The sequence below is a fragment of the Citrobacter gillenii genome, assembly GCF_013337685.1.
GTDB classification, from domain to species: Bacteria; Pseudomonadota; Gammaproteobacteria; order Enterobacterales; family Enterobacteriaceae; genus Citrobacter; species Citrobacter gillenii.
On sequence record NZ_SUQN01000006.1, the window covers coordinates 1 to 57,671 of the forward strand.

Genomic DNA, 57,671 nt, shown 5'->3' on the forward strand with positions numbered 1-57,671 from the left:
ACCCGTGACACTACCTACGTCATCACTTCCACTGACAATCTTCACCGAGTTTTCGATTACACTGAAATCAGTGCTTGCCTGGCTTTGCTCACCTGTGACCGGGTTTTCCACCCGGGCAGTGAGTTTATGCTCGCTGCCCGCAGCCAGAGCTGGGGTACTGAAGGTCCATGCATTGCCGGTAATTACCGCCTCACCCAGACGCGAGGTTCCATCGTACACCGCGACCACCTGACCGGCGGTCAGCGGGGCAGATACACTACCCGCTAATGCCAGCATGCCGTCATCGGTCGACTCACCATTCACCAGGGCCCCGGTCCGGGCACCCACGTCGTCAGTGACCGAATCAATAGTCGCCGTTTGAGTCAATGGAGTCGTAACCAGGACCGTGAAGTCAGCCGGAGCGGTTGCCACCAGTGCATTATCCCCGGAATCAACAATGCTTGCGGAAAGACTATGCGCACCAGCGTTTAACGCAGTCGAGGGGGTAAAGGACCATGTTGTACCATTGACCGTTGCATAATCAAGCAACGTAATACCGTCATAGATAGCGATTTTCTCGCCAGCAGCCAGTTCTGTTCCCAGAGTACCGCTCAGCGTAGGAGTGGTATCATCCGTCGTACCATTTTGGTCAACAGAGCCCATAACCATGCCGAAATCATCGCTGATTGCTCCCATTGTGAGCGTATTGACGCGAATCTCAACGGGTTGACTTGAGGCCGAAAATAGACCAGTTGCAGCATTTTCAACTCTGGCTGTCAGCGAGTGCAGGCCGATAGCAAGTGCTTTGGATGTAAAGGTCCAGTCTGTCGCAGTAACCGTTGCAATACCCAATCGGGTCGCACCATCGTAGATAACGACTTGCTCTCCCGCTGACAGGGACGCTGTCAGCGTACCCATGAGGACCGGCGTATTGTCATTTGTCGACTGACCGGAAGGTAAATCTCCGACAAAGGTACCTGATGCATTGTCATCTGATGCATGCAAAATGGTAGCTTGTGTTGTCGGCGGCGTCTGTACAGAAAACGAGTAGGTTGACTGTACACTTTCATTACCAGCTTGATCAGTGACCTTTACCGTTACAGGGTAACTGCCATCGCTAAGATTTGCGTTGGTTAAGACAATATTTGCGCGTCCTTTGCTATCTGTCACACCAGTGTAGTCAATACCATTAACAGTGATGACAACAGAAACCAAAGGTTCGCTTACAATGCAGATCGTCGGGCTGCTATTTAAATTCGAGATTAAACCATCACTATTACTGATGCCATCGTCCGATGCACTATCCACAAATGCACTTTGCACTGGAGCAGCGTTATCTACGATAACATTTACCGGATTGCTGTATCCGACGTTATTTGCCTCATCACGAACAAGGCTACGGAAACTATATTTCCCGTCTGCCAGAGCGGACTGTTGAGCCGTGGTAGTGGACCATGTTTTACCACCATCGGTTGAAACCTGATACACAACTGTAGACGCAGTATCCTGGCCGGACAGGCTGAGATCGAAGGTGCTGTCCTGGGTGAGCAAGTCAATCGCGCTGGAACCTGTATCGTCAAAATTAGCCAATAGCAACGTACCGGCAACCACAGTTTGGTCAAGCGTAAAGGTAAGTTCGGTGACAGGGCTATATCGCCCCGCGGCGTCTGACTGACGCACTTGAATTGTATGTGAACCTTCTGTTGTGTTTAAGCTGACACCGTTCCCGGTCCCGGCCTGCCAAGAATGACCGCCATCAAGGGTGTACTCCCATGTTGCCCCCTCAACCAAACCACCGATCATTACACGAGCATCGGAGGTGACGCTCCTGTTCTGGCTGGTGTCATTAATGAGCTGGACAGTCAATGCCGCCGGATCAGAAATATCGATATTAAGACTGTACACGGGGCTTTCGCCGCTTACGTTACCCGCCTTGTCGGTTAAGGTATATGTAAATGTATGCGTTCCACCGGTCAAATCGTTCACTGGTGTCAATGTACCTGTGGCCCTGTCATAGACAGAAGCTACCAATACGCCATCCACATACAGATTCGGAGTATCGTTCAGGCCGCTCCCCACATTAAAGCCTGGACGTAATGCATCGGTAGTCCCGGAGGTGTTATTAACATCCTGAATACTACCCACATTATCATTGTAACTGGCAATCGCAGCAGGCACGCCCGGCGCAGTATGATCAATAATGAGAGAGAAAACAGCGCTTGTAGCGCTTTCATTTCCTGCAGCGTCAGTCAAAGTATAGGTGAACTGATGCGAACCTTCTGGCAAATCAACATCAGGTGTTAATGTACCAGTCGTTTTATTATACGTTGCTGCGGTTAATTTTCCATCTACATACAATTTGAGTGTATCGCCCAGACCCGTTCCCACATTGAAGCCTGGACGCAACGTATCGGTCACCTCGGAATTGCTACTGGTGTCCTTAATGCTCCCAACATTATCATTGAAGCTTGAAATCGCAGCAGGCGTCCCCGGAGCCGTATGGTCGATAATGAGGGTGAAAGCAGAGCTTGCATCGCTCACATTTCCTGCAGCATCAGTCAGGGTATAGGTAAACGTATGTTTACCTTCTGGCAAATCAACATCCGGCGTTAATGTACCGGTCGTTTTATCATACTTCGCTGGGGTTAACTTCCCATCCACGTACAGTTTAATTGTTTCCGTCAGGCCTGATTCAATCTTGAAGCCAGGTCGCAGATCGTCTGTCACAGTCGATGAGCTGTTCCCATTTTTTTCACTACCGATATCATCACTGTAATGGGCAAGGGGTAATGGCGTATTTGGTGCAGCCGTGTCAATTGTTACATGGAAAACCATGCTTTTATTACTGACATTACCTGCCGCATCAGTTAAAGAATATGTGATGGCATGAGTACCGTCAGGCAAGCGCGTAGTTGGTGTCAGTACCCCGGTTGTTTTGTCATACGTAGAGGCAACTAACTTGCCATCCACATACAAATTTGGCATATCGTTCAGGCCAATCGGTATTTTAAAACCCGGCATAGCATCTTTGGTTACTGCAACGTTAACAGTTACAGAGCTATCACCCGAATCATCGATATAATTGGTAATATTGGTCGTGATAGCTGGCGCAGTCAGGTCAACGACAAGTTCCAGGGCAGTACTCTGTGCACTTTCGTGGCCTGATTTATCCGTCTTTGTCCAGGTAATAGAATGCTTACCTTCGGTCAGAGCGGCATCAGGCGTAAGCGTCCCCTTCGCCTTATCATATGTCGCGGCCACTGCTTTTCCGTCGACGTATAATTTTGGCTTCTCGGTCAAACCGATGCCAATATTAAAGGCTGGCCGCGTGTCATCAGTACTGGTCGCCGTGCTTTGCCTGGATTGCTCGCCCCCTACATCATCCTGATAATTTGCGATAGCCCCTGGTGCTGGTTTCTCAGAAGGTTTTGTCGGTGTGGTAGGTTTTATCGGTGTGGACTGATGATTATCATGAGAATCATTATGATGGCTAAAAGGCAGAGAAATAGCTTCTGATCCAGCAGCCAACGCAAGGGCCGTTCCGATAATAGACCAACTTACTAGCGGTGATAAAGCGCCATCTGCCGCTTCTGCTGAGCTATACACCAGTGAGTCGCCTTCAATGGACGTTGCAGGCGTAATTGTAACAAGTTCTTGCTGTCCAGTGAAAGCGTGAATATCTAAATAAACAGGTTCATTGGCGATATCGTAAAAATCATCGATTTCTAAGAGGGATTTACCATCGACCTCCAGTTCCAGGTTCTGACCTTTACGTTTAACGGTCAACCCTTCCGGGGCTTTACCTGTTTCATTATCAATAAGTTCATAATGCGTCCCAGGCTGGGCATGAATGTGTTTTGTATTCCTTGATGAGAGTTTAACTGTTTTACTCTTCCCATCAGGAAGGCTCAGTCGAAGAACGAGGGCCATATGGTTCACCATTGCAATTTAGATGTAAAAAGTCCTGCGCAAACATACGCATATAGGGAGGGTACTGCTACAGCGCGCTTTGAGATATTTACAACGTCATCTAAAGGGCTCAATTAAAATCAAGGAAAGCTAAAATAGTAGCTTTGCTCTGCATTTGTTTTATATACATACGAGAAGAATAAATTAGAGAGGATTACGGATATATATGACCAGTACTAAAAATCGATAATGCACATGACTGTCATATCAAATGGAAAGACTGTGCTCATCTCATTCGGGGAAAAGAAGGTTGTTAACCGATTTGTACACATGTTTTGTCCCGGGTTACCCCCTATATCTGTGGATAACTTATTTTATAGTCAGAGGGCACACCCCTCAGTCATAACTCGTCCATTTCCTTCCCGTTTTCACGCTAAGGCCACAGCCCGGATTTACAGCCCTGTGCCAATAACGATTCTTCATCATCCGTCAACACGTGTTCCTCTCGGTCCAGATGACGTTCACTGAAGTGTGCACTTTGTCTCTGGCAGCTGGATGTTTTCTCCACATTTATCCTTTTATTGTTTTCTAACCTGGTTCGCAAAGTCTAGTTGAAAGCTGTAGCAGTCGGCTCTCCTCTCTGATGGCCTGTTGAGTTCGAAGTTCTTCGGGTACCTGTGTCAGATAAAACTGTTAAAGGCTGAGCAGCACTCTGGTCGTGCCCCTCCCAGGAAATGCCCCTCTTGTTACACGGCAGAGAACTTCCTTTAGCGGCCATTATTCTTTCAGAACAGCAATACCGTCATCCGGATACATTTGCACCATAAATCTCGCTTCTTTCATGGAAGCAGCAGCACGATTATGACCGGTGCGACTTCGACGAATAAGTGTCAGGGCAGCGTCTTCACTGCCGAGACGACGACCTGTATCGTTGATGCTATGTCATTTTCCCGTGTCCATCGAGCCTGTCTGGTACAGTATTACCGCCCGGAGCCTGCCTGCTTCCGAAGACGATCCGGGCTTCACACTCCCCACAGGTATAATTCGGAAAGCCCTCACCTGTTTGCATGCCTTCAGGGTTTCGCTGCTTTCCACAGGCTTAATGCTGCTGCTTGTCTGTCATCACCTTCGAGTAAAACATCATGTGCAGTCTGACGCTTACAGGGTCCGAACTCCTTTCTCAGACACTTATCTGCGTTATCGGTGTAGACCTGAATATGCTCTTTCGATAGGGCTTTTCACATTACAGGGCTCGGTGTCACTGGCACGTTAATTCAGATAAGCCGCTGACCTTACCGCTCCACATCTTCCTCCCTGCCGGGTGCAGACAGTGATGGCATCTGCAAACGGACCACCAGTGTGCTTTCCAGTAAAGTCCGGCGACAGTTACTGGCTGCATGGTCATTCAGAAAGCGTTCGTTCAAACGCAGCACATATCGCTGCCAGCGTCGATCAGCGTCCGGAGGGTGAGGTGCACATTATTCCCCCTGACGTGAGAGCGAGTCATACTGAGCCTGACTCACCCTGACCGGTGTGAAGTCCGGCGATAATGGCGTGAAGTGGGTAAACGTATCAGACCCGACGGCCCATTTTCCCGGATTACCTCTGAAGATCAGAATTGATATTGTATACCCATCATGGCAGTCGTATTACTGTACCCCTTGTCGCCGATTTCGACACCGACATTTGCCCATAGATTCACTTTTCGACTTACCTGCCCTTCCACTCCTGTTTTCACCTCACCAATATTGCTGACGCCCTCCTGATAGACGTTCATACCATCCATTCTGGTACCAAATTTCTTAGTGTTATGTATCCAGTTAATTTCCAAAAAAGGCTGAAAAATCCGGTTTTTTGCCTCATCGATTTTACTGTGCCCTCTGAGATGTGCACGCAAACCCAGTCGTGTTTGGAGGTTGTTATCGCCCTGACCAGAAACAGTTGTACCGTTAGATTCGCGATGGTCTTCAGCCTCGATCCCCATCCAGATAATCTGCGCCTGAGGCTGTATATACCATTCGCTTGTCATATCATTGTGGCTGATGAATTCCCCCAGTTTGTACGCGTAGCCCACTTCAAAAGACGTCGTGAACCCGCTGGACTTATAGGATTCATCCTGCAAATGCTGGCCTTTGACATCATTATCAAACCAGCTGTATTGCACCCAGCTGTCTGTATACATTCCCTGTTTTGTCTCTTCGTTCTGATACCAGGTGAGATATAAACCGGTGCTGTATCCATTAACTGAACCTTCAGCACTGTAGCCGGTTGGGTCTGAACGGGAATGGCTGTTATCTCTGCCGTATCCTGCCATTATACCCAGATGCCAACTCTGTAAATCATCACTTTCCCAGCGTGCCACATCCCCCCCCAACTGTATGACATAACGGTTACTTTGCGTATTGAGCTGACCCCCGTTCTCTTTCCAGCGAGTATGTTCCCCCACCTGCCGCAGCCACATACTGGTCTTTTTTCGATCCCCCGTCATGGCGTCGGTATAGAGTGTCTCACCCACGCGTTCATGAAGCCGTGTAGTGAACATGGTATTCGAAGCGGAAAGATTGGCGGTATAGCTGGCTGATTCCGGGCGAACAATGTTGGGTACTGGCTTTGTGGGTTCCGGCGATCCCGGCTCAGCCGGTATACCCCCTTGTGCACTGCTCAAAAACCAGTCGGGCCCTTTTTTTATTAAATTGTAATCATATGCCCCTGCTACAATACGTCCGGCTTTTACAAAGGTACCAGCTGACGTGCCGTTTACATCAATAATCCGGATACCCTCTACGGTCTGTGCCCCGCCGCCGCCAGGATTATTAATCTGTACAAAGGTCTTACCACTTGTGTTGCCATTCACCACTATTTTATCGGTCACAGAGCGGTCATTGCCTAAAACAGTATTGAGCATGACGGTACCCTCGAGACCATACCAGTTCGCTACAGTCAGCGTCCGCCCGACCGCTACGCCGCGCTGAGAAGGTGCAACAATATTAAGCCGGCCAGCAAGGCGCAGCTCATCAACCTGAGAATCACCGGTCATATTCCACAGGCTGACGACATCTATACTGACATCTGTCGGATCAATCCGGCCGGTTAAAACGGCACCATGCTTAAGAACTAAACGGGTATTTTCCAGACCGATAACATTACTTATAAGCCTTGCACCACCGTTACGGCCATCGAGTATCAGTTCCCCATTTTCAAGCAGCGTCTCCCCACTCCAGCCTGTATTGCCGACCAGCGTAAGTGTGCCTTCCCCTGTTTTGCGAAGTTTACCGCCAGGCTGAGTCCCGTCGGTAATATCACCGAAAAATGTAGTGCTGTCGGCGGGGGCTGCGTTTCTGACGGTCAGGATTGCACCATTAAGTCTGATCTCACCGCCATGACCTGCGAGGTCACTGGCAACCTGATCATAACCATTGATATCAAGTACTCCGCCGTTGATAATGACATCACTGCTGTGCGCAAAGCTGTGCGCAATATCGGTCTGAAGCGCGCCCGCCTCCAGTAAAGTGTACCCGGTGTAGGTATTAGCTGCGGACAGAACAAGTCGTCCGTCGCCGGCTTTAGTGAGACTTTTTCCATCCCAGCCGCTGGCGAACCCATCAACCGGTGCGGGTTGGTCAGTGAGGGCATGGTCAATTTCCATGCCTGTCCCCTCAGCAAGGGTGAATGATCCGGTGCCTGCTGCCCGGCTTTCTTCCGTCCAGGCCAGGCGGAAACCCAGAACATAATCCTGGCCATTGTCTGAAACATACCCGTTACGTAATAAGTAATCTGTTCCCGAAGGGAGGAGCGGATTATTGAGGAAATGACCCGTAATCCCGTCAGAGGTATGAATGAGGGTATAATTATTGTCTGTGACGCGACTGGCTTTGACAGGCGTCGGGCCATCTTGGAATCCTGTCACAATCAGTTGGCCGTCGAGTGTGGCAGTTTCGGCGATGATGGCAGGAAGAGCTTTGTCAGCCGAAAGAACTGCCTGCAACGTAGCGTCATGCGCCTGCGTGAAGCGTCCACCCACCGCCAACTGAGACTGTGCGAGCCCGAGCGCCGTTGTAGCACCGGAAGCGGTAGAGTAAGCCTTCGTCAGCGTAAACGCCCCATTCTGTTCAAAGGTGAGTATGCCTTTTCGCACCTCAATTTCACCCAGATGAGAACCAGAGGCGGTCAGAATGGTATTCCCGCGACCTTCCTGAATCAGTTTACCGGTACCGGATAACCCCCCATCGAAGGTCAGGACATCAGAACGATTAAATACCAGCGAACTATTGTCAATGATATTGCCAGCAATACTCCCTGAGGTGCCACCGTTACCGACTTGCAGTGTACCGTCATTAATTGTCGTGCTCCCCCCGTACGTATGATTGCCGGTCAAAATAAGTGTCCCTTTGCCCGCTTTAACCAGCCCCCCGCCTGAACGGGTACCGTCGGTTATAACTCCCGCAAACAATGTACTGTCCCCGTCAGTGGCATTGTTCGCGGTCAAAGTGGCACCATTGAGCCATATCTCGCCCGCGAGGCCTGCCAGGCGACTGGCGATCTGGGAATAACCATTCAGATCGAGGACTCCGCCATTGACGTTAAGATCACTGCTGTGTGCAAAACTCTCAGCAACGCCCGTCTGCAGCAGCCCGGCATTAAGAGTTGTTGCCCCGTTATAGGTATTGACTGCTGACAGAACGAGCCGCCCCTCGCCCTCTTTTGTCAGGCTCCTGCCATCCCAGCCGGTAAGAAAGCCGCCGACGGGTACCGTCTGATCAGACAAAACCTGGTCAATATCGAATCCCGTTCCCTCGCTGAGGGTGAAGTTACCGGTACTCAATGTCTGTTTTTCACCTGTCCAGGCCAGACGAAAACCTAGATTATAATCCTGACCGTCGGCGGATACGTAACCATCACGTATGAGATAATCGGCACCTGACGGAGCTAAAGGGTTATTGGTAAAATTACCGCTGATGCCATTGGTGGTATGAATAAGCGTATAATTATGCGTTGTAGCTTCGCTGGCTTTGACCGCCACTGGTCGATCGATAAATCCACTCATACCGAGGGTGCCGTCCAGACTGGCACTCTGCGCGGTGATGCGCGGTGAGAGACCCGAAAGGCCATCAAACATCACCGCAAGGTGAGCATTACTGGCCTGCGTGAAAGCCCCTCCAACCATAAGCGTCGTACTGACGCCGGTGAGCGTTGTGGTGGCATGTGAATGAGTGGTGTAATAATCAGAGGTGGTAAAATTACCGTTCTGTTCAAACTGCAGGGTTCCGGCACTCACGTCCACTGCGCCTGCGTAACTATTCATCCCCGAAAGTAATTGAGTCGCGTTGCCCTGCTTATTCAGATGACCCGTTCCACTGAACTGACCGCTGAAAAGCCCGGCCCCCTCACTCAGCGTCAGATTTTTCGCCCCCATTATAACCGTACCATTCCCGTCAAGACTGACGAAGGAGGTTCCATTGGTCGTCCCTGAAATATCAAGCTGACCGTTATTGATAACGTTCGCGGACGTTGCAATACTGCCATTATTCTTTAACATCAGCGTACCGCCAAGAAGGGTACTGACGCCTGCATATAAATTTGTGCCCGTAAGCGTCAGATTACCCTCCCCTTCTTTTGTCAGTGAACCACTGCCCTCTATGGCACCAGTCATCGTGAAAGAGGTCGCATCGCGGGTATCGAATGTTCCTCCGTCTGGACCCAGCGTAGTCATACGCGTTGTGGAGAAGGTTGAGGCTGTTTCCAGCGTGGCATTGTCCAAAGTCAGTCTACTGCTTAGCTCCCCAAGGTTAGCATCCCCGGAAATCTGTATCCGGCCCCCGCTAATATTCGTGCCACCACGGTAAGTATTTGTGTTGGTCAGGGTAAGCGTACCGGAATCTGTTTTGTATAAAACGCCTGGACCATCAATCACGCCCCCCATTACCAGGGTTGCACCATCATTCACATCTAGTGTGGCCCTCGTTGCGTTGAGGATGGTTGCACGTGAAGAGGTCAGATTAGCCAGAACTTCCAGCGTACTGTCGCCACTAAATGTCAGCATTCCTGTTGCAGCCCCAAGATTGCTGTCACTGGCAATCTGTACATTGCCGGCCATGATTGTCGTACCGCCAGCGTATGTATTGTTCCCGTTAAGGGTGAGTGTACCTGAACCTGTCTGACTCAGTTTCCCGAGCCCTGATATCACACTCCCGAAACTAATATTGTCTGCACGAGCGAATGCCAGCGTAGCTGTAGCGATAGAAAGAGCAACATTGCTGCTTATGCTGCCGTGAGTCCCCCCATCCCCAATCTGAACGGTCCCTGCGCTGATCGTTGTCGCGCCTTCAAAGGTGTTATTTCCTGTCAGAATAAGAGTACTGCCTGCCAGTTTACGTAAGCCCCCCACGCCCGAAATTTCACCTGGATAGGTTATATCAGACGAGCCGGCGTTAATACCCAGTACGCTATTGATATTATTAATATGGACATGGCTGGACTGGTACCTGTCACCAGCAAATGCCGTTCCCACTGTCAGGTTTCCTGCTTCAATAATAGTGTCACCGCTGTATGTATTATCACCCGCCCAGCTGACGTTCCCCCCTCCCCGGATTATAAACCGCCCGGTTTCTCCCCCGGTCATTCCCCCTGATTTGACCAGGGTCCCGCTTAGACGATCAATGATTAAAGTACCGTCATTGTGAAATGGCGAATTGATGCTGCCTAGCATATTAGTCGTGGTGTTATGATTGCCAGCCTGTAACGTGCTTCCTGCCAGGACCGTTGTCTTTCCTGCATAGTTATTTACTGCATTCAGCACAACCGTGCCGGGCCCGCCAATAGTGAGCTGCGTAACATTCGATACGGCACTTGTAATCTGCCCATTAAATATCGCGGTAACCCCCACATCAGCATCAATACGCCCCCCCAGACCTTCGGTGGCTCCGGGGCCCAACAACACGTTGCGATTTGTGGTAAAAGTATCCCCGGTGATGAAAAGCGTGCCTCTGCCCGTACTGTCTCCCAGTTGCAACCCATTGGTGAAGGTGGTTGGCGCGGCCCCCAGGTTAGTGTCGCGATCAACCTGCAGTGTACTGTTACCGATGACAATTGTACTTCTGGCGGCACCTGCCCGTAAGAAAGGATTGCCAGTGCTGGTATTGGTATTGCTGTAGGTGTTAGTTCCCGTAAATATAGCTTTTCCCCCGTTCTTAATGATTAAGGGGCTGGCAGAAAGGCCGCCACCTTCAATAAGGGAGTTAATGGTTGCAGTCATCCCATTAGAAATATTAATTTCTCTGCCTGTGAATAGCGGTGAGCCGTTAATAATACTACCCCCTGTCAGGGTGTAATCACTGGTACTAAAATTTAAATTCTGTACATTAACAGCCTCGTTGATAATGACGGTACCAGGGATTCCTGAAAACCAGGCATTGTTGCCCGGTGCATTTACCCATGAATGAGTCATACCTTCGCTATACCAAAGAGGAGATGTTGTATCCCAGATACCATTCCCGCCAGACGACTCTACGCCTGTTGGGGACCATATATATTCTTCGGAATACACCTCTGTGTTTGATATAACACTCACAAAAACAAAAAGATAATATGATTGTTTAACGACAAAGCATTTCTCAGATATCATCTTCGCCAGTGCCGATATGTTAGTCCAGAATTGCTTTGCGATAACGCATACAACACAGTGTGTAGTGTTCATTCTGTTCTCTTTTTGGCAAAGATGTTAAAAGGCATTTATATGAGCGTAGATGAAAACCTAGTCAGCAGGCTGAAAAAACTTTCAAATTCATAAAATTAATTAGCACGCTTATCGTTTTTAAATTTCAGAATACCTTTGTTTCTTAGACTAATTTAATTAAATTTTTATACCCACTGTCACATGGTGGAAAAGAAAGCCGAAAAATGGGAATTATATAATTTACTAACCGCACCTGAGGACTATATTAACTGCACTTTGTGTTATTCCTTGAACTTCAAGGTGTTTATGTCAAAAAAACCATAAGTGCGTTTGAGTTTATTATGCGTTTCCCGGTCCAGGCCGCAGCCTGTATTTAGATCGAGCAAAAGAGATAGACCAGCTCCCCTCGCTGCACTACGGCATTATCCATCGCATCCAGCAGCGAAAGGTTGAGGGGGGTTCTACCGCAGCCTTACGTGCCAGATCGACTTAACCGTTCGCACCGGGACGATTTTCGAGCACTCTAACATTCCTCGGCACAAATGGCTGTTCAGGTCACTGCCAAGAAGGGTAACTCTTCCATGTAGCTATCTAAGGAGCTGGACATCACGCAGAAATCAGCATGGTTTCTGCTCCAGCGCATCCGCTCGGCAGGCACGATGATCCAACTGGTAGGCTGTTGTCCATAATTGTAGAGGCTGATGAGACCTATTATTGGCGGAAAGCAAAACAATAAGCATAACAGCAAAAAGCTAGACGTAGCACTATCGGAAGAATTCCCGTTACAGGAATGAAAAACGCAACGCCTATGTGAAAGCGATCGTGCTGACGAGTACCGGTGCACTGGCTATCAAGGTAGCCAAAAAGAGCATCGTGGCACCCGGTTCAATCTTAAGTATCGACGAGCACACATCATACGAAGGGATGCTTAAATATACGCACATGCCTGTAAACTACAGCGCGAAGCAGTTCGTCGATGGTATGACTCACAACAACAACTTCGAGAGCGTATGAGCCATCCTGAAGTGCGGATTCTACGGAATCCACTACTGATTCAGCTCCCGGTACATGCAGCGCTATTCACATTCCGCCTGAACAAGAAAAGTACCACAATCAAAACGATGTCGCGCCTTGATGCCATTGTGCACAGCACGTTAAGTCACAGAACGACTTACTCAAATTTAATAATCTTATGGTTTTGCTAATGTACTGAGGGAGTTTATGAGCGGACAACTTGACAATACAGATACAACATTCGGTTACGATTGGAGGACTTAGTAGATTCGTCCCTGCCTGTTTATTAGTATGAAGTTCATCCTTGAACAGAGTGGGGACAAACTTCACTTCCTCGTAAAGTAGGAAAACGATGACCCGTCTGCCGGCCTTGTTATTACTGTGAATAAAGCTAGCTCAAGACTGGTATCACCTCCTTTGCATAATACAGCTTATGACAATCCTGCTACAGCTTATGTGATCATACCTTAAGAACAGAGCTGACGCGCTCTACAGCGATCCGGGTATTTTTTCTGGATCTTAAAAGGATCGCTTTAAAGATCTTATTGCTGGATCGAAGAACTATATATGTGGATAACCCGCTGAAGCAAAACTTAATAAAATATGCATTTCCAGTGATCAAGCATCGCGGCGTACTAGCTTATTTACGCAATGATGGTATTGCGCTTCCTCGCCAGTTCGCTCGCGTTGCTCGGTCACATGGCTGCGGCGAGCACTACTTCTATTCTATCTGCGTCACGCTGACAGGAAAATCAGGATGGTGATGTCCTCTGTAAAACGTCTTGCTCACCCGTTTTCTGACAAGTGTGTTGTAGCAAAGATTTATTTGCGTGGTGTAACACACTATATCGAGTGGTTTCTGAAACAGGGATGCCAAATGACCGTTAATGCAAAGCCAGCCAACACACAGAATTTCCTCTGGTGTTACTGCACAGGTTGCGTTGGAGCGGGAATCCTCATCATTAAGGGTGGTGAGTAATCAAGACAGTGTTGAATGGAACTGACAGTGAGTCTGATAGGTAATGTAATTGGGATGTTGAAACTGAATTTGTTTAACGAACTTGCAGGTAGAACCTGGAAAGGGATGTACCTGCCCACCCTTTTACGCTGTTGGCCTGGCAGGGAGTAATAATTAGTGGTGGATCTGCGCCAGGTCATCTTCCGACAGACCGGTCATTTTCATGACGGTATTGCGATCTATACCGTTCTGGAGCATTGTGCATGCGATTTTAAGGGTTGCTTCGCGTTCGCCTTTTTCAAGGCCGCGTTGCTCACCAATTTGCAGCCCTTCAGCTCTGCCCTTCTCTATACCTTTCTTGATGCCCTTCTGTTCAAGCTGTTGTACGATGCTCATAAGTGCGTCTCCGTGTTGCGGCACACGCTGAACCAGTGCTCATTCAGACATTCATCGCGAAATCGACCGTTAAAGCTGTCAATAAACCCATTCTGCGTTAGTTTTCCCGGCTGGATTAAACGTAACTCCACATCATGGTCAAAGGCCCGTTGATCCAGTGAGCGGCAAGAGAACTCCGGCCCCTGGTCCGATCTTATCGTCGGCGGATAACCCAGGAAAAATGCAATACTGTCCAGAATCCGCGTGACCTAAACGCCTGAAATCCGAAATGCGGTAATGATTGTCAGACACTCCTTCGTGAAGTCGTCCACACAGGTCATGCACTTGATTCTGCGACCGGTGGTCAACGCGACCATGACGAAATCCATTGACCCGGCCAGGTTGGATGCCGCCGGTCGGAGCAGCGGCAGACGCTCCGTTGCCAGGCCTTCAAGGCGAAGTAACTTCCAGATGCGGCGGTAGCTAAAACGCCTGGGCTCCAGTGCCAGTTCAGTGATGTGCCCTGATAAATGCGCCGGACGCTGAGCCTCATAGCGGCAGGTCGTCAGGGACAAACCTGTAAGCCTGCAAGCACTACGTTGCGACAGACCGGTCGCATCACACAAACTCAACGGCTTCCCGCTTCTGGTCTGTCGTTAGTACTTTCGTCCGAGAGCCACCAGAAGTACCTCCTTATCAAGCATGGCTCCGGCAAGTAGATTCTGGCGTCTGGTGTAAAAGGTGGTATCGGAAATGGCGTGCTTATGGCAGAGTTCATGGGCAGAAACTCCGGTTTCGTCCTCGTGGAGGACACTGATGATCTGTTCGTCGGATAAACGCTTCTTCATGGGGATGTCCTCATGTGATTTATGAAGACATTACTAACATCGGTGTGTATTAATCAACGGGGCGCAGGTCAGCTTTCCCCCTTCAGCTCCCCTGTAGATTATGGGAGTTCATTTTAAGATTCTGCTCTTTCTTCAGTGTTACAAGATCCTCGTTAAAGTCAGTGTGTGCATTAAATGCCTTGCCTGCTTCTGTAAACAGTAAATGACTAGTCTTTCTAAAGCCCCTGAATAGCCACGGATAATCTAGACACTTCCGAGTCGTTGATAATATTGGTTTTCATACTCCGTCGGTGGCATCTGATCGCTCGAACCATGTCGACGCTTACTGTTATAAAACATTTCGATGTAATCAAAAATATCGCTGCGTGCTTCTTCCCGTGTTCCGTAAATCTTTTTCTTTATCCGTTCACGCTTCAGTAGCTGGAAAAAGCTTTCTGCAACTGCGTTGTCGTGACAGTTACCACGACGGCTCATACTACCCTCCAGACCGTGTGATTTCAGGAACGACTGCCACTCATGGCTTGTGTACTGACTACCTTGATCAGAATGAACCAGAACCTGTTTTTGGGGATTACGTCGCCACACGGCCATCAAAAGCGCATTCAAAACAATATCTTTTGTCATCCGCGGTTGCATTGACCAGCCGATAACTTTGCGCGAGAACAGGTCAACAACTACGGCAAGATACAGCCAGCCTTCGTGGGTTCGGATGTACGTTATGTCCGTTACCCACCGTTCATCCGGTGCTTCCGGGTTGAACTGCCGCTGGAGTCTGTTGGGTGTCACGATACTGGCTTCACCTTTACGCGATCGTGGGCTTCGATACCCAACCTGAGCCTTTATCCCGGCACGCTTCATCAGCCGCCAGACCCGGTTAATCCCACATTGTTGCCCACTATCTCGCAGGTCGAGATGGATCTTGCGATAGCCATAAACGCAACCGGACTCCAGCCAGAACTGTTTGATTTGTCCTGTCAGTCTTATATCCGCCTGATGCCGTGGTGAATACGGCTGCTGAAGCCAAGCGTAAAACCCACTCGGATGAACATTCAGTACCCGACAGAGTAGGCGAACAGGCCAACAACAGGAGTTGTCACGGATAAAGGCGTACCTCAGTCGGACAGCTTTGCGAAGTACGCCGCGGCTTTTTTTAATATGTCCCGTTCGTCAGTAACCCGCTTCAGCTCCTTCTGGAGTCGACGGATCTCGGCCTGAGCATCTGACTGCTCTTTGTTGGTGGAAGAGTCCGGTCCGAACTTCTTTATCCAGGCATAAAGACTGTGGGTAGTGATATCGAGGCGTGTTGCAACGCTGGAAACAGAATGACCACGATCAACAACCTGTTTGACAGCTTCAATTTTAAACTCTTCAGGGTAACGCTTACTGCTCATGTGCACCTCTCTTTTAAGCCATTTTAAATGACTCAGAGGTGTCTGTTAAACCCGTGGCTATTCACAAGGCTCCATTCAGGCAAATCGATATCAAGAAGAGAGGGATTGTTATTGTTGGTATATAGTTTATATTCGGCATGAATATAATTAGCAACAAATGACAACGAACGTTCACAATCAATCCACTCAAGTTCACTAAAAGGTATTAACTTACCCTCAACCTCTCGCTTACTCTTTTCAAAGAAATCCTCCGCATCCCAATATTTAACCATTTCTTTTTTATTAATATAGTTAACACAAGACTCTTTGAAAAGAGTGGTATTATCTACTCTTTCCACTAATTCGCGAGACTCATCAGCATGCATTAGTGCAGAGTGAAAAATATCCCAAAAAAGCCATAAATTTACTCTTTTTGTCCAGAGTCGGGTCACTAGTTTTTCTGTACTCATCAGAACCTCAAATGCAACAACAATCGTAGAAAAAGACGTAGCACTCTACGTAGTATACTACGTTCTTATTTTGATTATCATAAGCCTCTCTACCTGCATTTCTTGCCTTGACTTCAATCATATCAGAGAAACTTTGACGTAAGTCATATAGAGCGTTTCACGGAAATACTAAAAATTGACTCTGCGCTCACCTAAGACCGTCAAGGATAGCAGGCTATATGAATGTGAAAACTGTAGAAAAATGGAGGCGTCTATAAGGTTAAAACATAATTAAGGTTAATTGGTATTATAGAGAGTAGATCTCAATCTAACATCCCAACCTTGGGATGTTACATATCCGTCATAAGTGATTGAACCCTGCTTGACAGAAAAAACAGATGCACTAGTTCCTTTGAATTCATCCAAAGGAACAGAGCAATGCAAAGACACTACCCACATTTAAAGAAAATCATCCCTAATGACTTCCTGCTGAATCTGATCAACCATCATCTTAATCAGATCCTAGCATGTCACGCCAAGATACTGGCGTTTCGAATGGATTTTGATTATCAGCGAGGCACTAATCGATTCATTCGTAACTCCTCGATCGAAATACAGGATGACCTCAGAGAGCTTACTCAGACAATGATCAGCCTTCCTGGCGTTATCGGTAGTTTCTGGGTACTGGAATGGACATTAGAAGGGGCAGTTCATGCCCATGCTATTTTTTATCTTAATGGCCGGGAACATCAGAAATCATTCCCATTCATTTTACAGGCAGGGGAACTGTGGCATCAAATTACCTATGGCGAGGGAAAATACCAGCGATGCAAACCAAAGGAATATCATCAGGACAACATTAACAATGTTGTTGAATATCACAATAACGAAGCCATAAACAGTCTCAGACGTATAGCCAGTTATCTAACAAAAGAAGACCAAAAATATGGTTATCTAATTTGGGGATGTAATGAGGTTCCTTCGCCTGCAAGGCAGGGTAGACCAAGAAAGTTTAGTTAGTTTTTAACAGCAGCACCGGTTGCTATGCCGGAGCGGGCAGCAGCAATCCCGACTTCGGTTTCCATTTAGCTACCGGAGAATTAAACCATGAACAGTAAACTATCCCTGTTTGAAGATCAGTTCGTTGATATGGCTTTCATCACCCGCCTGCTGGGGGTCAGTGATAAGTGGATTTACCGACTCATCAAAGATGGCATATTTCCAAAACCCATCAAACTGGGGCGAAGTTCACGATGGCTACAGAGTGAAGTGGAAGCCTGGCTACAGGCGAGAATCCACGAATCACGCAGCTAAATACCTCTCCTTACATATCACTTTCCTGACAGGCAAACTCTTTATCCTCTCATAGCGGAGGTTTGCGGCTGCCTGTCATTCAGTATTCAGGGATAATCCACCATGAAAGAGACAAAGACGCGATATAACAGTTTGCTAGTCAGCTATCAACGCTGGCTAAACGGGTTCACAAAACTGGCCATCATAAATGGCATGTGTCATCCCAATATTCAGGCCAGCCACCATCTGATGGTGGGCAGTCTGTACTTTCCCGGCGCAGGGCAGATGACTGCAGTGGTACCACAATGCCTTTACCGACTGATTTACGGAAGTCAGCATCCAGAGCCAGTGTCGGTATTGACTGATATGCAAATCAGCCTTGAGACAAGGCAAAAAACTTTACTGCACCACCCAATGTTGGAAGGAATATTACTGAGTGAATGTATCCGCCTGAAACAACGCCCACTGGCAAATAGACTGATTAACCTGTTGCAGCAATTCAGTTCACCTGAATATCGGCACAAACTGGTCTGGCTATGTTGGTACGATTTGATGATGGGTGCGACGCTGGAAGACTGGTTGGATAACCTGAAACGTAAGGCACCTGAAGATCTAGGCTTGTGGCTGATTGGACGGCAGGAGGAAAACATATCCCTCGCGCAAATGATGGATGAATATCTGCTATTTACCGGCCACTAATATCAGTTCCGATCTGTGCCGAACCGCTTTACTCCTAGAAAAAAAAGCAGAGCTCCTCCCCCTAACAGTCCAATGGAACGCTTCTTCAAGAGTCTGAAGAACGACTGGATACTGGTGACGGGTTACACAAGCTTCAGCGATGCAGCTCACGCCATAACGGACTATATCGTTGGATATTACAGCGCGCTCATGCCGCATGAATATAACGGTGGGTTACCCCCAAACGAATCGGAAAACCGATATTGGAAAAACTCTAGCGGTGGTCAGTTTTAGTTGACCACTTCATCCACAATGATATCCACTTTTAATGTGGATAACCTTTGTACTTCGGTTCAGGGTGCTGGAGCAGGTCACATCCGTATCTGGCAGCAGTGGATTGCCTGAGGAGTCAGATCCTCGTTCACAGTGGACCTAAAGCTCGGTTAGCTCGTCCGCTTTGAGCGAAATATAGTCATTGACTACCGAATCTCTTTTCGGCGAAACGCGCTACTAAATAGCTAGCGCGTACGCAATGGCACGTTAGTGCTGATATACGTCAGGAGTAAAGCGTGATGTAAATTTTTCTGATGAATTTTCAGAATGTATCATCCGGGCTTACCGATGGCAGTGTTGTTTCGGATCAAAAAGGTGTGAAATATAAACAGCAGCGCTGATGTTTAAATAATTATCAAGTCTGGCATGATGAGAGAGAAACTTAACTTATGCGAGGATCGCAAGTATGCTGAATCTTATTGTTGTCGGAAGCCCCAACTACTACACTTTTTTTTCTGAACCCAGCGGCAATGACTCTTTCCCAGTGTCGCGACTCTTCGAATCCACGCCAAAGGTTTATCATCAGGTGTGAAGCGACCGCTGTTGAAGTCTCCGGTCTGGGCATAGAGCAAGTTATGACGGCCGGTTTGTTACTCGGTATAACCGACGATACCGATGATTAATACCCATTTCCCGTTGATTGAGAAAAAAGCCGGTATTCGACACAACGACCACCTTGTTTCCTGAAGTACCTATCCGCTCGCCATAGCACGTGGTCGAATGTCCACTCACCGCTGTCTGCCGAAGCGAGCAGCAGTGCTACCGGATCGCCATACACTGACGCGCCAAGTAGCATAAAATAGTGGTTTCTTTCGCCATCAAACAGTTCCGTTTTCGAAAAAAAATGGGAGGGCACGGCCTCCCAAATTCAGTGGCTTACTTATGTTATTATAGTTATTTTACTTTCCGTCAGCACTATGATGACGGCTAAATGTCTTTCTGTATTTTTGTGGGGGTAGTTGATACTTTTTATGAAACGCTCTGGTAAATGATTGTTGAGAGTCAAAACCATACTTTATGGCCAGATTAATCAGTGGCTCATTTGAGGTTATGAGTTTATCAGCAATCAAAATTAGTTTTCTTTCTCTGATAAAATGACCAAGAGTTTGTCCAGTCTCCGCTAAAAATAATCTTTGTAAGTGCCATTTCGAATAACCGGATTTAATGGCAATATCATCGATTTTTAGATGGGATTCAATATTGTTATTTATCAATAGGATTAAGTCACTAATAAAATTTTTTGTGTTTTTCATGGCATAGGTCTCAACGTATTATGCTCTTGGGCAGAATGGTGTTTTATCCTAAAATGTTTAGTGTGGCTGATTCAGAAGATGTCTGAATATTTATCTCCAGCGAATAAGTGACCTTTATGGATATTAGCAGAACCCGAAGAAAAAAGAGGTAGTGTTCAATCTGTTCACTGGTTAAATGGAAACAGGGCGAAAGATTATGCAGCACAACATGTCGGTTTATAAAACTCTCTGCTTTGGGTGGAATATTTTCTTTATTGAATGAAGGCATGGTATCTAACAAAATGACTAACTGTGTCTGTCTATAAGTAGTCTTTTCCTGAACATTGTCTGAGCTTATTTTCTGAGGGAAGATGATAAGAGTATCGGCTTCATCCACTACGGACTGACAATTGTCCTGAACCCAGCAGGGAAACTTTATTGCAAGCAGGTTTGCCCGTTCAAAATCCCCGGCTGAAAGAAAAACATGAGCGCAAGGATCAAGGCGGAACAATTCAACCAGAAAGTCAACCAGAAAGGTTTCAGTCAGATCATCTACCCCAAGGATACCAATTCGTGTCATTACGTTACCCTCTTGTTGTTACGCTCATTCAAATAAACAACTATTTGTCTTGTTTAATAAAGTCAGTGACCCTTTTTATCCTGGCGTATTTGCCATTTCGCCAGATAATGACGATTGCCACCCACCGCCCAGCGCCTTGAATGCTGCCACTGCTGCACGGGCCGATTCTGTCTGTGCCTGCACTCTGGTATCGGAAGCCTGGAGAAGCATTTCATCGTTGTGCAGCACGTCAATCAGGCTGGCGGTTCCTTGCTGAAAAGCGATAAAAGAAGACTGTCGGGCGCTGGACAGGGCGGTTTCACCGCGGGTTAGTGTAGCTGCTTGTGTCTGGTGATTGACCAGTGCCGAGAAGGCATTCTCGGCATCTTCCGTTGCGCGTAACACTGACAGACGATAAGCGGCAAGCGCTTCTGCTTCCTGGCCTTTAGCCTGCTCTATCTGCGCATTGATACGACCAAAGTCAAAGAGCCGCCAGCGTAACCCCAGCACCCCCGACGACTGGCTGGCTCCGGCAGTGAAAAGGTTGCCGGCTGATACTGCCGTTGCGCTGCCAAGCAGCGCGTTAAGGGAAAACTTTGGATAATACTCGCTGACAGCAACTCCGATACGGGCGCTTGAGGCAGCCAGATGACGCTCGGCCACAATAATATCGGGTCTTCGGCGAAGCAGGTCAGCAGGGGTGCCCATTGCAGTGATTGCGGGTGTATGAGGAATTGCGCCCGGTGAAGTCAGTTGGGCGCGATGCGTCCCGGGAGGCGTACCGAGCATAACGTCCAGCGCATTCATGGCAGCATCGAGCCCGTTTTTCAAAACGGGTACCGTTGCCTGTACCTGTGCCAGTGCGCCTTCTGCCTGGCGTACCTGATATTCCGGCGCCAGCCCTTTGCTTTGTAAAAGCTGCGTTTTTTCCAGCAGTTGCTGTTGTGTGATGACCTGTTTATTCGCAATATCCAGACGGGTCTGCAATCCACGCAGGGTGATATAGATATCCGCAGTCTGTGCGGCGACCGCAAGACGTGTCGCCGCAACACTGGCCTCTGAAGCCTGATAATCGGCCTGGGCAGCCTGTCGGCCGCGCCTCAGGCCACCAAACAGATCTATCTCCCAGCCTGCATTGAGATCAGTTTCATAAGAATTGCCGTAGCGATTATAATCCGGAGTCGAATTGAGCACCTGACCCAACGGTGTTTCAACCGACTGCCTGGCACGGGCTGCCTGGCCGCTGATATTTCCCGACGGAAGCAGTGCCGCCGTTGAGGCTCCCAGCCCGGCCCGGGCCTGTGTCATCCTGGATGAAGCCTGGGCGAGGTCGAGATTTTGCGCGAGTGCGTCTGAAACGAACCGGCTTAACAGGGGATCGCCGAAGCTCTCCCACCAGACTGAGAAACTGGCGGGTTCGGATGCACTGCGCTGCTGTAAGGCCGGTTGAGCCTGATAACGCTCCGCAAGTGGCACTACAGGCTGATGATAGTCCGGTCCGACGGTACAGCCAGCAAGAATGCCGGTACTCACTATCAATGCAAGAACACGTTGGGGAAACATGAATAAGCCTTGAGTCGAATCTGAATTGTGACCACATTACCAAATAGTCACTCGTTGTCAATCATATTGCTTTGAGCTAAGCTGGAATAATGATTAAGAAGATGAACGAAACTCCCTCCAGGGGACCTTCAGACCACAGTGTCCGGGATCAGGTCGTTGAGGCGGCCACTGAGCATTTCAGCCACTTTGGGTACGAAAAAACCACCGTCTCCGACCTCGCCAAAGCAATTGGTTTTTCAAAGGCTTATATCTACAAGTTTTTCGATTCCAAACAGGCGATCGGAGAAGTGATCTGTGCTAACCGGCTGGCGAGCATAAGGGACATTGTCAACGCAGCGATTGTGGATGCACCAACAGCTGCAGAGAAAATAAGACGGTTATTCAGGGCATTATCAGAATCCGGATGTGATTTATTTTTTCATGACCGTAAGTTACACGACATCGCGGCTGTTGCTGTGCGTGACAAATGGCCCTCAGCACAAGCTCATGAGCAGCAGTTACGGCAGCTCATTGAGCAGATCATTGTTGAAGGGCGCCAGGCTGGTGAATTCGAAAGAAAAACGCCACTGGACGAAGCAGCAGATGCGATTTTTATGGTCATGCGTCCCTATATCAGCCCGGTTCAGTTGCAATATAATCTGGAAACCGCCCAGTCAGCGGCGGTGTTGCTGCCATCACTGATTCTGAGAAGTTTGTCACCCTGATTATGTGACTATTGACAAATTTGGTCACAAGTATAAATATGGATTCCTGTCCTGTTTAATGAATTAAGGGAACCCATGCTCGGGCTTAAACCTGTCTCCTTTGCTGTCTGTCTGTTGCCGTTTGCCCTTGTAGCCTGCGGTGACGCTTCCGATAACAGTGATCCACGTAGTCTGCCACCTCTGGTCAGATCTGCCGCAGCGATCAACGCAACCGACTTTTCCCGCGCTTTCACGGGGGTGGTGGTTGCACGCATTCAGAGCGACCTTGGTTTCAGGGTCCAGGGCAAAATCCTGGAACGCCTCGTTGATACCGGTCAGGTCGTGAAACGTGGTCAGCCACTAATGCGTCTGGATCCTGTTGATCTGAGCCTGCAGGCTCAGGCTCAGCAGCAGGCCGTTGCCGCTGCACGAGCCCGCGCCCGACAGACAGCGGATGATGAATCGCGTTATCGCGGTCTGGTCAGCGCAGGTGCTGTATCGGCATCCGCTTACGACCAGATTAAGGCCGCCGCAGATACGGCCCGGGCTGACCTCAGTGCCGCCCAGGCGCAGGCTAATGTGGCGCAAAACGCCATGGGCTACGCGGTCCTGGTGGCCGATTCCGACGGGGTGGTGATGGATACGCTGGCCGAACCAGGTCAGGTGGTCAGTGCCGGCCAGCCGGTTATCAGGCTGGCCAGAGCAGGGCAACGCGAAGCGGTCGTGCAGCTACCTGAGACGCTGCGTCCGGCTGTTGGAAGCGCGGCGCTGGCCTCACTGTACGGCAGCGATGAACAACCTGTTTCAGCGAAACTGCGGTTGCTCTCTGATGCTGCTGACCCGCTGACGCGCACGTTTGAGGCAAGGTACGTGCTCGACAGTCCATTGTCTGGTGCCCCCCTGGGGTCCACTGTCACCCTCCATATTGCGCAGAACAAAGCATCGCAACCGTTGTTGCAGGTGCCTTTAGCCGCCATTTTTGACGCGGGTAAAGGCCCGGGCGTCTGGAGCATTTCAGGTAACCCCGCCAGAGTGGCATGGCGACCCGTTCAGGTTGTCAGCCTCGGGGATGATGAGGCAAGCGTGACCGGCACCCTTAAGCCCGGCGAACAGGTTGTGGCTCTGGGCGCTCATCTGCTCCATGACGGTGAGACAGTCCGGCTGGTTAAGCAGAGCGATGTCAGTGTCGCCAGGAGTCGTCCATGAGTCGCGGGCGTTTTAATCTTTCCGCGCTCGCCGTACGCGAGCGTTCCGTTACGCTGTTTCTTATACTGTTGATCACCGTTGCAGGTATTCTCTCATTCCTTGGACTCGGACGTGCAGAGGACCCACCCTTTACGGTCAAGCAGATGACCATCATTACGGCCTGGCCGGGGGCGACTGCTCAGGAAATGCAGGATCAGGTGGCCGAACCGCTGGAAAAACGCCTCCAGGAACTCAGGTGGTATGACCGCACTGAGACCTACACGCGTCCCGGTCTGAGTTTTACCATGCTCTCATTGCTGGACAGTACTCCCCCCTCAGAGGTCAAGGAAGAATTCTATCAGGCGCGCAAAAAGCTTAATGATGAGGCAAAAAAACTGCCGGCAGGCGTTATCGGCCCGATGGTCAACGATGAGTTCTCGGATGTCACTTTTGCGCTCTTTGCGCTGAAGGCAAAAGGAGAGCCACAGCGGCTACTGGTGCGCGATGCCGAGTCATTACGCCAGCGCTTATTGCATGTCCCCGGGGTGAAAAAGGTCAATATTATCGGTGAGCAGGCCGAGCGGATATTTGTCTCATTTTCCCATGACCGTCTGGCAACCCTGGGGGTCTCTGCTCAGGATATCTTTGCTGCCCTGAACAACCAGAACGTGCTGACGCCTGCCGGCTCGATAGACACACGTGGGCCACAGGTTTTTATCCGTCTGGATGGGGCGTTTGACAAGCTGGAGAAAATTCGTGAAACGCCTGTTGTATCGCAGGGAAGGACACTGAAGCTTTCTGATGTCGCGACAGTTGAGCGTGGCTACGAAGATCCGGCGACCTTTATGGTGCGTAACCAGGGCGAACCTGCACTTCTGCTGGGTATCGTGATGCGTGAGGGCTGGAATGGTCTGGATCTGGGTAAAGCGCTGGATAAGGAAGCCGCCAGCATCAATGCGGATATGCCACTCGGCATGACATTCGCGAAAGTCACCGATCAGTCAGTCAATATCAGTTCCGCCGTAGACGAGTTCATGATCAAATTTTTCGTCGCGCTGCTCGTCGTGATGGTGGTCTGCTTTCTCAGTATGGGCTGGCGTGTGGGTGTGGTGGTTGCGGCTGCAGTGCCCCTGACGCTGGCTGTCGTCTTTGTGGTCATGGAGGCGTCAGGTAAAAACTTCGACCGTATTACCCTGGGCTCGCTTATCCTGGCGCTCGGTTTACTGGTGGATGATGCCATCATTGCCATCGAAATGATGGTGGTGAAAATGGAGGAGGGATACGACCGGATCAAAGCCTCGGCCTATGCCTGGAGCCACACCGCTGCGCCAATGCTGGCTGGTACGCTGGTCACGGCTGTCGGCTTTATGCCCAACGGTTTTGCGCAATCCACAGCGGGTGAATACACCAGCAATATGTTCTGGATTGTGGGGATTGCCTTGATCGCCTCCTGGGTGGTGGCGGTGGTGTTTACGCCGTATCTCGGGGTGAAAATGCTGCCGGACATCAAAACGGTTGAAGGGGGGCATGATGCTATCTACAACACCCGCCGCTACAACCGTTTTCGTCAGTTGCTGACGCGGGTAATCGCGCGAAAATGGCTGGTCGCAGGTTCTGTCATCGCGGTATTCACCGTTGCCATTCTCGGTATGGCGCTGGTGAAAAAGCAGTTTTTCCCGACGTCTGACCGGCCTGAGGTTCTCGTGGAAGTACAGATGCCGTATGGCACTTCCATTGAACAAACCAGCGCAGCCGTGACGAAAATTGAGGACTGGCTGAAGCGCCAGAAAGAAGCAAAAATCGTGACGGCTTATATCGGGCAAGGGTCACCCCGCTTTTATCTCGCCATGGCGCCGGAACTGCCGGATCCCTCTTTTGCGAAAATTGTTATCCTGACGGACAGTCAGGAATCCCGTGAGGCGCTCAAGTTCCGTCTTCGCCAGGCGGTGGCCGATGGACTGGCTCCTCAGGCGCGGGTTCGCGTGACCCAACTGGTGTTTGGCCCCTATTCACCCTATCCGGTTGCCTTCCGTGTGACAGGGCCGGATCCCGCCGTATTGCGCGACATTGCGGATAAGGTGAAAACGCTGATGCAGTCCAGCCCGTTAATGAGAACGGTCAACACGGACTGGGGCTCACGGGTGCCGACACTGCATTTCACCCTGAATCAGGATCGCCTGCAGGCGGTAGGGCTGACATCAAACGCCGTTGCACAGCAGCTTCAGTTCCTGCTTTCGGGCATCCCGATCACCGCTGTGCGAGAAGATATTCGTTCGGTGCAGGTTATGGGGCGTGCTGCCGGGGATATCAGGCTTGATCCTGCGAAAATAGCGGGTTTCACCCTGGTCGGCTCTGCAGGGCAGCGTATCCCATTATCGCAGGTTGGCGAGGTCGAAGTGCGGATGGAAGATCCTGTTCTGCGCCGTCGTGATCGGATGCCAACCATTACCGTTCGGGGTGATATCGCTGAATCCCAGCAGCCGCCAGATGTCTCCACTGCGATTATGAAGCAGCTGCAGCCCATCATCACAACGCTTCCTGATGGATACCGGATTGAACAGGCTGGCTCGATTGAGGAGTCAGGGAAAGCCACCAAAGCGATGGCCCCCTTATTCCCAATCATGATAGCCATGACACTGCTGATCATTATCCTTCAGGTGCGTTCGATGGCGGCGATGGTGATGGTGTTTATGACTGCACCTCTGGGGTTGGTAGGCGTGGTGCCAACCTTGCTGCTCTTCAACCAGCCCTTTGGCATCAATGCGCTGGTTGGTTTGATTGCCCTGTCAGGGATTTTGATGCGTAACACGCTGATCCTCATCGGGCAGATCCATCATAACGAGCAGGAAGGGCTTGAACCCTTTTATGCGGTCATTGAGGCAACGGTACAGCGCTCCAGGCCTGTACTGCTCACGGCGATGGCTGCCATTCTGGCCTTTATCCCGTTAACACATTCGGTGTTCTGGGGAACCCTTGCCTATACCCTGATAGGTGGGACACTGGCTGGGACCATCATTACGCTGGTATTCCTGCCTGCCATGTATGCTATCTGGTTCCGGATAAAGAGCCCGGCTTCAACCTCGTCAACCGAAAACCAATCCACTTCTGAAGGATTAAAAAATGTCTGAACATAAAGCCGTTCTGATTACCGGCGTTTCGTCAGGTATTGGCAGGGCGGCAGCCCTGGCTTTTAAAGCCAGAGGTTGTCAGGTATTTGGTACTGTCAGGGATATCAATAGCGCTTCCCCGTTGAATGGTGTTGCGCTGACAGAAATGGATGTACGCGATGAACATTCGGTACAACAGGCAATTGAAAGAGTGATAGCCAAAGCCGGACGCATTGATGTTCTGGTTAACAGTGCGGGAGTGTCCCTGATTGGTGCGGTTGAGGAAACGTCAGTAGAGGAGGCCACCCGGTTGTTTGATACCAATTTTTTTGGGGCATTACGTACGACAAGAGCCGTACTGCCACACATGCGAAACCAGAAAAGCGGGCGCATCGTGAATGTCAGCTCCGTGCTGGGCTTTCTGCCCGCGCCCTTTATGGGTATCTACGCTGCGTCCAAACATGCTCTGGAAGGCATGTCTGAAACCCTGGATCACGAGCTACGTGGAAGCGGTGTTCGCGCTACGCTGGTTGAGCCTTCTTTTACAAGAACAAAACTTGATGTGAACTCCGCTGAAACGGCAGAAAAGATAGCCTTTTATGAGAATGCGCGAGGCCAGACCCTGGGGACCATACTGAAACAAGTCAGTACGGCTTCCTTACCCGAGAGCGTTGCAGGGGTAATTGTTACTGCAGCATTAGGGCCATGGGAAATGCGACACACACCGGGCGGTGAAGCCACGCTGCTTGCCAGACTACGTCGTTTTGCACCTGCCAGTATGGTTAGTAAGGGATTGAGAAAAGCCTTTGGAATGAAAGATTAGTCACTTGAGAATCATGCCTAAGCTGGAATAAATGCAAGTCGATGGATATGCCAGTTGCGCAGTACTGCGCAACTGGCATGACTTTTTGTGTCAAAACATTCTGTATTATCCCACCAAAGCGGGCCAATGCGTTGCTCTGAAAGTCTGGTATTAGCACCGCGACCTGCTCAGTATAAATTATACATAACACAGTGTTATCAACGTCCGCTCCTGGCACAAAGCGGACCGCCTGAAGCGTTGCGAGGTCTGCTATGAGGTAATGTTCCGGTGAACTCACATTGACGAAGCCGCCCCGTTCTGCATTTCGCCGTTTTGAGTCAGTCGATCAGGGGATTTTTCGCGAAGGGTAATAACTCATGTAGCCGATCTTCCGGCCATTTCGGCAGGCGTTCCAGCACCCATTTCAGCCAGCCAGACGGCTCCGCGCCGTCTCCAGCAGACTCATCACCGCTGCCGCACGATACCCTGCCTGCAACGATCCGGCGAACAGCCACGTATTCCGCCCCATCACCACCTGGCGGATCGCACGCTCGCACCGGTTATTGTCCAGCGGCAATGCGCCATCCTCCACGAACCGGCTCAGTTCTGTTTTGTGAGACAGCGCATATTTTATCGCTTTATGCAGCGCTGAACCCGGCGCGCATTTCTGCGCCTGCGCCGTTAGGCAGACCCACAGGGTATCCAGTTGCGGTTTCGCATACCGCTGTCGCCACTGCCTGAGGGATTTGAATGGAACGGCATGGAGTTCAGCGTATTGCAGGCGGGTAAGGCCGCTGGCCCGCCAGCATGCGACGTGCTGTTTTTTCTCTTTAATGGTCCAGCGTTTTTTTGGCATCGTGTGACTCCGGTAAGTCCGATTAAGTGATGCAGCCCATGCTAACGGGCTGAAAATCGTTGTGAAGATGAGTTCACCGGAACGTTACGCTATGAGCGAAAGGTGGACGCCCGCATAGCGTTAACAGGCGTCCGATATTTTAAAGTGGGCAGATTACTTAACACGCTTCCCCGTTTCGCCAATGACTTTCTCACCATCCTCTTTGGTAAATGCTCCTTTCTGACGTTCCGGAATGATATCCAGAACCAACTCCGAAGGACGGCAAAGTTTAGTTCCCAGTGGCGTCACTACAATCGGACGGTTAATCAGAATCGGATGTTGCAGCATAAAATCGATTAACTGGTCGTCAGTAAATTTATCTTCTGCAAGACCCAGTGCCTCAAACGGTTCGACGTTCTTACGCAACAAAGCACGGACGGAAATGCCCATATCTGCAATGAGTTTGACCAGCTCATCGCGTGAAGGTGGAGTCTCAAGGTAAAGAATAACGGTCGGTTCAGTACCACTATTGCGGATCATCTCCAGCGTATTACGCGATGTGCCGCAGGCTGGGTTGTGATAAATGGTGATGTTGCTCATATCAGTATCTCATTACAAAGTGAAAGAGAGACGTAGCGCCAGCGCTGCCAGCGTTACAAACAGCACAGGCAGAGTCATGACGATCCCGGTGCGGAAATAGTATCCCCAGGTGATGGTCATATTCTTCTGTGAAAGGACATGCAGCCAAAGCAGCGTTGCCAGGCTACCAATCGGTGTGATTTTCGGCCCCAGATCGCAGCCAATCACGTTGGCATAGATCATCGCCTCTTTGATAACGCCTCTTGCGGTGCTTCCATCAATAGAGAGAGCGCCAACCAGCACGGTAGGCATGTTGTTCATGATGGAAGACAGGAAAGCCGTCAGGAAGCCGGTACCAAACGTCGCAGCCCAAAGTCCTTTATCTGCCAGCACGTTCAGTACGCCAGAGAGATATTCTGTTAGACCGGCGTTACGCAGGCCATAGACCACCAGATACATCCCCAGAGAGAAGATGACGATCTGCCATGGCGCACCGCGAAGCACTTTGCCAGTGTTAATGGCATGGCCTCGTTTCGCCACCGCAAACAGAATGGCAGCCCCTACAGCAGCAATCGCGCTGACCGGGATACCCAACGGCTCAAGGACGAAAAAGCCAACCAGAAGAAGGATCAACACGATCCAACCGGTTCTGAAGGTTGCCAGATCTTTAATCGCTTTTGCCGGTGCTTTCAGAAGAGCCAGGTCGTAAGTCGGCGGAATATCTTTGCGGAAGAACAGATGCAGCATCACCAGCGTGGCGATAATGGCGGCGATATCCACCGGCACCATAACAGATGCATATTCCGTGAACCCCAGACCGAAGAAATCAGCCGATACGATATTCACCAGGTTCGACACGATAAGCGGCAGGCTGGCCGTATCGGCAATAAACCCGGCAGCCATGACGAATGCCAGTGTCGTGCCTTTGCTGAACCCTAATGCCAGTAGCATGGCGATGACTATCGGCGTCAGAATAAGTGCCGCACCATCGTTGGCAAACAGTGCCGCCACCGCCGCACCGAGCAGAACGATATACGTAAAGAGCAAACGTCCACGACCGTTACCCCAGCGGGAAACGTGCAGCGCTGCCCATTCGAAAAAACCGGACTCATCAAGCAGCAGGCTGATAATAATTACGGCAATAAAGGTCGCCGTCGCGTTCCAGACGATATTCCACACCACCGGAATATCTCCCACATGCACAACGCCAGATATCAGAGCCAGTCCCGCGCCCAGCATTGCACTCCAGCCGATCCCTAATCCCTTTGGTTGCCAGATAACCAAAACAATGGTCAGGACAAAAATAGCGCCTGCCAGTAACATAAAACCTCCTGACAGGGCGACTTTGTCGCCCTGTATATGCCAAAAAATTAACTCATCAACTCTCTGAGCTTTTCAATACCGGCGGGCTCTGACGCCAGCACCGGAACAAGCGCTATACGGTCAGCGTGCTGATTCTTAACAGCCTCAATCTGAGGCAGTTCCTGATGAGCACGCTGGCAAAGCAACGGAGAACGCGTATCCGCAATGGAAAGGCTGTTATTGATAATCCAGCCCCGCGGATGAATCCCCGCTCTTTCAAGATCAGCCTGCAGGTTTGCCGCTTCCAGCACCGGTGTGGTTTCAGGCAGAGTGACCAGCAGGACTTTGGTGCGTTCCGGGTCCTGAAGCTGCATCATCGGAGTGGAAAAATGACCTTTATCCCCCATCTTCTTGGCAATCTCACGGTGATAAGCCCCGGTAGCATCAAGCAGTAATAGCGTATGCCCGGTAGGTGCCGTATCCATGACCACAAACCGTTTGCCTGCTTCACGGATTACGCGTGAGAACGCCTGGAACACCGCAATCTCTTCCGTGCAAGGAGAACGTAAATCCTCTTCGAGCAGCCGTTTCCCTACCTCATCCAGATTCCTGCCTTTCGTCTCAAGAACATGCTGCCGATAGCGTTCAGTTTCATCGTGAGGGTTGATTCGGCTGACCTGTAGATTTTTGAGACTTCCATTGAGCGTTGCACTGAGATGTGCAGCGGGATCTGAGGTGGTGAGATGGACATCAAATCCCATATCCGCCAGCCTGACGGCGATGGCAGCAGCCATCGTGGTTTTACCTACGCCACCTTTGCCCATCAGCATAATCAAACCGTGTTCACTACGGGCGATATCATCAACCATGGCAGACAGCGACACATTCTCTGGCTTGACCTGCATGCTCTCGCTCTGTACAGGAAGCGATGCTGATTCAGCATATTCGTTTAGCAGGCCTTTCAGCGCGGAGACACCAACCATGTTCAGCGGCTGAAGGTATAAGCTGTCTGTCGGCAACTCAGATAACCCGGAAGGAAGATTTGCCAGCGCTTCTTGTTCCCGTTGCCATATCGCAGCGGCCAGGGCGTCATATTCAGCTTCGGCTTTAGGCAGCACACCATTAATCACCAGGTACTGGTTTTTCAGCCCAATCGCAGCCAGTTCTTCATAGGTGCGGGCGACTTCCTGCAGCGTAGATTTTTGCAGTCGTGCAACCAGAACCAGTCGGGTACGATCAGGATCGGATAACGCCTCTACTGCATGAGCATACTGCTCACGCTGCTTTTCCAGCCCGGCCATTGGGCCAAGACAGGAAGCACCATCTGGATTGCTTTCAATGAAGCTACTCCAGGCACCGGGAAGCTGGAGAAGGCGAATCGTGTGGCCCGTCGGCGCTGTATCAAAAATGATGTGATCAAAGCGGGTCAGCAGAGAAGCGTCGGTCAGTAAGCCAGTAAACTCATCGAACGCCGCAATCTCAGTCGTACAGGCTCCTGAAAGCTGTTCGCTGATACTGTTAACAACGTCATCAGGCAGAAGACCTTTGATAGGATCAACGATTCTGGAGCGGTATTGTTGGGCGGCTTCCTGCGGGTCAATCTCCAGAGCAGAAAGCCCAGGAACTGCCGTCACAGGGCGAATGGTGTTACCGATAGCCTGGTCGAATACCTGTCCGACATTCGAGGCAGGATCGGTACTGACCAGCAAAACCCGCTTACCCTGTTCGGCAAGGCGGATAGCCGTCGCGCAGGAAATGGAAGTTTTTCCTACGCCTCCCTTACCGGTAAAAAACAGATAAGGCGGGATGTTCTGTAAGAATTTCATATGTCCTCCTGACATATCAGCAACAGGAAGTATTACCACCACAGCAGTTGGTGGGAGCTAACCCTACCCTCTCCAGCGGTATACCAAACCAGCGAGCTATCTCAGCACGTTTTGGGTACCGCCCTGCCATCACCGTTTCGCCATCCAACAGCAGTAGCGGAAGCCCTTCTGCCCCAGATGCTTCTAGGAATGCTTTCGCTTTCTCGTTCTGAACAAAGCTCATAGGCTGCTGTGCCAGATTGTAACGTTCAACCTGTACACCACGTCCTTTCAGCCACTGCACATCAGCAGAAAAATCAACCAGAACCTGATCGACATCTGAGCCACATACGCCGGTACTGCAGCACATTGCCGGGTCAAACACCGTTAACGTCTTCATCCTGAATACCTCACATTCGTAAAATCATATATGTTCAGGCAAATTTTTTAGATGCAAACAGCCTTACCGCTACCAGAGCAGTTTGCCGATGCCAGCTTACGGGCGATGGCCTGTACGTCGTCCTGTTGGCTTAACCAGGCCTGCTCAATCACCTGAGCGGCCCAGGAAGGAATATGCGGGGATAAGCGGTAGTGAACCCACTTGCCCTGTTTGCGATCCAGCAATAGACCACTTTCCCGGAGCATTGCCAGATGGCGGGAGATCTTAGGCTGTGACTGCTCCAACGCCGTGCAAAGATCGCACACGCACAGCTCTCCCATCTCCCTGAGCAGCAGCACGATGCCCAGGCGGGTTTCATCGGAGAGATTTTTGAAGAGTTGTAATGCTGTAAAAATCATAGTCGTTCCCCTACCTATCTGGTTCTATAATACTCGGTGAAAGATTCCTTGCAAGATCATATACGAAAAAACGAATGTATTGCATAAATAGCGAACGCACAAACTTGTGCGTTCGCTATTAACTAAAGAAATTATTCAGTAAGCTTACAAGTATCCACAAAGATATCGAGGTTTAAATCCAAAGGTTTGGATAAAAATGTTCTCTCGTGCTTCCCATCACCAATAAAGAATACATTCGTATCCTCTGGGAAATATCGGTCCTTAATATCTTTAACCTTGGCTCTTCGGAATGCATTCACCTCTTTACCATCTTGCAAGAGGTTATCCTCAGAATACTCAGACATCGATATAAATGATTGAGTATCTGTCGGAAGATTTCTTCCAACAAACGACAGTATGATATCAAAATTTCTGTCATCGATATCTTCTTTAAGAATTGCATCGAGCATAAATGGAAGTCGATGTATATTGTCTGTTTCTCTTATTAAAGAATTTAATGAAAAATGATATGACATTACAGTTTTATGAAGCTCAACGCCTTGAAAAGGGAACGAGTTTATTTTATAAAGATCTGTATATCTAGGTTCTGTTACATTGAACAACTGCATGTCATTAAGGTATTTTTTAAATATCTCCTTGAAATCTTTTTCTTTGTTAAACCGCTCGACAAAAAGAGACTGCTCCTCTCCCATTCCATCAATCAACCCTTTAATTTCATCAGACCTTTTTGTATGTTCTTCTATCTCTTCATGAATATTGCTTAACAGACGTATGTTTGCTTTATTATCGATCCATGTATTAACAGATACATTTTGTGATTTTTTCTCAAGAAAACATGAATATTTTGAAGATATATCAATTTCCAACTTTTTAATCTTCGCAAGAGAACCATTAATATCAGACTGTATTTTTTGTATTTTATTATTTATTTGCTCTGATAGTTTATCAGTATCATTGATGTTTTGATAATAACCATATAATCCCTCTAAGGAATAAGGAAGTATTTGAGTACACGCAGGACAACGATCAATATTGTTATAGTTTTGGTTTTTAATATTTCTTTTAGTTCTTCTTAGTATCTTGACATGATTTTTAGTTAAGGATAATTTATTACACAAACTAGTATATACATCACGTTCTTCGTCTAATGATGCTACTAAATTTATATAACCATCAATATACTTCTGAGCCTCATCACCGAATTCTTCATCTAGTAATTTAGAAACAACAAAGTGAGGCTCAGCGCTATATTTATTCAATGAGGAGATCTTCGACTGAAGTTGTGCCCGCTCTTTTGTTAACTTATAAAAATATTCTTTATCAAAAGAATTTTCTATTCCAAGATAATAATCAAGATATGTGTCTTTAAAATCTTTATAAAAACCAAGGTTAGAGAATGACTCTCTTAAATAAACCCACCCTACAGATTGAGAAATATAATAAGGTAGGAACATACATTCTATCGATGCTTTTTTTAGCTCGCCCTTTTGTTCTAAAAGCATGTTAAAATCAAATAATTGAGATAACATCTCTTTAAGCTTCACATGTTCAACTCGACCATCAGAGTCAATTCCATGAAAGCTAAAAACATTCCCCCCATCCTCTTTTAAATATATGCTACCAAGCTCTCTTACTATTATATATTTTTTATCTACACCTCCTTTAGTGATGCTGAAATCCAATCTGAATGTAGGGTTGTATCGAATAATTTCACTCAAGCCATCTTTAACATCATTAATTCCAAAGGTAAATAAAACACTCTGTATTAAAGTGCTTTTACCCGAGGTATTACACCCACTTATTATGTTTATTTTATTTGAAAACTTTTGATCGAAATATAAATTATGACTTTCAGAGACAACAAACAATCTATCAAACTTTATAATTGTCTTCATGGTTTACCTTAATCGTAACACTCAACGTATGAACACAGAACTGCAAAAAATGTATCAATATTATCTAGGTTTATAGAATGAGATTTTCTAACATTATCAACATATGCAGTTAATGCGTCTTGAAGAGAAAAATATTGAGTTGTGTAATCATTATTTCTAACAAAGCCTTTAATAATTTGATAATCGTAATTACTCATATCCTTGAGTAGTTCAAAAGAGTTAAGTATATAGTTTTCATGATTTTTCTGTATATTAAGTGGTATTCTAAATTTCATTGAGAATTGCTGTGCTGCGGCACGCCAATAGTCGAATGCTTTTTGCTGTGAATCAATCATATTCATAACTTTTTTAATATCGTCGCCTTCAACCCTTTTTGTTGGATCAAGTAGGCGTATTTCCTGCCCTTGGTTATATACAGTTTCCACATCCCTAAATAGAGTAAGTATCACATCAATAGCTGCTTTCGAATCAGCTATATGAGGGAATTTTATAACCATAAGTCCAATAAGAGATTCTTTTTGTTTAGCCGCAGTTCTTGGGAAGTCTACCCACTGAATATTTAAGTTACTTAGCTCTTGTCGATGAAAAGCAGAAGATCCTTCATTGCAAATTTCTGTTATTTTTTCTTCAATTTTAACTCTAATACTTTCGTGTAATTTATCATATGCACAGGTCGAGTTTTGCTCATTTATCTTTACTATCTGCTCAGTAGTACCTTCGTCTTTTAACTTCTTCAGAGGCGAATATTTTAATTCCATTTCTGTATTTGATATAAAGGTTAACTGATGTCTATAATCCTCACTTTTTTCGAAAGAATCATTTTTTAGATTATCCCCTACCAATAGAATTTTAGATACCATCTCAGAAAATCTAGCATCAATAGTCCATATTTTTCCGCTAAGCTTTTTTGCCTGGTAGGCATATATCTCGTTAATATAAACTAAACAGTCAGTTTTATAGCAAAAAAGAAAATCATCATGATGTTCAATACAAATAAAAAAGTTTTTGTTAATGAAAGAATTAAAATTATCTAACAAAAGATATAATGCACAGTTTCTCTGAAACTCGAAACCTGTTAAGGCATCTACCCCAGCATTTACCGCTTTATTTTTAGCCACCTCAATCTCCTACAATAGCTAAAAATTTCAATTGTTATCCAGCTATTCTAGTGGATGCAAATGAAACTATTTAAGGCGATATGTATCACGAAAATCAAAAAAAATAAATTTATAGAACCGTTTTTAGTGATCTAATGCACTGTTTAATATACTGTTTTTTTATACAGCCAACAACAATAATGACCTTAGAGAAGGGAAAAACATCAAAACCTCGTTTTCCCTATTCTCAAACTTATACGAACTTAGTTAAACACGCTTCGACATAATCCCCATACCACTGCATCATTTCCCTCCTCCCCTCCAGATATTGAGCATGGTTATACGTTCCACGAATTGAGTTCTTATCGACGTGAGCCAGCTGTAACTCAATCCAGGCCGAGTTAAATCCCTGCTCATGCAAAATGGTACTCATCGTGTGGCGGAATCCATGCCCTGTAACGCGTCCTGCATAGCCGATGCGCCTTACCAACACAGTCAATGCCATATCACTCATCGGTTTCTTAGGATTATTACGTCCTGGGAACAGCAACGCTCCTGCTCCCGTCATAGGTTTAAGCTGATTAAATAGGTCAATTGCCTGGCTTGATAATGGAACCAGATGAGTGCGGCGCATTTTCATGCGCTCTGCTGGCACGTTCCAAACCTTCCGCTCAAAATCAAACTCCTGCCACTCCGCTTGCCTCAATTCCCCAGGCCTTACTCCAGTCAAAATAAGTAATTGCATCGCAATCTTAACAATCACACTACCGGCATAGGAGTTCAGGGTCCGAAGAAACTCTGGCAATTCATCCTGGATTAAAAAAGCATAGTGCTCTTTCTCATGAGGAGTTACGGCGCTGGCTAGATCAGGTGCTGGATTGTACTCGGCCCTGCCAGTCACAACGGCATACTTCCAGACCTCTCCACAACGCTGGCGAACCTTACGGACCTTCTCAGTTGCTCCTCGAGCTTCTATCTTTGAAAGAACAGCAAGCAACTCCATCGGTTTGATATCTTTGATTGGTCGGTGGCCGATATAAGGAAATACATCCTTCTCAAAGGTTCTCATCATCTCTTCACGATAAGAGACAGACCAGCGATCATAGCGACGCTGATACCACTCTCGAGTGATAGCCTCAAACGAATTTTCAGCGTCTTGTTGACGACTAAGTTTCTCAATTTTTCGTTCAAGAGAAGGATCGTTACCTGCCGCTAATGTCCTTTTTGCATCCTCACGCTTACTTCTGGCCTCAGCTAAAGAAACATCGGGGTAAACGCCAATAGCGAGCAGCTTCTCTTTACCTAACGAACGGTATTTGAGACGCCAGTATCTTTTACCGTTGGGATTAACCAGCAGGTAAAGACCACCACCATCAGCCAGTTTGTAGGGCTTCTCTTTGGGTTTTGCAGTTTCAACCTGACGAGCTGTCAGCTTCATTGGGGGTACCTCTCAGCAGGGGGTACAATTATACCCCCATCCATACCCCCACATTGAGCTTGACCCTGGGGGAGTACAATTGAGTTCAATAGACTAATAGAATGCTATAACTGCTGATTTATCAAGGAAAAGTTGAGTTTGATAGACTTCAGGGGAGTTGAGTTTGGAGCGGGCGAAGGGAATCGAACCCTCGTATAGAGCTTGGGAAGCTCTCGTTCTACCATTGAACTACGCCCGCATTGAAGTGCGTAAGGGATTATAAACCTTACACACTTCCTGGCAAGGGGCTGATCGACTGACTGGCGATTAATTCACCGTCAGCATTTTGGCTTGCTGCCCTGCGGCGGCAAATAGCGCTGCGGATCGATAGCCGTAGCGCGATAACGGATCTGGAAATGCAGGCGCACCGAAGCCGCATCAGAGCTGCCCATGGTGGCAATTTTCTGCCCGGCTTTCACTGTTTGCCCGTTGTTAACCAACAGCGTATCGTTATGGGCGTAGGCGGTAATGTAATCTTCGCCATGTTTTATCATCACGAGGTTGCCGTAGCCACGCAGCTGATTGCCGACATAGACCACCTTCCCGGCTCCAGCCGCATAAACAGGCGTGCCGCGCGCGGCAGAGATATCAATCCCCTTGTTGCCACCTTCAGCCGTGGAGTATGGCAATATCACCTTCCCACTCGCTGGCCACTGCCAACAGCGTTGCCCTACCGGTGGCCAGGATGACTGTGGCACAGAAGAAGACGGTCTGACTGCTGCCGTTTTGGTGGAGGATTTCGATTTAGATTTTGTTTTCGCCGATGCCGTGCTGGTTTTCGCGCCACCGCTGACCTTAAGCTTTTGCCCAACTTCTATGGTATAGGGGGGAGAAATGTTGTTCAGGCGCGCGATCTCTTTGACGCTGGTCCCTGTCGCACGTGAAATACCATACAGCGTATCTCCCCGCTTAACGGTATAGGTAGAACCAGAACCGGAATCAGATGAGCTTGAACATCCCGCGACGATCAGGCTGCTCAGCAACATTATTGTGATAACAAAGCGTTTTCTCATCAGGCGTCCCGCACTCAAAACAATTCCTCGCAACATTTTAAGACGCTTTATCATAGCAGTCCGATGCCGGATGCCAAATCATATCGCGGCACGAATCGTCCGTTCAGGCATTTCACACCGACGGATAATCAATCGGCCACAATTAGGCATATAATAGTGATGCTCAAGATTAATGGTGGATGCGATGCGACAGGAACATGTCATTTTGTTGAATGAGCAGGACCAGCCCTGCGGAACACTGGAAAAGTATGCGGCGCATACCGCTACAACGCCCCTACACTCAGCCTTCTCCTGCTGGCTCTTTAACGACCAGGGCCAACTGTTGGTGACTCGGCGTTCGCTACACAAAAAAGCCTGGCCAGGCGTCTGGACTAACTCGGTCTGCGGCCATCCGCAGTCCGGTGAAACTACTGCAGACGCCATCATCCGTCGCGCTCGTTTCGAACTGGGTGTGGAGGTAGCCGAACTCACGCCCGTGTATCCTGATTTTCGTTACCGCGCTGCAGACCCCAGTGGGATTGTGGAAAACGAAGTTTGCCCGGTCTATGCCGCACGAGTTATCAGTGTGCGACGGCCAAACACGGATGAAGTAATGGATGAGCAGTGGAGTGAACTTGAGGATGTCTTACGTGCGCTGGATGCCACACCGTGGGCCTTCAGCCCGTGGATGGTAATGCAGGCATCTAACGATAAAGCGCGCGAATTATTACGCGAGTTTGCTAACCGTAATTGATTGCCGGATGGCAACGCGAAAGCGTTTTATCCGGCCTACAAATCATGCTTATCGTAGGCCGGAAAAGCGTGGCGCGATCTGGCATTTCACATCTTATTTAACCGGACGCATCGCCGGGAACAGGATCACGTCACGGATGGTATGGCTGTTGGTGAACAGCATAACCATACGGTCGATACCAATCCCCAGACCGGCTGTCGGCGGCAGACCGTGTTCCAGAGCGGTAACGTAGTCTTCGTCGTAGAACATCGCTTCGTCATCGCCCGCATCTTTGGCGTTAACCTGATCCTGGAAACGCTGCGCCTGATCTTCTGCATCGTTCAGCTCGCTGAAACCGTTACCGATTTCGCGTCCACCAATGAAGAATTCGAAGCGGTCAGTAATTTCCGGGTTGTCATCGTTACGACGAGCCAACGGAGAAACCTCTGCCGGGTACTCGGTAATGAAGGTCGGCTGAATCAGGTGCGCTTCCGCCACTTCTTCAAAGATCTCCGTCACGATACGACCCAGACCCCAGCTCTTCTCAACCTTGATGCCGATAGATTCAGCAATCGCTTTAGCAGAGTCGAAGTTGTCCAGATCCGCCATGTTGGTTTCCGGACGGTATTTCTGAATGGCTTCACGCATGGTCAGTTTTTCGAACGGTTTACCAAAGTCGAAGACTTCTTCGCCGTAAGGCACTTCGGTGGTTCCCAGAACGTCCTGCGCCAGCGTGCGGAACAGCGATTCGGTCAGTTCGATCAGGTCTTTGTAGTCCGCATAAGCCATATAGAGTTCCATCATGGTGAACTCTGGGTTATGACGAACGGAGATGCCTTCGTTACGGAAGTTACGGTTAATTTCGAACACACGTTCGAAGCCGCCAACCACCAGACGCTTGAGGTACAGTTCCGGCGCAATACGCAGGTACATGTCCAGATCCAGCGCGTTATGATGGGTGATGAACGGGCGTGCAGCAGCACCGCCAGGGATCACCTGCATCATCGGGGTTTCCACTTCCATAAAGCCGCGGCCAACCATGAACTGACGAATACCCGCCATGATCTGTGAGCGCACTTTAAAGGTATTGCGAGATTCATCGTTAGAGATGAGATCCAGGTAGCGCTGACGGTAACGCGCTTCCTGATCCTGCAGGCCGTGGAATTTGTCCGGCAACGGACGCAGCGCTTTAGTCAGCAGACGCAGCTCGGTGCAATGGATGGACAGCTCGCCGGTTTTAGTCTTAAACAACTTACCTTTCGCGCCGAGGATATCGCCCAGATCCCATTTTTTGAACTGCTCGTTGTAAATGCCTTCCGGCAGATCGTCACGCGCAACGTACAGCTGAATGCGGCCACCAACGTCCTGCAGCGTAACGAATGAGGCTTTCCCCATAATGCGGCGGGTCATCATACGACCGGCAACGGATACCTCAATGTTCAGCGCTTCCAGCTCTTCGTTTTCTTTCGCGTCGAAGTCAGCGTGCAGTTGGTCTGAGGTGTGATCGCGACGGAAATCGTTCGGGAACGGGATCCCCTGCTCGCGCAGGTTAGCCAGCTTCTCACGGCGCGTTTTCAGTTCATTGTTAAGGTCGGCTACCGCGTCAGCGCCCTGTGCGTGTTGTTCAGACATGTTGGTTCCTCATAACCCTGCTTTCAAACTTGCTTCGATAAATTGATCCAGGCTGCCATCCAGCACCGCCTGCGTGTTACGGGTTTCAACCCCGGTACGCAGATCTTTGATGCGGGAGTCATCCAGGACATAAGAACGAATCTGGCTACCCCAGCCGATGTCGGACTTGGTGTCTTCCATCGCCTGCTTCTCGGCATTCTTCTTCTGCATTTCCAGTTCATAAAGCTTCGCTTTCATCTGCTTCATGGCCTGGTCTTTGTTCTTGTGCTGGGAACGGTCGTTCTGGCACTGTGTCACAATCCCGGTCGGGATGTGGGTAATACGCACCGCAGATTCTGTACGGTTAACGTGCTGACCACCCGCACCTGAAGCGCGGTAAACATCAATGCGCAGGTCTGCCGGGTTGATTTCGATATCAATGTCATCGTCAACTTCCGGATAGACAAACGCAGAGCTGAACGACGTATGGCGGCGACCGCCGGAGTCAAACGGGCTCTTACGTACCAGGCGGTGTACGCCGGTTTCAGTACGTAGCCAGCCGTAAGCATATTCGCCAGCGATTCTGATGGTCACAGATTTAATACCCGCCACTTCACCTTCAGATTCTTCAATAATTTCAGTCTTAAAGCCGCGTGCTTCAGCCCAACGCAGATACATGCGCATCAGCATGCTAGCCCAGTCCTGCGCTTCGGTGCCGCCAGAACCGGCCTGAATATCGAGATAGCAATCTGCGCTGTCATATTCACCGGAGAACATACGACGGAACTCCAGCTGCGCCAGCTTTTCTTCCAGCGTATCGAGTTCGGCAACGGCTTCGTTAAAGGTTTCTTCGTCGTCGGCTTCTATAGCCAGTTCTAACAGGCCGGAGACATCCTCCAGGCCCTGGCTCATTTGGTCGAGCGTGTCGACAATGGCCTCAAGGGAAGAACGTTCTTTGCCCAGCGCCTGCGCGCGTTCGGGTTCGTTCCAGACGTCCGGCTGTTCCAGCTCGGCGTTTACTTCTTCCAGACGCTCTTTCTTGGCATCATAGTCAAAGATACCCCCTAAGAACGTCAGAGCGTTCCGTGAGGTCCTGAATGCGGTTATTTACCGGATTAATTTCAAACATGGTCTGTTTTCTTTTATTGGACGAGTCAAAATGCGGTTATAAGAGCGGGATTGTAACCAATCCACGCTCTTTTTTATAGATATAGTGACGCTAAAGTGGCCAGATATTATCGATAATAATTTGCAATGAGCGGTTGCCGCGAAACTCGTTAATATCCAGCTTATAGGCCAGCGTGACTTCACGAACGCCGTTATCCGGCCAGATAGCGGTATCAACGTTAAACGCAATACCGTCCAGCAGCGGTCCGCCGTCGACGGGCTCAACCATCACCTTCAGATGACGCTCGCCAACCAGACGCTGCTGAAGCAGGCGAAAGCGCCCGTCAAACAGCGGCTCCGGGAACATTTGCCCCCACGGTCCTGCATCACGCAGCATTTGTGCGACGTCCATGGTCATCTCCGCCGCACTTAGCTGGCCATCGGAGACCACTTCGCCCTGCAGTAAGGCAGGATCGAGCCACTCGGTCACCAGCTCACCAAAACGCTGCTGGAAGCACTCAAACTGTGCTTCTTCCAGCGATAATCCTGCCGCCATGGCGTGGCCGCCGAACTTAAGGATCATGCCCGGGTAAAGGGTATCCAGTCGCTCCAGTGCATCTCGCATGTGCAGGCCCTGAATCGAGCGCCCCGACCCTTTAAGGGTGCCGTCTCCAGCCGGTGCAAAGGCGATCACCGGACGGTGAAAGCGCTCTTTAATGCGTGACGCCAGGATCCCTACCACGCCCTGATGCCACTCGGGGTGATACATCGCCAGCCCGCCAGGCAGCGTCTCGCTGCTGCGCTCAAGCTTCTCGCACAGGGTCAGCGCTTCCGTCTGCATGCCCTGCTCTATCTCTTTCCGCGTCTGGTTGAGCGCGTCCAGTTCACTGGCAAGCACCCGCGCGTCGCCAATGTTGTCGCACAGCAACAGCGCCACGCCAACAGACATATCATCCAGGCGGCCTGCCGCATTCAGGCGTGGCCCCAGCGCAAAGCCTAAATCGCTGGCGGCCAATTTCTGCGGGTCGCGATTTGAAATCTCAAGCAGCGCTTTAATGCCAGGACGACATTTCCCTGCGCGAATACGGCTCAAGCCTTGCCACGTCAGGATGCGGTTATTAGCGTCCAGCGGGACAACATCGGCCACCGTACCTAGCGCAACCAGATCAAGTAGATCTGCGAGGTTTGGCGGGGTGATAGCTCGCTCATCAAACCAGCCCTTATCACGAAGAAAAGTACGCAATGCCAGCATCAGATAAAAAGCCACGCCGACGCCCGCCAGTGATTTCGACGGGAACGTACAGTCGTGCAGGTTAGGATTAATAATCGCCACTGCACCCGGCAGGGTATCGCCGGGCAGGTGGTGATCGGTAACCACTACCGGGATCCCCAGCGTTCTGGCATGTTCAACGCCGGCATGGGAAGAGATGCCGTTGTCGACGGTGACGATCAGCTGAGCGCCGCGGGCATGTGCCTGATCCACCACCTCCGGGCTCAAACCATAACCGTCTTCAAAACGGTTGGGCACCAGGTAGTCAATGTTGTTACATCCCAATGCTCGCATCGCCAGAATGCTCAGCGCCGTGCTGGTTGCGCCATCGGCGTCAAAATCCCCCACCACGATAATGCGGGTGCCTTCACGAAAAGCGTTATAGAGGATCTCCACCGCCTTTTCGACACCGCTCAATTGCTGCCACGGCAACATGCCTTTGACGCTACGCTCAAGCTCCTGCGCGCTACGCACACCGCGGCTGGCGTACAAACGACGCAACAGCGGCGGCAGATCGGCAGGCAGGTCGCTAGTCTCGTCGGCTTCACGACGACGAAGTTGTATCTGTTGTTTCACGCGAATTATTTACCGCTGGTCTGTTTTTGGTGCGCGTCGAGGAACGCTTTCATCTCTTTCGGTCCCTGATAGCCAGGAACAACATAGCCATTGCTCAGAACGATCGCCGGCGTGCCGCTTACACCAAACTGCACGCCCAGCGCGTAATGGTCAGCAATATCCACATTACAAGTTGCTGGCTTCACGCTTTTACCCGCCATGGCATCATCAAACGCTTTGTTTTTATCTGACGCACACCAGATGGATTTCATGTCCTGCTCGGCCTGGCTTTCCAGTCCCTGGCGAGGGAAGGCCAGATAACGCACGGTAATTCCCAGTGCGTTGTAGTCTTTCATCTCTTCATGCAGCTTGTGGCAATAGCCGCAGGTGATGTCGGTGAAAATGGTAATAACGTGTTTTTCCTGCGGCGCTTTATAGATGATCATCTCTTTTTCCAGCGCGTTCAGCTGCTTCATCAGCAGTTGATTGGTGACGTTAACCGGACTTGCACCGCTCACGTCATACATCGGTCCCTGAATAATATGCTTGCCGTCTTCGGTGACGTACAGCACGCCGCTGTTGGTCAGTACAGTTTTCATTCCCGCAATCGGAGCAGGTTGAATTTCAGTGCTTTGTACACCCAGCTTCGTTAATGACTGACGAATCGCCGCGTCGTCTGCCTGCACCATGCCTGAAAACGCCGTCGCCAGCAGGGTGAGCATCATAAAACTTTTTTTCATAACCTATCCTTTCCTGTCAGCACTCACGCACGCGGGTGATGCTGTTGATGTAATTGACGCAAGCGCTCCGTTGCGACATGGGTATAAATTTGTGTGGTAGAGAGATCGCTATGACCAAGCAGCATCTGCACCACGCGCAAATCAGCGCCATGGTTAAGCAAATGCGTGGCAAAAGCATGCCGCAGTACGTGCGGCGACAGCTTCTCGCTGTCGATTCCCGCTAACACAGCATAGTGTTTAATTCGATGCCAGAAGGTCTGGCGTGTCATCTGCTGCGCACGCTGGCTGGGAAACAGCACATCAATGGAGACGCCATTGAGCAACCATGGTCGTCCGTGCTCCAGATAGGTTTCCAGCCAATACACAGCCTCTTCACCCAACGGTACCAGCCGCTCTTTATTACCTTTACCAATGACCCGCACAACGCCCTGACGCAGGCTGACATCACTCATCGTCAGCCCCACCAGCTCAGAAACGCGCAAACCGGTGGCATATAAGACTTCGAGCATGGCTTTGTCTCGGAGTTCCAGCGGCTGGTCAATCAGCGGGGTCTGCAGCAGTCGCTCGACCTGCGCCTCACTGAGATCTTTTGGCAAACGCTGTGGTAGCTTAGGTGAAGCCAGCGAAGCGCTGGGATCATCATCGCGGAATTTCTCGCGATAGAGATGTTGAAAAAATCGCCGCATTGCACTTAACAAACGCGCGGAACTGGTGGCTTTATACCCCCCCTCCATTCGCTCGGCCAGCAGTGCTTGCAGGTCATCGCTCTGTACCGTCGTCAGAGAAACACCGCGATGGTGTAGCCATTCAACAAGCATGGTTAGATCGCGACGATACGCACTTAATGTGTTTTCCGCCAGATTGCGTTCCAGCCACAGGGCATCAAGAAATTGCTCGATGCGCGCCAGATCTTGTTCCACTCGCGCCCCTTATTTCATTCTCATTTTTGATGCATTATGCCTCATTGTGCCGTGATTGCGGCGATTCTGATACACTACGCGCAACGCTACAGCAGAATTGAGACGTTTAGTAATGAACATGGGTCTTTTTTACGGTTCCAGCACGTGCTACACCGAGATGGCAGCAGAGAAAATCCGCGATATTCTTGGTCCCGAGCTGGTGACATTACACAACCTCAAGGATGATTCTCCGACCTTAATGGAGCAGTACGACGTGCTCATTTTAGGTATCCCAACCTGGGATTTCGGCGAAATCCAGGAGGACTGGGAAGCCGTCTGGGATCAGTTGGATGACCTCAACCTGGAAGGCAAAATTGTTGCTCTCTACGGCATGGGCGATCAGTTGGGTTACGGTGAATGGTTCCTGGATGCGCTGGGAATGCTGCACGACAAGCTGGTCACGAAAGGGGTGAAGTTTGTCGGTTACTGGCCAACAGAAGGCTACGAATTTACCAGCGATAAACCTGTTATTGCCGATGGGCAACTGTTTGTCGGCCTTGCCCTGGATGAAACCAACCAGTACGATCTTAGCGATGAACGCATCCAGGCATGGTGTGAGCAAATTCTTGGCGAAATGGCCGAACACTGGTCCTGAGCGTCTGCTGACTGACGGTGAAGGTCTGTAACCTTACCGTCAGCGCTATTTCTGCATTGACGGTTGTAATATCAACCGACGCAAATCCCGCCATTCGGCATCATCCATACTGTCCGCCGCCAGCCACAGATGCTGACGCTTTCCTGTACTTGACCGCAAACGCAACATCATGCCCGTTTTTATCATCCAGGGTGCGCTAACAATCGACCACTCTTGCCCTTGCCAACGCAGGCGGCCATCCATCAATAGTCTAATCTCTCCCTGACAAGCGTTGATACGGCGCTGACTGCGCACGCAATCGAACACCACCAGAGAGAGCAAAATCAACCATAAAGGGGTGTAACTCAGTGGCCATGGCATCAATAAAATAAGCACCGCCACTAGCCCATGAATGAGCAACGAAATCCACTGTGCGCGCCAGGAGACGCGTAAATCAGATTGCCACTGGACCACGTTCCCGATTCCGTGTCTGGATAAGCCGTACCATTTGCTCCAGCTGTGCATCAGCCGGCTTCCCGTGATTCATCAACCAGTTAAATAAATCGGGGTCATCACATTCCAGCAAACGGATAAAAATGCGCTTTTCGTCATCACTTAAGTTGTCATACTCATGTTCGAAAAACGGCATGATCGAAATGTCCAGCTCACGCATACCGCGACGGCATGCCCAATGAATACGTGCTTTGTTGTTAATATCCATGTTCTTCTTCCTGTCTCGCGAAAACGAAGTACCCGGCTATTGTAACGTGTTTTTCACGCTCTTTTACGGGAATATCAGTAAACGGAAGCACGATCGCTAAATAAAACCACATTAAGTCAAAGGGTTCATCAATTATGGATGTCTCCTCGCAAAGCTTAAAATATGGCACAAATAGGATGTTTAAACCGCTTGCAATGGGCCATAGCTCTTTTACCATTAGTCATTATTACTGCGTTAAGCAAATCAGGACATTATTATGGCTTTTACATCTTTTCCTCCTCGTCAGCCTTGTGCGTCAACACGTTTGCCTCTGACGCTGATGACGCTTGATGACTGGGCACTCGCGACCATTACCGGCACCGACAGTGAGAAGTATATTCAGGGCCAGGTTACTGCTGATGTCAGTCAGCTGACCGAACATCAGCATGTGCTGGCTGCCCACTGTGATGCCAAAGGCAAAATGTGGAGCAACCTGCGCCTCTTCCGCCTGGGTGAAGGCTTCGCGTGGCTTGAGCGCCGTAGCCTGCGCGATGCCCAGCTTACCGAACTGAAAAAATATGCCGTCTTCTCAAAAGTGGTGATTGCGCCGGACGACGAACGCGTGCTGCTGGGCGTTGCCGGATTCCAGGCGCGTGCCGCGCTGGACAATCTCTTTAGCGAACTGCCAACCCGCGATAAGCAGGTGATTACCGAAGGCTCTTCCACGATATTGTGGTTTGAACACCCGGCCGAACGCTTCCTGCTGATTACCGATGCAGCCACGGCGGAAACGCTGGTAGAAAAACTGCGTGGTGAAGCAGAGTTGAACAACAGCCAACAGTGGCTGGCACTGGATATCGAAGCCGGTATCGCAGTAATTGATACCGCCAACAGCGGGCAGTTCATTCCACAGGCTACCAACCTGCAGGCCTTGGGTGGGATCAGCTTCAAAAAAGGCTGCTATACCGGTCAGGAAATGGTCGCACGGGCGAAATTCCGCGGCGCTAACAAACGAGCGCTGTGGACACTGGCAGGTTCAGCCAGCCGGGTGCCGGAAGCGGGTGAAGACCTGGAACTGAAAATGGGAGAGAACTGGCGCCGAACCGGCACCGTACTTGCGGCAGTACAACTGGCGGACGGTCAGGTACTGGTGCAGGTGGTGATGAATAACGACATGGAAGCCGACAGCGTATTCCGCGTGCGCGACGACGCGAAAACGCTGTATATAGTACCGCTGCCGTATTCGCTGGAAGAGTAAATCGCCAGGTAGCGACTTCACCTTACCGGGTCGAGGGTTTTGTAGGCCCGGTAAGCGCAGCGCCACCAGGCAATGATGATTACGCCTGCCCCACGTACAGATAGATGGCCAGGAAATGGCACACGCTGCCACCCAGCACGAATCCATGCCAGATTGCATGGTTGTAAGGGATACGTTTGCAGACGTAGAAAATGACGCCCAGTGAATAGACCACGCCACCTACCGCCAGCAGCGTTACGCCCCCAGCAGCCAGTTTAACCGCCAGTTGATACACCACAATCAATGACAGCCAGCCCATGGTCAGATAGGTCACCAGCGACAAAATTTTAAAGCGGTGGGCAATGGTCAATTTGAACAGAATACCGAGCAGCGCCAGGCTCCAGATCACCACCATGAGGCCACGCGCCAACGGTGAGTCCAGCCCCACCAGCAGAAATGGCGTATAGGTTCCGGCAATCAGCAGATAAATAGCGCAATGGTCAAATTTCTTCAGCCAGAGTTTCGCTCGCTGATGGGGTATCGCGTGATACAGGGTTGAAGCCAGGAACAGCAAAATCATGCTGCCGCCGTACAGGCTATAGCTGGTAATGGCCATAGCACTGGCATTGGTATCTACTGCCTGAACCAGCAACAGCACCAGTCCGATAATCCCAAACACCAGCCCAATTCCGTGGCTGATGCTATTGGCGATTTCCTCTGCCAGAGAATACCCCTGCGCAATTAATGGCTTCTGAACCATAGCTTACTCCCAAAAAACGAACACTTTCGTGATTGCGCTTCTAGCGTAACTGAGAATGGTTCCAGTGAACACATGTTAGCTAAAATAAATATCAACCAATAAATAACATATAAAAATCAATTATTTACATTTTATTTTTCAGCTAACAAGTGTATTCTTTAAATTAAACGCATTTAAAATCAATCACATAAAACTGCGTCTGATTTGGATAGATCTCTGTAATCACGCGTTTAAGCTCATCAAGGGTCATATTTTCCTGCTGAGCATGTTTTTCACTCAGCGTATCCAACGTCACGGTCGAGGTGCCTACCACTTCTATAGTGCAGAAGTAACCGTCATCTTCGAAGCGTCCAACCCGCAGAATGTCTCCGGTTTTGAAGTGGGACTCAGACTCATCGCGAATAGTGATAGTCTTGCGTCCGGCCAGAATGTCATCCTGGAAACGCTGAAAAAAAGTGATGTCATTTGGCTGCATGTTATTATTCCCTGTAGATGAAGTCTGATGAGTGAGTATTGCCATTGTGAGTATGTTCTCCCACGCCGCCATCGCCAGTCTCAACAATCTTGAGATGTTGGTCTACAACTATGTCATCAAGAACCGTGACAAAGTCATGTACATGACCATTCGCGAACTGGCTGATGCCATAGGGGTTTCAACCACCACCGTGCTGCGCTTTTGCCGCAAACTTAACTGTGAGGGCTACTCTGAGTTTCGCGTACGCTTTAAATTATATTTAGAGCAGAATGAACCGCAACAGGCTAATTTCGGTGCCAGCGAAATAATCAGCTTCTTTAAGGGCGTGAATAACGACGAATTCGACACATTACTCGATCAGGCTGTTGATATTATATTGTCCTCCGAGCGTATTATATTCGTTGGCGCGGGAACATCCGGCGCCTTAGCTAAATATGGTGCGAGATTTTTCTCAAATGTCGGGAAATTCAGCAACCATATTGACGATCCCTATTTCCCGGTAACCAATGATATGGCCCGAAACGCGTTGGCAATTGTCCTATCCGTCTCCGGCGAAACCGAGGAGATCCTGCGTTTCGCCAGCCAGTTTAGCCTCCACAACTGCAAAGTGTTGTCGGTTACCAGCCACGAGCACTCACGCCTGGCGAAACTGGCCGACTTTAACCTCTCCTGGCATGTGCCGCAAACCCGCATTGCGGGGGTCTATGATATAACCACACAAATCCCCGTAATTTATATTCTGGAGTCACTGGGTCGCAAACTGGCGAAAAAATTGGCATAAAAAAACAAACTGTTTTTTTGATGTAACAAATCACATTAAGCCTATTTTGTTATATCGTGACATTTAACTTTCCTTTGTTAGACTCAAAATCAAATGGTATTAATTTGAGACTGAGCGCAAATGAAAAAACTGACTTTACCGAAAGATTTTTTATGGGGTGGCGCGGTTGCGGCGCATCAGGTTGAAGGCGGCTGGAACAAAGGCGGCAAAGGGCCAAGCATTTGTGACGTGCTGACCGGCGGCGCGCACGGTGTTCCACGCGAAATCACCCAGAGCGTCATTCCAGGCAAGTACTATCCAAACCACGAAGCCGTCGATTTTTACAGTCATTACAAAGAAGACATAAAGCTGTTTGCTGAAATGGGCTTCAAATGCTTCCGTACGTCTATTGCCTGGACCCGAATCTTCCCGCGAGGTGACGAAACTCAGCCAAATGAAGAAGGGCTGAAGTTTTACGACGACATGTTCGACGAGCTGCTCAAGTACAACATTGAGCCGGTTATTACCCTCTCCCACTTCGAAATGCCGCTACATCTGGTACAGCAGTTCGGTAGCTGGACCAACCGCAAAGTGGTCGATTTCTTCGTTCGTTTTGCCGAAGTGGTCTTTGAGCGCTACAAGCACAAGGTCAAATATTGGATGACCTTTAATGAGATCAACAACCAGCGTAACTGGCGTGCGCCGCTGTTTGGCTATTGCTGTTCCGGCGTGGTGTACACCGAGCATGAGAACCCGGAAGAAACGCTGTATCAGGTGCTGCACCACCAGTTTGTTGCCAGCGCGCTGGCGGTGAAGGCGGCACGGCGCATTAATCCTGAAATGAAAGTCGGCTGCATGCTGGCGATGGTGCCGCTGTACCCCTTCTCCTGTAAACCCGAGGATATGATGTTTGCGCAGGAGTCGATGCGTGAACGCTACGTCTTCACCGACGTCCAGCTACGCGGTTATTACCCCTCTTATGTGCTGAACGAATGGGAGCGTCGTGAATTCAATATCAAAATGGAAGCAGGCGACAAACAGATCCTGCGTGAAGGCACCTGCGACTATCTCGGATTCAGCTACTACATGACCAACGCCGTAAAAGCGGAAGGTGGCAGCGGTGACGCGATTTCCGGCTTCGAAGGCAGCGTCCCCAACCCACACGTTAAAGCCTCCGACTGGGGCTGGCAGATAGATCCCGTCGGCCTGCGCTATGCCTTATGTGAGCTGTACGAACGCTATCAGAAGCCGCTGTTTATCGTTGAAAACGGCTTTGGTGCGTACGACAAAGTAGAAGAAGATGGCTGCATCAACGATGACTATCGCATCGACTATCTACGCGCCCACGTTGAAGAGATGATGAAAGCAGTAACGTACGATGGCGTAGATTTGATGGGCTACACACCGTGGGGCTGCATTGACTGCGTGTCGTTCACAACCGGTCAGTACAGTAAACGCTACGGCTTTATTTACGTGAACAAGCACGACGATGGCACCGGAGATATGTCGCGTTCACGCAAGAAAAGCTTCAACTGGTACAAAGAGGTGATCGCCAGCAACGGCGAAAATCTGTAATTTTTGCCGGATGGCGGCGTAAACGCCTTATCCGGCCTACACGTTAATTTCCCGTAGGCCGATAAGCGATGCGCCATCCGGCAATCAACGCGCTACTTCCCACCCGCCAGCTCCAGAAAACTGCCCGTTACGTAAGACGCCTTCTCACTCAGTAGCCAGGTGATAGCCTGCGCCACTTCTTCCGGTTGTCCGCCACGCTGCATCGGTAACATCGACTTTACGCGATCAACCCGTCCGGGCTCCCCACCAGACGCATGCATGTCGGTGTAGATTAGGCCAGGACGCACGCCGTTCACACGGATACCCTGCGCCGCCACCTCCAGCGCTAACCCCGTCGTCAACGTATCTACCGCCCCTTTCGACGCTGCATAGTCGATATATTCAAATGGAGCGCCCAGCCTTGATGCTGCTGACGAGACGTTAACAATCGCCCCGCCCTTACCGCCATGCTTCAACGACATCCGCTTAACCGCTTCCCGACAACACAGGAAATAGCCGGTAACGTTGGTTGCCATTACGCGGTTGATGCGTTCGGCAGTAAAGTTTTCTACCGTGCTCTGCTCGAACAAAATCCCGGCATTGTTCACCAGCGCAGCCAGTGGTTCACCTTCTCGGTCGATCGCCTCAAACATTGCCACAACCTGGCTTTCATCGCTGATATCCGCCCGCAGGGCAAATGCTTTGCCGCCTGCCGACGCAATGTGATTCACCACCTCGGTTGCGGCACGAATATTGTGATGGAAGTTAACCGCAACGGTGTAACCCTCTTCTGCCAGCTGTAGCGCGGTTGCGCGCCCAATACCGCGACTTCCGCCAGTAACAAGTGCGATTCCCATGGATACCTCCAGATATGAAAAAGCCGGGAGGCGGCTTCGCCTTACCCGGCCTATACACTACTTTACTACGCGGAAAAGTTACTGATATTCGCTCATCGGCACGCAGGAGCAGAACAGATTACGGTCGCCGTAAACGTCATCAAGACGTTTCACCGTTGGCCAGTATTTATTTGCCACACCAGCCGGGAACACCGCAATTTCACGGCTGTAACCGTGATTCCACTCCGCCACCAGCTCGTTCTGGGTGTGCGGCGCGTTAACCAGCGGGTTATCTTCCAGTGGCCACTCGCCTGCTTTCACACGATCGATCTCTGTGCGGATTGCCAGCATCGCATCAATAAAGCGATCTAATTCCACTTTACCTTCAGATTCCGTCGGCTCCACCATCAGCGTACCCGCTACCGGGAACGACATAGTTGGCGCATGGAAACCGTAGTCGATCAGGCGCTTGGCAATATCCAGCTCGCTGATGCCGGTCTCTTCTTTCAGTGGACGAATGTCGAGAATACACTCGTGCGCCACACGGCCATCGCGACCAGTATACAGCACCGGGTAGGCATCTTTCAGACGGCTGGCAATGTAGTTGGCATTCAGAATTGCCACCTGGCTTGCCTGCTTCAGACCTTCTGCGCCCATCATGCGGATGTACATCCAGCTGATTGGCAGAATGGAGGCGCTACCGAACGGTGCGGCAGATACCGCGCCCTGACGGGTGAGCATGCCTTCAATCTGTACCACACTGTGACCCGGCACAAACGGTGCGAGGTGCGATTTAACGCCGATCGGCCCCATACCCGGGCCTCCGCCGCCGTGCGGAATGCAGAAGGTTTTATGCAGGTTGAGGTGTGAAACATCCGCGCCGATAAAGCCTGGCGTGGTGATACCGACCTGAGCGTTCATGTTCGCGCCATCGAGGTAAACCTGGCCGCCAAACTGATGCACGACTTCGCATACTTCACGGATCGTTTCTTCGTACACGCCGTGGGTGGATGGATAGGTCACCATAATGCAGGACAGGTTTTCACCCGCCTGCGCCGCTTTTTCGCGCAGATCGCCAAGATCGATGTTGCCGTTTTTATCACAGGCCACCACGACCACCTGCATTCCCGCCATCTGGGCGGAAGCTGGGTTAGTACCGTGAGCAGAGGCCGGGATCAGGCAGATATCGCGATGACCTTCGTTACGGCTTTCGTGATAGTGACGAATCGCCAGCAGGCCCGCATATTCACCCTGTGCGCCGGAGTTCGGCTGCATGCAGACGGCGTCATAACCGGTCAGTTTTACCAGCCACTCAGAAAGCTGACCAATCATCTGCTGATACCCTTCCGCCTGCTCAGGTGGGCAGAACGGGTGCAGTTCAGCAAATTCAGGCCAGGTGATAGGGATCATCTCGGCGGCCGCGTTCAGCTTCATGGTGCAGGAACCCAGTGGGATCATTGCCTGATTCAGCGCCAGATCTTTACGTTCCAGCGAGTGCATGTAGCGCATCATCTCGGTTTCGCTGTGGTAGCGATTGAACACCGGATGACTCAGGATCGCATCATCACGCAGCATGCTGTCCTGAATAGAACGGCTGTCGAGCGCCACGTCTTTATCCAGCGTATCGATGTTCAGGCCGTGGCTGCCGCCCAGCAGAACATTAAACAACTGCACCACATTTTCACGGGTGGTGGTTTCGTCGAGCGTAATGCCTACGGCGTTATGAATATCGCTGCGCAGGTTGATTTCTGCCGCTTCGGCACGCGCCAGCACGGCCGCTTTATCAGCGACTTCGACACACAGGGTGTCAAAGTAGTGCGCATGACGCAGCTTCAACCCTTTCTGTTGCAGACCCGCGGCCAGAATATCGGTCAGGCGGTGGATGCGGTTCGCAATGCGCTTCAGTCCGACTGGACCGTGGTAAACGGCATACAGGCTGGCGATGTTTGCCAGCAGTACCTGCGAGGTACAAATATTGGAGTTCGCTTTCTCACGGCGGATATGCTGCTCGCGAGTCTGCATCGCCATGCGCAGAGCGGTATTACCTGCGGCATCTTTGGAGACGCCGATAATACGGCCTGGCATGGAGCGTTTGAATTCGTCTTTGGCAGCAAAGAATGCCGCGTGCGGGCCGCCGTAACCCATCGGTACGCCAAAGCGCTGAGCGGAGCCGAAAACAATGTCCGCGCCCTGTTTGCCCGGCGCAGTCAGCAGAACCAGCGCCATAAAATCGGCCGCTACGCTGACCACCACTTTACGCGCTTTCAGTTCAGCAATCAGCGCGCTGTAGTCGTGAACTTCACCGGTAGTGCCCACTTGTTGCAGCAGCACCCCGAAGACATCCTGGTGATCCAGCGCTTTTGCTGCGTCGTCAACGATGACATCAAAGCCGAAGGTTTCCGCACGGGTACGGACAACATCCAGCGTTTGCGGATGAACATCAGACGCCACAAAGAAGCGGTTGGCGTTTTTCAGTTTACTGACGCGTTTTGCCATCGCCATGGCTTCGGCAGCCGCGGTGGCTTCATCCAGCAGAGAAGCGGAAGCCATATCCAGACCGGTCAGATCCAACGTCACCTGCTGGAAGTTAAGCAGTGCTTCCAGACGGCCCTGGGAGACTTCTGGTTGATACGGCGTATATGCGGTGTACCAACCCGGGTTTTCCAGCATATTACGCAGGATAACCGGCGGTAACTGCACGGCGGTATAACCCATGCCAATGTAGGACGTGAAGCGCTTGTTACGCCCGGCGATGGCTTTTAACTCTGCCAGCGCAGCGTATTCGGTCGCCGCCTCGCCCACCTGTGGCGGGGTTGCGAGCTGAATGTCTTTCGGCACAATCTGGCCGATCAGCGCGTTTAACGACTCGGCGCCAACCGCATTCAGCATTTCTTGCTGCTGCGCGGCGTCCGGTCCGATGTGGCGTTCAATGAAAGCGCCGCTGTTTTCAAGCTGGCTTAACGTCTGTGTCATGGGCGATGGTTCCTGAAACGTGCAGTGAATCGTGATTGTCTCTAACTCAATTGCCCGGTGGCGCTGACGCTTACCGGGCCTACATAAAACCGTAGGCCGGATAAACGCAGTGCCATCCGGCACAATCTTATTCGTCTTCCAGTAATGCCTCGTACGCAGTGGCATCCAGCAGTGATTCGATTTCGCTTTCGTCGCTGGCTTTGATCTTGAAGATCCAGCCGCCGGTATACGGCTCGCTGTTCACCAGTTCCGGGGAGTCGCTGAGCGCGTCATTCACCGCCACAATCTCACCGCCCACTGGCGCATAGATATCGGAAGCCGCTTTTACGGATTCCGCAACCGCGCAGTCGTCGCCCGCGCTAACAGTGGCACCCACTTCTGGCAGGTCAACGAACACCATGTCACCCAGCAGTTCCTGAGCATGTTCGGTGATCCCTACGGTGTAAGAGCCGTCTGCTTCTTTGCGCAGCCATTCGTGTTCTTTACTGTATTTCAGTTCTGCTGGTACGTTGCTCATCAATCAATCTCCAAAAAGGATGAATCACGCGACGGCTTTGCCGTTACGCACAAAAACAGGTTTAGTCACTTTTACCGGCATTTCACGGTTACGGATCTGCACGATTGCCGTCTCGCCTATACCCGCAGGTACGCGCGCCAGTGCAATGCTGTAGCCCAGCGTCGGAGAGAACGTACCACTGGTGATAATGCCTTCATGCGCATTGCCCGCCGCATCGGTGAAACGCACCGGCAGTTCATTACGCAGTACGCCTTTCTCGGTCATTACCAGGCCAACCAGCTGCTGGTGACCTTTTTCACGTTGCATTTCCAGCGCTTCGCGACCAATGAAGTCGCGGTCAGCCGGTTCCCACGCGATGGTCCAGCCCATGTTGGCGGCCAGCGGAGAAATACCCTCGTCCATTTCCTGGCTGTACAGGTTCATACCGGCTTCCAGACGCAGCGTATCGCGCGCGCCCAGACCACATGGCTGTACGCCTGCGTCGACCAGCGCACGCCAGAAATCCGCGGCTTTTTCATTCGGCAGGGCAATTTCATAGCCTGCTTCGCCGGTATAGCCAGTGGTGGCGATAAACAAATCACCCGCCTGCACGCCAAAGAACGGCTTCATGCCTTCTACCGCATGGCGCTGTTCTTCAGTAAACAGCGTGGCGGCTTTAGCCTGAGCATTCGGTCCCTGCACCGCAATCATCGACAAGTCATCACGAACGGTGATGTCGATAGCGTAAGGTTCAGCGTGTTGGGTTATCCAGGAGAGGTCTTTTTCGCGGGTGGCGGAGTTAACAACGAGGCGGAAGAAATCTTCAGTGAAGTAGTAGACGATCAGGTCATCAATCACACCGCCCGACGCATTGAGCATACCGGAGTAAAGGGCTTTACCGGTTTTCGTTAGCTTCGCGACGTCGTTTGCCAGCAGATAACGCAAGAACTCCCGGGTGCGGCTGCCGCGCAGGTCGACGATGGTCATGTGCGACACATCAAACATACCGGCATCGGTGCGAACAGCGTGGTGCTCGTCGAGCTGAGAACCGTAATGCAGAGGCATCATCCAGCCATGGAAATCAACCATGCGCGCGCCGCATAGCGTGTGTTGTTCGTACAAAGGAGTCTGTTGAGCCATCTTTTCCTCGTTGAATAAGCGGGGCTATCAACTCTTTCGCGGTGAAATGTTCACCACGAAACCCAGCACCGCAGCCGCTCCGGGGGCTGCGACGCAAACGTTCTCTTTGTCTTGAACTTACCACTGAAACAGACGCTAAACCATAAGGCAAAATTAACCATCACATTAGCTTATGGCTAAAAATGCCCAGATCGACGACAGAATAAAAATCCAATTAACCGCCATAAAATCAGAGCAACAGATAGATAAAACGAAACAAATCGTCATCAATCCATATTAAATGTGGAAAAAATGTCAAAAATGGCGTTATGAGAAAATAGTAATATTAAAAAAACTAATGCGAAAAGAAGCGTGAAATTAGATTATTTCAAATGAGAGAAGCATCCCGGCGCGCAGGCCGGG

At 50.0% G+C, this 57,671-nt stretch carries 42 protein-coding genes, 1 tRNA gene and 4 pseudogenes; 14 read left to right on the plus strand and 33 right to left on the minus strand.

All coding sequences use genetic code 11. From position 1 onward, the window contains the following. The coding region (locus FCH32_RS14505) for an Ig-like domain-containing protein (protein ID WP_174361106.1) at nt 1-3,909 on the minus strand (3,909 nt) is incomplete at its 3' end. A gap of 1,591 nt (nt 3,910-5,500) precedes the next feature. Further along, complete coding sequence (locus FCH32_RS14515; protein ID WP_174361107.1) at nt 5,501-11,332, minus strand: autotransporter outer membrane beta-barrel domain-containing protein; 5,832 nt, start codon at nt 11,330-11,332, stop codon at nt 5,501-5,503. A gap of 1,038 nt (nt 11,333-12,370) precedes the next feature. Between FCH32_RS14515 and FCH32_RS23470 the strand changes: the two genes are divergently transcribed. After that, a complete protein-coding gene (locus FCH32_RS23470) occupies nt 12,371-12,574 on the plus strand; it encodes a transposase (protein WP_174361108.1) in 204 nt (67 codons plus the stop codon). A 1,132-nt stretch (nt 12,575-13,706) separates the two neighbouring features. Here FCH32_RS23470 and FCH32_RS14525 read toward each other — a convergent pair. From FCH32_RS14525 to FCH32_RS14540, 4 genes and pseudogenes are all read right to left on the minus strand, one after another. After that, nucleotides 13,707-13,964, minus strand: a pseudogene (locus FCH32_RS14525) (ISNCY family transposase); the annotation flags it as partial. Next, a pseudogene (locus tag FCH32_RS14530) lies at nt 13,955-14,755 on the minus strand (DDE-type integrase/transposase/recombinase); the annotation flags it as partial. The pseudogenes FCH32_RS14530 and FCH32_RS14525, both read right to left, overlap by 10 nt. A 243-nt stretch (nt 14,756-14,998) precedes the next feature. Then, nucleotides 14,999-16,146, minus strand: a protein-coding gene (locus tag FCH32_RS14535) for an IS3 family transposase (protein ID WP_165620774.1) whose coding sequence is annotated in 2 segments (ribosomal slippage) — nt 14,999-15,909 and nt 15,909-16,146 — 1,149 coding nt in all. Because the reading frame shifts where the segments join, the coding sequence is not laid out codon by codon here. A gap of 32 nt (nt 16,147-16,178) precedes the next feature. Continuing rightward, nucleotides 16,179-16,595, minus strand: coding sequence for a hypothetical protein (locus FCH32_RS14540; protein ID WP_244958426.1), 417 nt, complete (start codon nt 16,593-16,595; stop codon nt 16,179-16,181). Nucleotides 16,596-17,012: 417 nt separating this feature from the next. Between FCH32_RS14540 and FCH32_RS14545 the strand changes: the two genes are divergently transcribed. The 4 genes and pseudogenes from FCH32_RS14545 to FCH32_RS14560 all read left to right on the plus strand — a co-directional run. Further along, nucleotides 17,013-17,594, plus strand: a complete 582-nt coding sequence (locus tag FCH32_RS14545; RefSeq protein ID WP_100191007.1) for a YagK/YfjJ domain-containing protein — start codon at nt 17,013-17,015, stop codon at nt 17,592-17,594. Between the two features lie 87 nt (nt 17,595-17,681). Next, nucleotides 17,682-17,888 carry a helix-turn-helix transcriptional regulator gene (locus tag FCH32_RS14550; RefSeq protein WP_174361109.1) on the plus strand — a complete coding sequence of 69 codons (207 nt, stop codon included), beginning with the start codon at nt 17,682-17,684 and terminating at the stop codon, nt 17,886-17,888. A gap of 102 nt (nt 17,889-17,990) precedes the next feature. Further along, nucleotides 17,991-18,566, plus strand: a complete 576-nt coding sequence (locus tag FCH32_RS14555) for a hypothetical protein (protein WP_174361110.1) — start codon at nt 17,991-17,993, stop codon at nt 18,564-18,566. A 63-nt stretch (nt 18,567-18,629) separates the two neighbouring features. After that, a pseudogene (locus FCH32_RS14560) lies at nt 18,630-18,839 on the plus strand (IS3 family transposase); the annotation flags it as partial. A 938-nt stretch (nt 18,840-19,777) separates the two neighbouring features. On the opposite strand, the gene FCH32_RS14565 reads toward FCH32_RS14560, so the two are convergent. The 3 genes from FCH32_RS14565 to FCH32_RS14575 all read right to left on the minus strand — a co-directional run bounded on the left by FCH32_RS14565 (nt 19,778) and on the right by FCH32_RS14575 (nt 22,232). After that, the gene (locus FCH32_RS14565; RefSeq protein WP_174361111.1) at nt 19,778-20,131 is read right to left on the minus strand and encodes a helix-turn-helix domain-containing protein; all 354 of its coding nucleotides are present in this window, start codon (nt 20,129-20,131) and stop codon (nt 19,778-19,780) included. Nucleotides 20,132-20,174: 43 nt separating this feature from the next. Next, nucleotides 20,175-20,690, minus strand: a complete 516-nt coding sequence (locus FCH32_RS14570; protein ID WP_174361112.1) for a hypothetical protein — start codon at nt 20,688-20,690, stop codon at nt 20,175-20,177. A 75-nt stretch (nt 20,691-20,765) separates the two neighbouring features. Then, nucleotides 20,766-22,232, minus strand: coding sequence for an efflux transporter outer membrane subunit (locus tag FCH32_RS14575; protein ID WP_174361113.1), 1,467 nt, complete (start codon nt 22,230-22,232; stop codon nt 20,766-20,768). A gap of 89 nt (nt 22,233-22,321) precedes the next feature. Here FCH32_RS14575 and FCH32_RS14580 point away from each other — a divergent pair, with 89 nt between their 5' ends. The 4 genes from FCH32_RS14580 (at nt 22,322) to FCH32_RS14595 (ending at nt 28,030) form a co-directional block, all read left to right on the plus strand. After that, nucleotides 22,322-22,936, plus strand: coding sequence for a TetR/AcrR family transcriptional regulator (locus tag FCH32_RS14580; RefSeq protein ID WP_174361114.1), 615 nt, complete (start codon nt 22,322-22,324; stop codon nt 22,934-22,936). Nucleotides 22,937-23,011: 75 nt separating this feature from the next. Beyond that, the gene (locus FCH32_RS14585) at nt 23,012-24,121 is read left to right on the plus strand and encodes an efflux RND transporter periplasmic adaptor subunit (RefSeq protein ID WP_174361115.1); all 1,110 of its coding nucleotides are present in this window, start codon (nt 23,012-23,014) and stop codon (nt 24,119-24,121) included. After that, nucleotides 24,118-27,228, plus strand: coding sequence for an efflux RND transporter permease subunit (locus FCH32_RS14590; RefSeq protein ID WP_174361116.1), 3,111 nt, complete (start codon nt 24,118-24,120; stop codon nt 27,226-27,228). Before FCH32_RS14585 ends, FCH32_RS14590 begins: the two co-directional genes overlap by 4 nt. Beyond that, nucleotides 27,221-28,030: an oxidoreductase gene (locus tag FCH32_RS14595; protein ID WP_174361117.1), complete on the plus strand. Its 810-nt coding sequence runs from the start codon at nt 27,221-27,223 to the stop codon at nt 28,028-28,030. Before FCH32_RS14590 ends, FCH32_RS14595 begins: the two co-directional genes overlap by 8 nt. A 317-nt stretch (nt 28,031-28,347) precedes the next feature. Here the strand turns inward: FCH32_RS14595 and FCH32_RS14600 are convergent. The 11 genes and pseudogenes from FCH32_RS14600 to actS all read right to left on the minus strand — a co-directional run. Next, a pseudogene (locus FCH32_RS14600) lies at nt 28,348-28,841 on the minus strand (IS66 family transposase); the annotation flags it as partial. 177 nt (nt 28,842-29,018) lie between these two features. Then, nucleotides 29,019-29,444, minus strand: coding sequence for a glutaredoxin-dependent arsenate reductase (gene arsC, locus FCH32_RS14605; protein ID WP_174361118.1), 426 nt, complete (start codon nt 29,442-29,444; stop codon nt 29,019-29,021). A 12-nt stretch (nt 29,445-29,456) separates the two neighbouring features. Then, nucleotides 29,457-30,746 (minus strand): arsenite efflux transporter membrane subunit ArsB, encoded by a 1,290-nt coding sequence (gene arsB, locus FCH32_RS14610; RefSeq protein ID WP_174361119.1) that lies wholly within the window; start codon nt 30,744-30,746, stop codon nt 29,457-29,459. 47 nt (nt 30,747-30,793) lie between these two features. Beyond that, nucleotides 30,794-32,551 carry an arsenite efflux transporter ATPase subunit ArsA gene (gene arsA / locus FCH32_RS14615; RefSeq protein WP_174361120.1) on the minus strand — a complete coding sequence of 586 codons (1,758 nt, stop codon included), beginning with the start codon at nt 32,549-32,551 and terminating at the stop codon, nt 30,794-30,796. A gap of 16 nt (nt 32,552-32,567) precedes the next feature. After that, nucleotides 32,568-32,930 (minus strand): arsenite efflux transporter metallochaperone ArsD, encoded by a 363-nt coding sequence (gene arsD, locus FCH32_RS14620; protein ID WP_174361121.1) that lies wholly within the window; start codon nt 32,928-32,930, stop codon nt 32,568-32,570. A gap of 47 nt (nt 32,931-32,977) precedes the next feature. Then, the gene (gene arsR / locus FCH32_RS14625) at nt 32,978-33,328 is read right to left on the minus strand and encodes an As(III)-sensing metalloregulatory transcriptional repressor ArsR (RefSeq protein ID WP_047620677.1); all 351 of its coding nucleotides are present in this window, start codon (nt 33,326-33,328) and stop codon (nt 32,978-32,980) included. Nucleotides 33,329-33,459: 131 nt separating this feature from the next. Then, nucleotides 33,460-35,223, minus strand: a complete 1,764-nt coding sequence (locus FCH32_RS14630) for a P-loop NTPase family protein (protein ID WP_174361122.1) — start codon at nt 35,221-35,223, stop codon at nt 33,460-33,462. 8 nt (nt 35,224-35,231) lie between these two features. Then, nucleotides 35,232-36,341: a dsDNA nuclease domain-containing protein gene (locus FCH32_RS14635; protein WP_174361123.1), complete on the minus strand. Its 1,110-nt coding sequence runs from the start codon at nt 36,339-36,341 to the stop codon at nt 35,232-35,234. 232 nt (nt 36,342-36,573) lie between these two features. Then, complete coding sequence (locus tag FCH32_RS14640) at nt 36,574-37,758, minus strand: tyrosine-type recombinase/integrase (RefSeq protein ID WP_174361124.1); 1,185 nt, start codon at nt 37,756-37,758, stop codon at nt 36,574-36,576. 164 nt (nt 37,759-37,922) lie between these two features. Then, nucleotides 37,923-37,996, minus strand: a tRNA-Gly gene (locus FCH32_RS14645). Nucleotides 37,997-38,075: 79 nt separating this feature from the next. Then, on the minus strand, nt 38,076-38,834 hold the full coding sequence (gene actS / locus FCH32_RS14650) for an amidase activator ActS (RefSeq protein WP_168246980.1): 759 nt from the start codon (nt 38,832-38,834) through the stop codon (nt 38,076-38,078). Between the two features lie 160 nt (nt 38,835-38,994). Here actS and idi point away from each other — a divergent pair, with 160 nt between their 5' ends. Further along, on the plus strand, nt 38,995-39,543 hold the full coding sequence (gene idi / locus FCH32_RS14655; RefSeq protein ID WP_174361125.1) for an isopentenyl-diphosphate Delta-isomerase: 549 nt from the start codon (nt 38,995-38,997) through the stop codon (nt 39,541-39,543). A 93-nt stretch (nt 39,544-39,636) separates the two neighbouring features. On the opposite strand, the gene lysS is transcribed toward idi, so the two are convergent. The 5 genes from lysS to xerD all read right to left on the minus strand — a co-directional run bounded on the left by lysS (nt 39,637) and on the right by xerD (nt 45,725). Next, nucleotides 39,637-41,154, minus strand: a complete 1,518-nt coding sequence (lysS, locus tag FCH32_RS14660) for a lysine--tRNA ligase (protein ID WP_096755805.1) — start codon at nt 41,152-41,154, stop codon at nt 39,637-39,639. A gap of 9 nt (nt 41,155-41,163) precedes the next feature. After that, a protein-coding gene (gene prfB, locus FCH32_RS14665) for a peptide chain release factor 2 (protein WP_115257544.1) occupies nt 41,164-42,262 on the minus strand; the annotation gives its coding sequence in 2 pieces (ribosomal slippage) (nt 41,164-42,186 and nt 42,188-42,262; 1,098 coding nt in all). Nucleotides 42,263-42,352: 90 nt separating this feature from the next. Beyond that, nucleotides 42,353-44,086 (minus strand): single-stranded-DNA-specific exonuclease RecJ, encoded by a 1,734-nt coding sequence (recJ, locus tag FCH32_RS14670; protein ID WP_174361126.1) that lies wholly within the window; start codon nt 44,084-44,086, stop codon nt 42,353-42,355. 5 nt (nt 44,087-44,091) lie between these two features. Next, a complete protein-coding gene (gene dsbC, locus FCH32_RS14675; protein ID WP_096755802.1) occupies nt 44,092-44,805 on the minus strand; it encodes a bifunctional protein-disulfide isomerase/oxidoreductase DsbC in 714 nt (237 codons plus the stop codon). Between the two features lie 23 nt (nt 44,806-44,828). Beyond that, the gene (xerD, locus tag FCH32_RS14680) at nt 44,829-45,725 is read right to left on the minus strand and encodes a site-specific tyrosine recombinase XerD (protein ID WP_096755801.1); all 897 of its coding nucleotides are present in this window, start codon (nt 45,723-45,725) and stop codon (nt 44,829-44,831) included. Nucleotides 45,726-45,837: 112 nt separating this feature from the next. Between xerD and fldB the strand changes: the two genes are divergently transcribed. Next, complete coding sequence (fldB, locus tag FCH32_RS14685) at nt 45,838-46,359, plus strand: flavodoxin FldB (protein WP_096755800.1); 522 nt, start codon at nt 45,838-45,840, stop codon at nt 46,357-46,359. Nucleotides 46,360-46,404: 45 nt separating this feature from the next. Here fldB and FCH32_RS14690 read toward each other — a convergent pair whose 3' ends face one another. Next, on the minus strand, nt 46,405-46,812 hold the full coding sequence (locus FCH32_RS14690; protein ID WP_096755799.1) for a protein YgfX: 408 nt from the start codon (nt 46,810-46,812) through the stop codon (nt 46,405-46,407). Then, entirely contained in the window at nt 46,793-47,059 is a 267-nt protein-coding gene (gene sdhE / locus FCH32_RS14695; protein WP_096755798.1) for an FAD assembly factor SdhE, read from the minus strand. Before sdhE ends, FCH32_RS14690 begins: the two co-directional genes overlap by 20 nt. A gap of 256 nt (nt 47,060-47,315) precedes the next feature. On the opposite strand from sdhE, the gene ygfZ reads away from it, so the two are divergent. Further along, a complete protein-coding gene (ygfZ, locus tag FCH32_RS14700) occupies nt 47,316-48,296 on the plus strand; it encodes a tRNA-modifying protein YgfZ (RefSeq protein ID WP_174361127.1) in 981 nt (326 codons plus the stop codon). 79 nt (nt 48,297-48,375) lie between these two features. Here the strand turns inward: ygfZ and trhA are convergent, their stop codons facing one another. After that, entirely contained in the window at nt 48,376-49,035 is a 660-nt protein-coding gene (trhA, locus tag FCH32_RS14705) for a PAQR family membrane homeostasis protein TrhA (RefSeq protein WP_096755796.1), read from the minus strand. 163 nt (nt 49,036-49,198) lie between these two features. Further along, on the minus strand, nt 49,199-49,510 hold the full coding sequence (gene yqfB / locus FCH32_RS14710; RefSeq protein ID WP_096755795.1) for a N(4)-acetylcytidine aminohydrolase: 312 nt from the start codon (nt 49,508-49,510) through the stop codon (nt 49,199-49,201). Between the two features lie 52 nt (nt 49,511-49,562). Here yqfB and FCH32_RS14715 point away from each other — a divergent pair, with 52 nt between their 5' ends. Continuing rightward, nucleotides 49,563-50,291, plus strand: coding sequence for a MurR/RpiR family transcriptional regulator (locus tag FCH32_RS14715; RefSeq protein ID WP_174361232.1), 729 nt, complete (start codon nt 49,563-49,565; stop codon nt 50,289-50,291). A gap of 120 nt (nt 50,292-50,411) precedes the next feature. Further along, nucleotides 50,412-51,845 carry a 6-phospho-beta-glucosidase BglA gene (gene bglA / locus FCH32_RS14720; protein WP_174361128.1) on the plus strand — a complete coding sequence of 478 codons (1,434 nt, stop codon included), beginning with the start codon at nt 50,412-50,414 and terminating at the stop codon, nt 51,843-51,845. 92 nt (nt 51,846-51,937) lie between these two features. Here bglA and FCH32_RS14725 read toward each other — a convergent pair whose 3' ends face one another. From FCH32_RS14725 to gcvT, 4 genes are all read right to left on the minus strand, one after another. Further along, nucleotides 51,938-52,681, minus strand: a complete 744-nt coding sequence (locus FCH32_RS14725; RefSeq protein ID WP_117342627.1) for an SDR family oxidoreductase — start codon at nt 52,679-52,681, stop codon at nt 51,938-51,940. Nucleotides 52,682-52,759: 78 nt separating this feature from the next. Continuing rightward, the gene (gene gcvP, locus FCH32_RS14730) at nt 52,760-55,633 is read right to left on the minus strand and encodes an aminomethyl-transferring glycine dehydrogenase (protein ID WP_174361129.1); all 2,874 of its coding nucleotides are present in this window, start codon (nt 55,631-55,633) and stop codon (nt 52,760-52,762) included. A 127-nt stretch (nt 55,634-55,760) separates the two neighbouring features. Further along, complete coding sequence (gcvH, locus tag FCH32_RS14735; protein ID WP_045447282.1) at nt 55,761-56,150, minus strand: glycine cleavage system protein GcvH; 390 nt, start codon at nt 56,148-56,150, stop codon at nt 55,761-55,763. Nucleotides 56,151-56,174: 24 nt separating this feature from the next. Then, nucleotides 56,175-57,269: a glycine cleavage system aminomethyltransferase GcvT gene (gcvT, locus tag FCH32_RS14740; protein ID WP_115257536.1), complete on the minus strand. Its 1,095-nt coding sequence runs from the start codon at nt 57,267-57,269 to the stop codon at nt 56,175-56,177. Between the last annotated feature and the right edge of the window lie 402 nt (nt 57,270-57,671).

Bases quoted from the DNA above. Each gene is read 5' to 3' on its own strand.
- FCH32_RS14715 (WP_174361232.1), top strand. From the start codon at position 49,563: ATGTTCTCCCACGCCGCCATCGCCAGTCTCAACAATCTTGAGATGTTG.
- FCH32_RS14580 (WP_174361114.1), top strand. From the start codon at position 22,322: ATGATTAAGAAGATGAACGAAACTCCCTCCAGGGGACCTTCAGACCAC.
- idi (WP_174361125.1), top strand. From the start codon at position 38,995: ATGCGACAGGAACATGTCATTTTGTTGAATGAGCAGGACCAGCCCTGC.
- bglA (WP_174361128.1), top strand. From the start codon at position 50,412: ATGAAAAAACTGACTTTACCGAAAGATTTTTTATGGGGTGGCGCGGTT.
- FCH32_RS14565 (WP_174361111.1), bottom strand. From the start codon at position 20,131: ATGAAAAACACAAAAAATTTTATTAGTGACTTAATCCTATTGATAAAT.
- dsbC (WP_096755802.1), bottom strand. From the start codon at position 44,805: ATGAAAAAAAGTTTTATGATGCTCACCCTGCTGGCGACGGCGTTTTCA.
- FCH32_RS14545 (WP_100191007.1), top strand. From the start codon at position 17,013: ATGCAAAGACACTACCCACATTTAAAGAAAATCATCCCTAATGACTTC.
- arsA (WP_174361120.1), bottom strand. From the start codon at position 32,551: ATGAAATTCTTACAGAACATCCCGCCTTATCTGTTTTTTACCGGTAAG.
- arsB (WP_174361119.1), bottom strand. From the start codon at position 30,746: ATGTTACTGGCAGGCGCTATTTTTGTCCTGACCATTGTTTTGGTTATC.
- FCH32_RS14570 (WP_174361112.1), bottom strand. From the start codon at position 20,690: ATGACACGAATTGGTATCCTTGGGGTAGATGATCTGACTGAAACCTTT.
- FCH32_RS14595 (WP_174361117.1), top strand. From the start codon at position 27,221: ATGTCTGAACATAAAGCCGTTCTGATTACCGGCGTTTCGTCAGGTATT.
- lysS (WP_096755805.1), bottom strand. From the start codon at position 41,154: ATGTCTGAACAACACGCACAGGGCGCTGACGCGGTAGCCGACCTTAAC.
- FCH32_RS14585 (WP_174361115.1), top strand. From the start codon at position 23,012: ATGCTCGGGCTTAAACCTGTCTCCTTTGCTGTCTGTCTGTTGCCGTTT.
- arsC (WP_174361118.1), bottom strand. From the start codon at position 29,444: ATGAGCAACATCACCATTTATCACAACCCAGCCTGCGGCACATCGCGT.
- gcvP (WP_174361129.1), bottom strand. From the start codon at position 55,633: ATGACACAGACGTTAAGCCAGCTTGAAAACAGCGGCGCTTTCATTGAA.
- gcvH (WP_045447282.1), bottom strand. From the start codon at position 56,150: ATGAGCAACGTACCAGCAGAACTGAAATACAGTAAAGAACACGAATGG.
- sdhE (WP_096755798.1), bottom strand. From the start codon at position 47,059: ATGGATATTAACAACAAAGCACGTATTCATTGGGCATGCCGTCGCGGT.
- arsR (WP_047620677.1), bottom strand. From the start codon at position 33,328: ATGATTTTTACAGCATTACAACTCTTCAAAAATCTCTCCGATGAAACC.
- FCH32_RS14630 (WP_174361122.1), bottom strand. From the start codon at position 35,223: ATGAAGACAATTATAAAGTTTGATAGATTGTTTGTTGTCTCTGAAAGT.
- yqfB (WP_096755795.1), bottom strand. From the start codon at position 49,510: ATGCAGCCAAATGACATCACTTTTTTTCAGCGTTTCCAGGATGACATT.
- FCH32_RS14515 (WP_174361107.1), bottom strand. From the start codon at position 11,332: ATGACTCATTCATGGGTAAATGCACCGGGCAACAATGCCTGGTTTTCA.
- FCH32_RS14590 (WP_174361116.1), top strand. From the start codon at position 24,118: ATGAGTCGCGGGCGTTTTAATCTTTCCGCGCTCGCCGTACGCGAGCGT.
- FCH32_RS14725 (WP_117342627.1), bottom strand. From the start codon at position 52,681: ATGGGAATCGCACTTGTTACTGGCGGAAGTCGCGGTATTGGGCGCGCA.
- fldB (WP_096755800.1), top strand. From the start codon at position 45,838: ATGAACATGGGTCTTTTTTACGGTTCCAGCACGTGCTACACCGAGATG.
- gcvT (WP_115257536.1), bottom strand. From the start codon at position 57,269: ATGGCTCAACAGACTCCTTTGTACGAACAACACACGCTATGCGGCGCG.
- FCH32_RS14575 (WP_174361113.1), bottom strand. From the start codon at position 22,232: ATGTTTCCCCAACGTGTTCTTGCATTGATAGTGAGTACCGGCATTCTT.
- FCH32_RS14550 (WP_174361109.1), top strand. From the start codon at position 17,682: ATGAACAGTAAACTATCCCTGTTTGAAGATCAGTTCGTTGATATGGCT.
- arsD (WP_174361121.1), bottom strand. From the start codon at position 32,930: ATGAAGACGTTAACGGTGTTTGACCCGGCAATGTGCTGCAGTACCGGC.
- trhA (WP_096755796.1), bottom strand. From the start codon at position 49,035: ATGGTTCAGAAGCCATTAATTGCGCAGGGGTATTCTCTGGCAGAGGAA.
- FCH32_RS14640 (WP_174361124.1), bottom strand. From the start codon at position 37,758: ATGAAGCTGACAGCTCGTCAGGTTGAAACTGCAAAACCCAAAGAGAAG.
- ygfZ (WP_174361127.1), top strand. From the start codon at position 47,316: ATGGCTTTTACATCTTTTCCTCCTCGTCAGCCTTGTGCGTCAACACGT.
- FCH32_RS14540 (WP_244958426.1), bottom strand. From the start codon at position 16,595: ATGAGTACAGAAAAACTAGTGACCCGACTCTGGACAAAAAGAGTAAAT.
- FCH32_RS14555 (WP_174361110.1), top strand. From the start codon at position 17,991: ATGAAAGAGACAAAGACGCGATATAACAGTTTGCTAGTCAGCTATCAA.